Here is a 41,996-nt window from a genome sequence, read left to right as displayed (position 1 = left end):
CTCGTCGTCGGGTCTTAATGGCATAACACGGGAGTCATCCAGGCAGACATCATTTGCGAATCATGCCCCCCTGGCGTAATTCTTTCGCTCGAAAGATGCAGTATACGGCGTCCCTAATAGTAGTACTCGTTTATCACTACGGAAGAATTCATGGGACAGCGTCAAACTATACCAGTTCTGCCACTTCGCGGAACAGTAATCTTCCCTGGGCTGACGGCGCCTATCGCCGCCGGACGCCCGGGCACTCTTCGCGCAATCGAGTCCGCGCTCAAGGGTGACAGGCTCGTTTTCGCCGTCGCCCAGCGCGACAACACCGATGAGCCCAGCGCCGACATTCTCTACTCGATGGGCGTCGTTGCGCGCATCGGACAGATCCAGCGCGGCCTTGGCGGTGTGCAGCTCCTGCTGCAGGGTGAGCAGCGGGCGACCGCATTGCAGTACTCGACAACCGAGGGCTATCTGTCCGCCGTCGTCGTGCCCGCGGAAGAGATGAATCCGGTGGACGAGAACGATCCGGCATTCACAGCTCTGCAGAAGGAGACCCGTGAGCGAGCCGCAGAGCTGGGCGAACGCCGCGGGCTTCCCGAGGAAGTCGTCCATCAGGTGCTCGATGCAGTCACCGAGCCGGGTAAGTTCGCCGATCTGGTCGCCGGCTACATAGAGCTGCCGGTTCCGGAAAAGCAGGGATTGCTGGAGACGCTTAGCGTCGAGGAGCGCCTGCGGCGCGTGCTCGTCCACGTCCAGCGGCAGGTCGGGCTGCTCGAGGCGCAGGAAGAAATCAAATCGCAGGTACAGGAAGAGCTCGGGGAGCGACAGCGCGAGATGTACCTCCGGGAGCAGATGAAGGCGATTCAAAAGGAGCTCGGCGACGACGACCAGTCGAAAGAGCTCACCGATCTTCGTGACAAGCTGAACGCGCTCGATCTGCCGAAGGAGGCGCGCGCCGAGGTGGAGCGCGAGCTGGGCCGGCTCGAGCGCGCGGGACGGGAGTCCATGGAAGCGCAGGTCATCCGCACGTATCTCGAGTGGATCTCCGAGCTGCCGTGGAACAACCGATCGGACGATCAGCTCGATCTCAATCACGCGGCCCAGGTGCTCGACGAAGACCACTACGGGCTCACGGACGTGAAGGATCGCGTGCTCGAATTCCTGGCGGTGCGCCAGCTTCGTGCGCAGCAGCTCGCCGAGGAGGTCGAGAGTCAGGGAGAGCTTCCGGTGTCAAAGCTTCGCCCCGAGAAAGACGAAGCGACGCCGTCGCTCGCCATCGGCGACGATGAGGACCGGACCATCACCGACAAGAAGGAAGCGAAGGCCCGGGCAATGGCGAAGGGGCCGATTCTTATCTTCATCGGACCCCCGGGAGTCGGAAAGACCTCGATCGCCAAGTCCATCGCCCGCGCGCTGGGACGCGAGTACGTCCGCGTCTCGCTCGGCGGCGCACGTGACGAGGCGGACATCCGTGGCCACCGGCGGACCTATGTCGGTGCGATGCCGGGCCGCATCATTCAGGGAATGAAGCAGGCGGGGACGAAGAATCCGGTATTCCTGCTCGACGAAGTCGACAAGCTCGGCGTCTCGTTCCAGGGCGATCCTTCGTCCGCGCTGCTCGAAGTTCTCGATCCCGCGCAGAACGACACGTTCACCGATCATTACCTCGGCGTGCCATTCGACCTGAGCGAGGTTCTCTTCATCGCGACCGGCAACTTTGTCCAGAACATTCCCGGTCCGTTGCTCGACCGCATGGAAGTGGTCGACTTCGCCGGATACACGGAAAAAGAGAAGGCTGAGATCGCGAAGAAGTATCTGATTCCACGCCAGCTCGAGGAGTCGGGGCTCGCGGGCAAGGGCATAGCTTTCACCGACGAAGCGGTGATGAGCGTAGTCTCGAACTACACGCGCGAGAGCGGCGTTCGGCAGCTCGAGCGTCAGCTCGGCGCCGTGGCGCGGAAGATGGCGCGCAAAATTGCAGGCGGTGAGACTGGAGCGATCGTAGATGAGACGATCACTGCCGACGAGGTGCGTGAGCTCCTCGGCCGGCCGAAGGTCCATCCCGAGCGAGCACAGCAGGAGCCGGAGGTGGGAATTGCAACCGGCATGTACTACACGCCGATGGGTGGCGACATCATGTTCGTCGAGGCGTCAATACGACGGTACTACGGCAACCACGCAACCGACAACGAGCAGATGGGCCCCGGCGGCGCCGTGTCACTGATTCTCACCGGCCAGCTCGGTGACGTGATGAAGGAATCGGCCCGCGCTGCGTTCACGTATGCAACGAACAACGCGTCCGTTCTGGGAATTCCAAAGGACCGGCTCGGCGCAATCGAGGCGCACATTCACGTGCCGGCTGGTGCCATTCCAAAGGATGGTCCATCGGCGGGAATTGCAATCGCGACGGCGCTTGTGTCAGAGATGTCCGAGCGTCCCGTGCGCGGAGACGTCGCGATGACAGGAGAGATCACGCTTCGCGGTCGCGTGCTGCCGATTGGCGGATTGAAGGAGAAAGTGCTCGGGGCACACCGGGCCGGCATCAAGACGATCATCATCCCGAAGGCGAACGAGGCGGATATCGAGGACGTGCCGGAGGAAGTGAGGAACGTTCTCAGCTTCCATCCGGTGGAGACGCTGCGAGAGGTGCTCGAGGTTGCTCTTGTGCCGGCGGAAGCTGTTGCGCCGGTCAAGCCACTCGAGATCGCCGGCGCAGCCTGAGACCCGTTACCTGATGATGGGCCCCGACTGAAAGATCTTGAACAGCTCGGGCCGCAACGGAATCGGCTCCGTTCCCTCAATGAAGTACTCGGTGTAAACGCGATCGGGCGGAGTCTCCTCGTTCGCCAGCTCACCGGTCACGCGGTCCAGCTCGCCCGGTGTGACGCCAGGGGGAACGGTCCACGAATCGGCCGGCCGCTTCGTGAGAGCGTAGTATCGCGACAACATTTTTCCCCAGATCGGTGCGGCGAGCGAGCCGCCCGCTGCGCCGGCCGTGATTGTCTTCGGCTTGTCGAACCCGAGCCATACTCCCGCAACGATGTCCGGTGTGAGCCCGACGAACCACACGTCGGTGTTGTCATTCGTCGTACCTGTCTTGCCGGCTACGGGAATGCTCGCCGGCAGATAACGACGAATGGACGTCGCCGTCCCGCGCTCGACGACGTCACGCATCATGTCCCGCACGACAAACGCCGCGCCTTGATCGAGTGCAGGCGCAAGCACTCGCACGGGCGGGCTCAGGACGGTCTTGCCACTCCGATCTTCGATGCGATTGATGAAGCGCGGCTCGACCGGCGTCCCGAGGTTCGCGAAAGTCGTGTACGCGGCGACGAGATCGAGCGGCTGAACCACTGACGCGCCAATGGCACTCGACGGATACGGAGCGATCGGCGACGTAATCCCCATCCGGCGGGCGAGCGCGATCACCGAGTCCATGCCGAGCGTCTGGCCGAGCTGAACTGCAACTACGTTCCTGGATTTGGCGAGTGCTTCGCGGAGCGTGATGTCGCCCAGGTACTCGTGATCGGAATTGTCCGGCCGGTAGATGGTCCCGTTCGGAAGCGGGATGGCGATTGCCGTGTCGCCGACGATTGCGTTCGGAGCAATGCTGCCGGCGATAGCGGCGGCGTAGACGATCGGCTTGAATGAGGAGCCCGGCTGCCGCATGCCGTCCACGGCGCGGTCGAACTGCGACGTCCTGTAATCGCGTCCGCCGACGAGCGCGCGGACATCGCCCGTGGCAGGATCTATCGCCACTACCAGTCCCTGCAGGTAATCGCCGTTGCCGTTTCCCATCGCTGCATGACGGTACCCGGATCTTGCTTCTACCTCTGCCGTGCCTTCAGTGAGGGAAAGCGCCGCCGCGTGCTGTAGCACGGGGTCGAGCGTCGTGTAGACGCGGTAACCGCCATTTGCGATCGGCACTCCGGCACGCCGCGCCTGGACTTTCACGACGTCGACGAAATACGGCGCCGCAATAGAGACTCCATAGTTCGGGACGGTAACGACTCTGCTCGCCTGTGCCGCTTGTGCCTGCGCGCGCGTGATGTATCCCTGCTGCTGCATCAGCGCGAGAACGGTGTTGCGGCGCTCTCTTGCTCTCGCAGGGAATTTCACCGGCTCGTAATTCTCCGGAGCTTTCGGCATCGCTGCGAGCGTGGCGGCCTCGGCGAGTGAAAGCTGCGCTGCGCTCTTCCCGAAGTAGTGCCGCGCTGCGGTCTCGATGCCGTACCAGCCGTGCGCGAAATTGATCTGGTTGAGATACGCCTCGAGTATCTGAGCTTTCGTGTAGTGCTTCTCCATCTCGCGGGCGGCCTGCTGCTCACGGAGCTTGCGGGCCAGAGTCTGCTCCCGCCGGTCCACGAGGTCGGGATGCATGTTGCCGACGAGCTGCTGCGTGATGGTGCTCGCTCCGCCTCTCTGCTCACCGAGGATCCTGCCTTTGATCGCTCCGGCGATTCCTATCACGTCCACACCGTCGTGCTGGTAGAAGCGGCGGTCCTCGACGGCAATGAACGCCTGCGGGACGTAGCGCGGCAGCGTTCGCAATGAGACGCTGGTGCGAAGCTCAGTGCCGATTTCGGCGATCAGCGAGCCGTCTCGTGCGAGAATCTGCGACGACTGAGGAGGCTGGATGATGCGCCACGCCTCGGTTCCGCGAGACTGGGCGGGCGACGTAGCAGGCGCGAGAGCGAGCACAACGACCGCCAGCAAGAGCGCCCGTTGCCCGCGCCGAGTGGGCATGGCAACTTCAGTGTAATGCATCAGTCAGTCCATCTGGCAATCGTGCAGTTCAAGCCGCGCAAGGGAGACTACGCCGGGAATCTCGCGCATCTGGGCGAGATTTTCGCGCAGCTCGATGCTCTTAACCCGCGGCCTCAGGTCGCGTTCCTCCCCGAGACCGCGGTGAGCGGCTATTTCCTCGAGGGCGGCGTGCGCGACCACGCGGTAACCGCCGGAACGCTCGTCCGCGATCTCGACGACCAGTACCGCGCTGCGGTTCCGTCTCTCGCTCCAATGGATGTCGGGCTCGGCTTCTACGAAGTTTGGAACAACTCAATCTATAATAGCGCTCTCTATGTGACGCTGGGAGGCGACGCTCCCGTCGTGCGTCACATCCACCGCAAGGTTTTTCTTCCGACGTACGGGCTGTTCGACGAGGAGCGGTTCGTGGATCGCGGATTCGAGATTCGCGCGTTCGACACCTCGTGGGGTCGCGCGGCGATGCTTGTCTGCGAGGATGCGTGGCACAGCTTGTCGGGCACGATAGCGGCGCTCGACGGCGCTCAGGTGATCTTCATCGCGTCGGCTTCGCCCGCGCGTGGCGTCGTTCCGCGCACCGACGATAGGCCGGGCCCGAGCACACTCGAGCGCTGGGAGCGGCTCGCGCGTGACATCGCTTCGGAGCACGGCGTTTTTGTAGCGCTCGTGCAGCTCGTAGGTACCGAGGGTGGAAAGACGTTCGCCGGTGGCTCGATGGTGGCCGGTCCGAAGGGCGACGTGAAGCTGCGCGCGCCGCTCTGGGAAGAGGCGATCATCATCGCTACTCTCGACACCTCGGATCTCACGCGAGCGCGCGTGGAGCTGCCGCTGCTCACCGATCTGCAAACGATGCTTCCGCACATGGTAAGGACGATTGGAAAAATCCAGCGTAGCGAGCCGGTGCCTGTGGACTACGATCCCGCCTCGAGGAACGGAAGCGAGCCGGTGCTGGAAGGGACAGGCTCTCCAACAGCAAAACGTGAGATGGAGGCGGAAATCGCCGGCAGCTCCGACGGCGAATCCGTAGAGGCGACGTCGCGTCAGCGGGCAGAATCGTCGCGGATGAAAAGTGATAGGAGTGTCGAGGTTATCGCGGCGCCGCCGAGCATCATCGGCCCGCCATCGCTGGACATCGATCCCGCGCTCACGGCTGATTGGCTCACAACTTTTCTGAGAGAAGAATTCCGCCTGCGGCGCTTCGATAAGTGTGTGATTGGAATCTCCGGCGGAGTCGATTCAGCTGTAACCGCGTTTCTCGCGGCCCGCGCGCTCGGCGCATCGAACGTCATTGGAGTACGACTTCCCTACCGCACCTCCAGTCAGGATTCCCTCGAGCATGCTCAGCTGGTGATTGACTCGCTCGGAATCGAAACGCGAACTGTCGACATCTCGGCGGCCGTGGACGGTTATCTCGCGAGCGAGCCTGACGCCGATCCCGCCCGGCGAGGCAATGTGATGGCGCGGACGCGGATGATCGCGCTGTTCGACCTCGCCGCAAAATATCGCGGGTTGCCCATAGGGACTGGCAACAAGACCGAGCGCCTTCTGGGGTACTTCACCTGGCATGCCGACGACTCACCGCCGATCAATCCGCTGGGTGATCTGTTCAAGACACAGGTGTGGGCGCTCGCGAGGCACCTGGGAGTACCCGACGTGATCGTGTCGAAGCCCGCGTCGGCTGATCTCATCGAGGGCCAGACTGACGAAGAGGATTTCGGGATCACCTACGCACGGGCGGACGAGATCCTCAACTGGCTCGTGCATGGGTATGGGCCTAGCGAGATCGAGGCGCACGGGTTCAGCCGCGAGGAAGTAGAGCTCGTGCGCGGGCGACTGGCGGGAACACACTGGAAGCGAAAGCTGCCCACCGTCGCCATGCTCAGCCATAGCGCGATCGGCGAGTCCTACCTCAGACCGGTGGACTTCTAGGCGACTAAAGGCGGGAATGTTGTGGCGGCTGCTGCGCACGAGCAGTGCTTCGCATTTGCGGGTCTTACATGTACATCATTCGCCCAGCGATAAACGCCGTGATCCAGTAGAAAACAATCGTCGCGATCACGATTACGACGATGTAGGGCACCGCCTTTTCAGCAGGAACCTTCATCATCACCGGTAGCCCGAGCCAGAAGAGATACAGGCTGTAGAGTCCGCCAATCAGGGCAAGAATCCACAGTGCCGGGATGATATAGAAGATTCCCGCTACCCATCCGGCGGTTGCACTGTAGGCCGAGAGCTTGATTGCCTGATTCATGTCCTGCGTGGCGCCGAACTGCGGCGCCAGGGCGTTGATCACCCAGGCGAGCACGAACACACTGATCACGGCGAGAACGAACGCGACTATCGCCTGTGAAAGCGCAGTTCCGACCGGGACCCGGAAAATTCCTCCGAGCCCAAAGACCGAGACGCCGATGAACCGTGCAATTGGCCCGATCGCGGCGAGTGGAAGCACATAACCAAGCAACAGCTCGCGGACATTCAGCGGCTCCGCATCGATCACGGGCCACTCCTGCTTCGGCGTCATCAGAATCGCCTTTGCGCGCGCGACGAGATTCATTGTGTCCTCTGGCGAGGGTTGGGGACTTGGGGTCACACTCGCCAGAGAAGGTAACGCTTCCGGGCTATTGTGCCACGCACGATCCTCCGACCGCGTTCACCGTGGGCGGCATCCGGAACTCACACGTGGACGCAAGGTTGTACTTCCTGTTGTACGCCTGCTCAGCCTTTGCGACCTCGTCGAGCTTGCGGAAGAGCGCGACTGAGTCGGTGGTCTTCGCGCAGTACGGCAGGTAATACCGCGGGCCCCCGCAGGCGCGCGACCCGACGGGCGCTGCTCTGCAATCGCCACTCGCTGTGCATCCGGCAGTCTTTGCGAGCGTCTTCGCCTCGGCCTCGATCTTCTCGATGGCTGTCCAGTCGCTCTGCTGATTTGCCGGCACGCCGGTGTTCGACCCCGGCGGATTCGTTCCAGTGGCAGAATCGGCCGGCGTTACGGCGCGTTGACTGCACGCAGTCAAGACCGCGAATAGAGCGGCTGCGGCCCAGGTCGTTCGATTAAACATGTTCGGCTCCCCGCGTAAAGTTCACACTTACCAGGCGGTCCTACCGCGATTTGCTGGCCACGCAGCCGAGAGCCGTGGCAAGGGCCCTGCGTCGTAGCCATCGCCCCGCTGCGGCTACTATTATTAGCGTCGATTCCACGCAATCCGACCCTAGAGATGGCCACAAAGACCCTTCCAGATCGAAAGACATCCCCCCGAACGTCCGCCGGCCTCGGCTCGGCCGAGCTCGTCGCGGCCTATCGGAACATGCTCCTGTCCCGGCGGATTGACGACAAGGAAGTCCAGCTCAAACGGCAGAACAAGATCTTCTTCCAGATTTCGGGCGCCGGCCACGAGGCAGTTCTGACGGCGGCCGGAATGATTTTGAAGCCGGGTTACGACTGGTTCTACCCGTATTATCGCGATCGCGCCCTGTGCCTGATGCTTGGTGTGACTCCAGCCGAGATGCTCTACTCCGCAGTCGGCGCGGCAAAGGACCCGGCATCCGGCGGGCGGCAGATGCCGAGCCACTGGGGCCACAAGGACCTCAATATCGTTTCGGCGTCGTCTCCCACTGGCACCCAGTTCCTGCAGGCTGTTGGCTCTGGCGAAGCGACTCTCCGCGCGAAGCTGATCGGGATCAGCGAAGGGTTCAAGGAAGACGAGATCGTCCTCGTAACGACAGGGGAAGGCCAGACGAGCGAGGGCGAGTTCTGGGAATCGCTGAACACGGCGACGAACCTCTCATTGCCGGTTCTGTATCTCGTCGAAGACAACGGCTACGCCATCTCCGTTCCCGTGGAAGTCAACACCGCCGGCGGCAGCATCTCGCGCCTGGTGCGCTCCTTTCCAAACCTCCTCGTCGAGGAAGTCGACGGGTGCGACCTGCTGGCGAGCCACGAGGTGATGTCGCGTGCGGTCGCGCACGTGCGCGCGCGGAAGGGAGCGGCTCTCGTTCACGCGAAAGTCATTCGTCCCTACTCGCACTCACTCTCCGACGACGAAACGATGTACCGCCCTCCGGCGGAGCGGGAGGCAGACGCAGCACGCGATCCCGTTACCGTATTTCCGAGATGGCTGGTCGCAGAGGGACACGCGACCGACGAGCAGATCAAGCAGATCCAGGAAGAGGTCGACGCGATAGTCCTCGCCGCAACCGATGACGCACTCGCGCAACCGCAGCCCGCCGCGGACACAGTGTACTACGGTGTCTACTCACCGGATGTGGATCCGACCGGAGAACAGTTCGATACGGAGGACGATCCGAAGTTCACCGGCGAGCCGACTACGATGGTCGACCTTCTGAACACATGCATGAAGGACGAGATGCGCCGCGACGAGAGGATTCTCGTCTTCGGACAGGACGTCGCCGACGTATCACGCGACAAGTACCTGGGCCAGGTGAAGGGAAAAGGCGGCGTCTTCAAGGTGACGTGGGGACTGCAGAAGGAATTCGGCGGCGCTCGCGTCTACAACTCACCGCTCGCAGAGGCCAACATCGTCGGACGCGCGATCGGTCTCGCGATCCGCGGGTTCAAGCCGGTAGTCGAGGTGCAGTTCTTCGATTACATCTGGCCCGCGTACATGCAGCTGCGCGACGAGCTGGCGACGATGCGCTGGCGCTCGAACAACAACTTTTCAGCGGCTGTCGTCGTGCGCACGACGTACGGCGGGTATATCCGGGGCGCGATCTATCACTCACAGACCGGCGCGACATTGTTCACGCACTGTCCCGGACTGAGAGTGGTTTGTCCCGCGACCGCGCTGGACGCCAACGGGCTCCTGCGCACCGCAATCCGCTGCGACGATCCCGTGATCTTCCTCGAGCACAAGCATCTCTATAGACAGACCTATAACAAGAGCCCGAATCCCGGGCCGAACTTCATGATTCCGTTCGGCAAGGCGAAAATCGTACGCGAAGGAACCGATCTGACTCTCGTGACTTATGGCGCGACGCTGCAGCGCGCGCTCACGGCGGCTAACGCAGTGGCGGACGAGGGAATTTCCGTCGAGGTAATCGACCTCCGCACTTTGAGCCCGTGGGACAAGCAGGCGGTGTTCGGGTCGGTGAAGAAGACGTCGCGCGTCATAGTGGCTTACGAGGACTCCCTCTCGTGGGGCTACGGCGCCGAGATCGCGGCCGCGATCGCCCAGGAATGTTTTGCGTGGCTCGACGCTCCCGTCGGCCGCGTTGCGTCAACCGATACGTTCGTGGGCTATGCGCCGCAGCTCGAGGACGCGATCCTGCCGCAGGTCGAGGACTTCAAGACGGCCTACAGGGAGATCGCGAAGTACTAGCTCCCACGGCCGTTAACCCCCTGATTCCCTCTCTGGTCTTGCCGGTCTCATAGTTCGTGCCCCCTGCAGCGGCTGAGTGGCCGGCTGAAAGCGACTCACCTCTCAAAGCCACGCAGAAGTGATTTGCTTGCTATAAGCGCGGGCGCGCCACATGTTCCAATCCGCGTAGTCAAAACTTTTATTGCAGCCCTCGAGGCCCTACATGTCGCGCATGCATCTCACACCGTTGACGATGCTGCTCGTCGCCTCGGTCGCCGCTCTCGCTGGAGCACAGGCCCCAGCCGCCCCCGCAACACCAGCCGACTCGGTCGTTCCCGATTCTCTCAAGCCCAAAAAAACCGGGAGATTCGGCGGCCTCATGAACAAGGCGAAGGCAGTCGCCGGCAACAAAACCGTGCAGGCTGCTGCGAAGGCTGCGGGCACTGATGCCGTGAAGGGCGCAGCAATTGGTGTTGCGTGCACCGTCGTGCCCGGAGCAGCAGTTGCGTCTGCCGTGACGGGTCAGGGACCATGCGCCAACAGCGGCATCATGGGTATGCTCTCGGGCCAGGGCGTTGGCGGTACAGCTGCGGCGATGGCGACCGGCGCTGCGTCTACTGCCGCGGCGGGTGCGGCCGCAAAGGCGATGGGACAAGGCGGAATAGCCGGCGCTGCTGCGCGCGGTGCAATGGGCGCGATTGGCGGCGGTGGACTGTCGAACGCCGCAGCGACAGCCGCAGCAATGAAAATGATCAAGGGCGGCGGCGGAAGTGGAGTATCGGACGCAGCTACCGCCGCCGCTGCGATGAAGATGATGCAAATGAACGGCTTGTCCAACGCCGCAGCCGCGGCTGCGATGAAGGACGCGGGAATGTCCGGCGCCAACATGGCGGCGGCGATGAAAATGATGCAGGGCAACGGCGCCGAGATGGCGGCGGCGATGAAGATCATGCAGGGAATGGCCGGCAGTGGCGGCCCGGCTGCGATGGCAGGCGCCGCGACTCCGGTCGCAGCACCCGCCGCTCCGGTCGCAGTGCTCTGGACCAATTATGACTTCGTTCCCGGCGAGAGAGTGATCTATTACGCCGACTTTACAGAGGATAAGGTTGGCAACTTCCCGACGCGCCTTCAGTTCGTCGAAGGAAACATGGAAGTCGCCGAGCTCGGCGGCCGGCGCACTTTGCGCGCGACGAGCCAGAGCAAGCTCACGATACCGCTACCGGAAGTTCTGCCGCAGCGGTTCACCATCGAGATCGACGTCATCAACCGGCCATCGCTCGACGGAGCGGGTTTTCATCTTCGCGGCAGCGTAGGGCGCATCGATGACGCAGGCACGTCGGTAATCGGCTGGGGAAGCGACGGAGTAGCATTGCGTGGCGGTGGCGGCGGCGAGGTCAAGCTCACCAACAACGAGCCGAGCAGACTCCGTTACCGTGGGAAGCCGGCACAGCTCCGCATCCTCGGCGACGGCAAATACGTGAAGGTCTATCTCGACGAGAAGCGGCTGGCCAATGTGCCCAACGCCAACTTCGAGAGATCGAAGGTCCTGCATCTCGTCATCGATGCACGGAGCGACGAGAACCCCGCCTACGTCGGGCGAATCCGCGTTGCCGAAAGCCGCAAGTCCATCTATGACGATCTCATGGCTGCCGGTCACACCGCAACGCAGGGACTGCTCTTCGATACGGGCAGCGACAGGCTGCGTCCGGAGTCGACGCCGACACTGAAGCTGATTGCGGCGATGCTCGAGCAGCACCCGGAGCTGAAGCTGCGAATCGAAGGTCACACCGATAATGTTGGCGCGAAGGACGCGAATCGCACGTTGAGCGACAAGCGCGCAGCGGCAGTGAAGACTGCTCTTGTGAAAGAGTACCGAGTGAATGCCGGGCGGCTCGAGTCAAAGGGATTCGGTGATTCGAAACCCGTCGGCGGCAACGACACCGCTGAAGGTCGCTCGAACAACCGGCGCGTCGAGCTCGTGAAGATCTAGACTAGCGGCTGCGTCGGCGGCGCGGGCTCTTCGGCCCGTGCCCGCCGGCGCTTTTTGCGTCGCGAGTTTCCCGACGCTTGGTGCCGGCAGGGCCAGCGCGTTCGCTGCCGCTATGGCCCGCCCGTCGGGCTGCTTTCGCCGCGGCTCTCGACCGTTCCTCTTTCTTCCGCGCACGGATGCCGGCGATTCGCTCGCTGATGGGAATTTCCAGTCGCCCCGCTGGACGGGCATTGTAGTCGAACTCCGGAACGGTGACTCGCGGAAGACGGCGTCCAAGCGCACGCTCGATGGTCCGCAGATCGCCCTCCTCGTCCGGCGCGACGAATGTGAACGCTTCACCGGTCATTTCAGCGCGCCCGGTTCTTCCAACGCGGTGGATGTAATCGTCCGCCGCAGGAGGCACGTCGAAATTCACAACGTGACCGAGCGCCTCCACGTCGATTCCGCGAGCGGCGATGTCAGTCGCGACAAGCACCGGGTATCTGCCGCTCTTGAATCCCGCCAGCGCAGCGGTGCGCTGCACCTGAGAGCGATTTCCGTGGATTCTCTCCGCCGCGATGCCGTTCCTGACGAGATTGTCGGCGAGCCGGTTGGCGCGATGCTTGGTGCGGGTGAAGACAAGCGCCTGCTTCAGATCTCCACGCTTCAATAGCGAAAGGAAAAGCGCGGCCTTGAGCTCCTGCGGTACCGGATAAACCGCCTGAGTTATCCCAACCGCGGGCGCCGAAGCGCGCTGGAGATTGATCGTCGCCGGATTCCTGAGCATCTGGCCGGCGAGCCGCGCGATAGGACCCGGTATCGTAGCACTGAAGAAGAGTGTTTGCCGCTTCGGAGGAAGGTGCTTCAGAATCCGCGTAATGTCCGGAAGGAAGCCCATGTCCAGCATGCGGTCGGCCTCGTCGAGAACCAGGTACTCCACCGAATCGAGCCTGGAGTACGGGTACCTGAGGTGATCGAGGAGGCGGCCGGGCGTCGCGACGAGAACATCCATCCCGCTGCGGAATGCGTGCTCCTGCGGCCCCATTCCAACGCCGCCGATAATCGGCCATGCCGTCACCGGTGTGTGCACAGCCAGCGCGTTGAGCTGCTCGACGATCTGCGCCGCGAGCTCGCGCGTCGGCGTGAGCACCAGTGCGCGCGTCTTGCCCCGCGGCCTCGTGACCAGCCTGTTCAGAATCGGAAGAAGAAAGGCGGCGGTCTTACCGCTTCCGGTTGAAGCGCACGCCAGAATGTCCCGCCCTTCCAGCGCCGGCGGAATCGCGTCGGTCTGAATCGGAGTGGGTCGAGTGAATCCGAGCTCCTTGATCCCCTTGAGGAGATTCCGGTCGAGATGAAAAACGGAGAACGCCACTCAGATGATCACCGCTTCATCCATGATCAGCACGTGCGTGCGCTCGAGGTCCAGGTAGTTCGCCTGATCGCCGAGCACGGCGATGCCTTCGGGGGACACGAGCGCCGCCTGGAAGTCCTGCTCGGAGCCGAACCACAGCTCGGCGACGGCATCGCAGGCGGCCGCATTGGCAGCCGGATTGGCGACCGCATGGTTGATCACGTACCGCTCGAGCCCTGGTACCGCCCCAACCATCGGCACGTGCACGTCCCTGCTGTAGAGCTGGAACTCTTCGAAGGTCGTCCCAATGCGTCTGTGGAGAAAAAACATCGTCTTGAACATGCGCCGTCCGGGGTAATGGGTTGAGAGGAAGCGCGATGGTGTGTGCCGGCGTCAGGAAGCAGGCTGTAGCTCGGCCGCTTCACGAGCCTTTGCGGCGGCGCGGAACTGGTTGCGGCGCAACTCGAGCAGCTCCGCGGCGCCGGGCACGCCCATCACGACGCTTTCCATGTTCCGGCACAGGTTGGGATTACCGCGTAACGAGCGAAGCTCCTCGAGAAATGGTTGAATCTTCGCAAAGGTCGCGAGGATCTCGTTGTTGGCAGCCCGAGAAACCACTGTCGTGCTTCGCGGAGCACCGGCTCTCGACGCAGCTCGAACAATTTGAGAATGAGCTGTGCGCTCTCATAGGGAGTTGGCATTGCCGGGCTGATAACCGAAACCACTCAGCTCGGCGACATCGCGAGGTCGGCCAGAAAGCGGAACACCGCGACGCTCAGCGCGACCGCGCCGACTGCGAGAAGCAGGAGAGCGAGCAGGACCGCGACGACGACCCAGCGGTTGGCCCGTTGACTCCGGGACGACCCCACCATGTGACTGTCCAGCAGCGCGACGTTTCGAGTGTTGGCGCGCCAGCCAATGTCGAACAAGTCGCCCAGAATGGGCACCGCACCGACAATCGTGTCGATACCGATATTGACCATCATTCGGACAATCGTCGAGGCCGGTGCACCAAGCCGGGCCGACGCGAGCACTATGTAGCCCGAGAGAGCGGCGCCGGCGATATCGCCAACAACCGGGATGAGTCCGAAAACGGAATCGGCGCCCACGCGAATGCCGGTTCCTGGTATTCGAACGGCCGAGTCGAGCATTCGAGCCAGCGTCCGAACGCTCGCCGCTCGATCGGCGTCAGTGAGTTTGGGGGCCACTGCCAGCTACCTCCCTGAGACGAAAAACGCGGTAGCCCGAAAGCTACCGCGTTTCACGCAATTCCGGCATTTATCGCTTGAAGATGCCGCGCAATTTCTTGGCAGTCGCTTCCTTCGCTCCTTCCTTCACGCCTTCCTTCACTGCCTCGGCAGCGCCTTGCTTCGCGGCTGCGGTAATCGAGTCGGCGTTGAGCGCGGGACCGGAGACGGGCTTGCCGTCCGCGTCGGTCTTACCCGCCGCGATGTTCGCGTCGAGCTTCGGCATCTCGACCATGGCGTAGCCGGCGGGAACCGCGAACGTCGACTTCGGCACATCGATGTTCTTGAAGTTGACCATCTCGCTAGTCACGATGCTCACCGTCTGCTTTCCCTTCTCGTCCGTGGAGACGGTCTTCACGACGGTCTTGACCGGGACGCCAAACTGGACCTTCGCCATCGCCGCGTTCATCTGGCTCTTGTAGTCCGGATTGTTGAACATGTCGAACGATTGTGCCATCTGCCTGCCGCTCGATACGAAGGGGTTCGCCAGATTCTTGAGCGCGGGAGCGAAGTAGTAGTCGGTGGTCGTTTCACTGCGGGACTTCGAGCTCTTTCCGAAGAGCTTCGCGCTCATCGTATAGTTCTCTATCATCCGGTAACGCACCGTCGGATATCCCTGAATCGTCTCACCGGCGCCCAGGTTCTGCGCGTCGATCCTGATGTCGGACATCTCCATTTTGACGAGACCGCCGACAACATTCACGATCTTGCTCATGCCGGCGAGCATGCTGGCCATGTCCCACGCCATGTAGTGCTTATTGCTGGGATCGACGAGGAGCATCTTCTTTCCGCCATCGAGCACGAGGAAGTACGAGCCCTTCCCTCCGAAGACCTCGGAGCCACTGGCGGTGGAAGCCTGGACAATCTCGATGCGGCCCTCATTGCCGGCAAAGGTTCCACGGCCGCGCATCGTGACGGATTCCTTGGCATCGCCCATCTGCGAGCGGACTATGAACTCGTAGGTTGTGCCACCGGCCATCGGTGCCGCGAGCGGCTTTGCGGCGAGAAGGACTGGGAGCGCCGCAAGGACGGCAAGGCGCGACGGTCGCGAGAAGACACTGAGCATCAGATTCTCCTTGTTCCGGCGCACAGGCCGGTGGTTCTGCGGTACTGGGACCGAAGGGTATTTGGGTGCAGGAGCGGTCGATTTTCCGGACCGGAAACATAAGTCCCTGACCGGCTCCGGGAAAGATTTCTTACCAAAAACCTGGATTACCGTTACCGGGCTGCCGTTTCCCGTTTCCCCGGTGCCCGTACCTCGTACCTGCTGGCCGTTACCCGCTAGCCGCCCAGAGGTCGGCCGCTACCCGTTTGCCGCTTGCCGCTTCCAGCTTGCGCTACCCGATTCTCGGCGGTGGCGCGTCGCGAGGAAAGGCAATCGACGCTATCACTGACAGCCCGAGAATGCCCGCGATCACCAGCAGCGAGGCTCCAATGGGAATCTCATACTGGCTGCTTATGAGCATCTTTACCCCCACAAATGTCAGCACCACGGCAAGGCCAAGCTTCAGGTAATGGAAGCGATGGATCACGCCCGCCAGCATGAAAAACAGGGACCGCAGCCCCAGGATCGCGCAGACGTTCGAGGTATAGACGAGGAGCGGGTCCTGGGTGATCGCGAAAATGGCCGGGATCGAGTCAACTGCAAAGATCAGGTCGGTTGTTTCGACCAGCACCAATACTATAAATAGGGGCGTTGCCATGAGGCGGGTCTGGGCGCCTCCGGACCCGCTCACGGTCCGGACCTCCTCGCGGACGAAGAAGTCCTGACCCCGAAAATCGGGGGTCACCGGAAGAAGGCGGCGTACGAGGCGCAGAACAGGATTTGACTCAGGCTCGATGTCCGTCTCGTCCTGCATGGCCATTCTGATCCCCGTGAAGACCAGAAATGCGCCGAACACGTAAAGTATCCAGTGGAATCGCTGGATGAGCAGCGCACCCATCGCGATCATCGCTCCGCGCATCACGAGGGCGCCGATGATTCCCCAGAACAGCACGCGGTGCTGGTACTTTTCCGCGATCCTGAAGTAGGAGAAGATCAGGACGATGACGAAGATGTTGTCGATCGAGAGCGAGTACTCGATGAGGTAGCCCGTCACGAACTCGAGCGCCGCCTGCTTGCCACGAATCCTGTAGATGACCCCGGCGAACCCCAGAGACAGCGTGATCCACACGCCGCTCCAGATCGCGGCTTCCTTCACTGAGATCTTGTGGGCCTTCTTGTTGAAGACGCCGAGGTCTAGAGCCAGAACGGCAAGAACCCCGGCGTTGAACGCGATCCAGAGCGCAGTCTCGCTCACGACCTGGCCGCCCTACGGGTTGTCCTGCTTCGGCGGAGGCGTGTGATCAGCGACGCTCCAGCGCGTCACGGACGTCGAGGAGGATCTCGAAGTAGAGCTGCTCGCGGCGGTAAGCGAAATCGAGCGACGCCATCTGCGACTGGTCGTCGGCAGCTTTCGCGCGCTCGAAGGCCTCACTGTACATCTCATCGAGGTTCGCAAGTATGCGGTCACGTGGTCGGGACATGAGGGTCTCGGGATGTAATGAGGTTGACGGCAGGATGTTGCCGTAGCGATCAATGCCGGCCATCCGCTCGAGTACGGCCTCAGGGTCGCGGTTGTCGAAGATGAACCTTCTTGCCGCGCCAAACGCGAGGCGGCGCGGATTGAACGGGCTCGGCATTTCGTGGAGAGTAAGTAAAGGCTGCTCGCAACGGAAGCGGGCGAGAGATGCTGTCTCTCGCCCGCTGGTGGGTGCTGCTGAAAGTGATTATCGGCCGCCGCCGCTGCCCGTGCCGCCCGTGCCGCCCTTGTTGCGTCTGCCCGCAGCGCCGCGCGGGCTGCCCGACTTACGCGAGCTGCTGGAGCTGCTGGAACTGCCCTTTCTGCTGGTGTCGCCAGAGCTGCCTTGATCGCTCTGTGACCTGTCGCCCCTGTCGCCCCTGTCGCCCTGACCCGGTTCCGACGTGTGCTGAGCTTCGCGATCGTTGTCGCGAGAGAGAGACCGGTTCATGTCGTCGCTCTCGGTGAACTGGCCCGATTCGTCCCGTCTCATGTACCGCTCGTCACCTTCGTGCGGCTCGATGAGCTCCCTTTTTCCTGCCATGCTGCCTCCAAGAATATGTGTACCGAACACGACATTGAGAGGCACGAGGTATGCCATCCGACGTGTGTTCCAGCGGCATGATCATTTGTAAATCAATCTGTAAACAGAGAAGAGCATGCTGGGAGCCGGCAGAATTTTCGGCCGCCAGGTTGCAGCTGACTACACCAGGATAGATGGTTTCTGCGGCCTCACCCGACGCTGTCCTTCGCGGTCGCACCTCCAAGCCGCTTCCTGCACCTCTGCCGGCTCCTGTCTTGTCTTTCTCTGTTTAGACCTTTCTTATCGGTGCGAGGCGATGGAATACCGCTTCGTGGACGACGCGTCCGTTCTTGAGATGCTCGACTACGATCCGCTCCAGTAAGTCGAATGTGACGTTGCCGTACCATACGCCTTCGGGATAAACCACCACGATCGGCCCTCCTGCACAGACGCCGAGGCACGGCGTCTCGCCACGCTTCACGCGCGTGGGCCCGAAGAGAAGATCCTCCCGCTCCAGGAGCTCGGCGAGGTGCGCGTACAGTGCGCGGCCGCGTCGCTCGGGCGAGCAAAAGCTGCCGGTACATACCAGAACATGGTGGGAATACGGCTCCATGACCGGCTCGCGGATTTCCATCGCCATGTGGGCCAGCTAGCCAGCGCGCGAATCAGTCCGCGGTCGCTTCATTCCGTGCCCGGCAGCTTGTTATCGCCCGGCGGCGCGATGTAGAGATAATCGGTTACAACGCGCCCGCCGATGAGGTGCTCTGTGACAATGCGGCGGGCGCCCGCTTCGTCCACCGCCGCGTACCAGATGTCATCCGGGTAGACGACAACCATCGGCCCATGCCCGCATTGGCTCATGCACCCGGAATGATTCACGCGAACCGCGTCACGAATTCCGGCTGCGGCCACCTCCCTTTTGAGCGTTGCATGCACTTCAGCCGACTTCGCGAGCGGGCACGTTTTTCCACTCGTGCAGACAAAGACGTGATGACGGTACTGGCCCATGGCGTAAGATGAGGCAGTCGTGCTCCGGTTGACAGTCGCGCAAGGCAAGCGTTGTTTGAGAATACGCGCAATAACAGGAGCCATCATGCCGGTAACGACACCGACGCGGGACGATGATCAGTCCATCGCGCAGAAGGGATACACTCACCCCGAAGTACTCGTCAGCACCGAGTGGCTGGCCGCCCACCTCGACGATCCCGGCATCCGAATCATCGAAAGCGACGAGGATGTTCTTCTCTACGACACCGGCCACATTCCCGGCGCGCAGAAGGTCGACTGGCACGAAGACCTGAACGACCCCGTTCTACGTGACTACGTCTCGTCGGAGCAGTTCGAGACGCTGCTCCGGTCGAAAGGAATAGACGAGAGCACTACCGTCATCTTTTACGGCGACAAGAACAACTGGTGGGCAGCTTACGCGTACTGGGTGTTCCAGCTTTTCGGATTCACCAACGCGAAGCTGCTCGACGGCGGCCGCATCAAGTGGGAACAGGAAACGCGTCCGATGACAACGGAAATGCCGAAGTTCGACAACACGGATTACAAGGCGCCTCAGCGGTCGGACGACGAGATTCGCGCATTCTTCCATCAGGTTCGAGAGCACTCGGAACGTGGCAAGCCGCTGGTGGACGTTCGGTCACCCGACGAGTACAGCGGGGCCAAAACGCACATGCCCGACTATCCGCAGGAGGGAACGCTCCGCGGCGGCCATATCGTCGGAGCAAAGAGTGTCCCGTGGGCTCGCGCGGCGAATCCCGACGGAACGTTCAAATCCGCGTTCGAGCTGCGCGCGATCTATGAGAAGGAGCAGGGGCTCCGGCCCAACGACGACGTCATCGCCTACTGCCGCATCGGTGAGCGATCGTCACATACTTGGTTCGTTCTCACGAAGCTCCTCGGCTACGAGAAAGTTCGTAACTATGATGGGAGCTGGACGGAATGGGGCAACGCCGTTCGTGCACCGATCGAGAGGGGCGGTCCAAAGTGACCGGCCCCCCAACGTCCGGCGGGTTCCGCGCCTCAACCGAGGGGCTCCAGGAGGCGGCTGCCAAGGGCAGGCCGTCTCGAGTCCAACTGAAATGGGTGAGCGAACGCAAGTTCGACGTCGGACGTCCTGGCCGACCCGCCGTGCGATTCGACGGAGACGGGATGACCGGGCCAAGCCCGGTGGACGGTCTGCTGGCTTCGCTGGCGTCGTGCACCGCTGTTGACGTGGTCGACATACTGGCCAAACGGAGAACGCCAGTGGAGTCGCTCGAGATAGATGTCGTGGCGAACAGAGTGAACACGATTCCCCGCCGTCTGGAGCACGTGATGATGTCCTACCGGATCGGAGGGACGGGTATTGAGCGAGTGCACGCCGAGCGTGCGGTGGAGCTTGCAGTCACGAAGTACTGCTCGGTGAGGGATTCGCTGCGTCCCGATGTCCCGGTTGAGTGGACGGTAGAGCTGGCATCAGAGTCGGAATGATCCTGCGATCGGCGGGGTGCGGGCCGTGAACTACGTTCGGCTCCTCCTCGCGCTGGTGTTATTCGCTGTCTCGCTGCTCGCTGTTTTGCCTGCCCCGACCTATCTGGGATGGCAGCTGTCCATCGGCGTCACGGAGTGGGGGCATGTGCTGGCGCTGATCGCCGCCTTGATCCTCCTCTTGCCGGGATGGTGGAAGACCCTTCCGGGCAGGCTTTCCGCAGTCCTCGCATTAATCGCCGTTGCGCTGGCGCTCTCACCGCTTCTCCGCGCTTCGCCGATCGCGGAAACTCTTCCCGGTCAGCTGATTTCCGCGTTCGGAGGCAGGAACCCGAGGCAGACGCAGGACGCGCCGGCGCGGACAACGCCGTTCGTACACCGTGAGCTGTTCACTGGCGTTCGCTCGCCTTCGGTTCGCGTCGACACAATGACCTATGTGCGGCGGAATGGAAAGCCGCTGGGTCTCGATCTTTATCGGCCGACGAGACAAGCAGGTGATCTTCTGCCGCTCGTGGTCATGATTCACGGCGGATCATGGCGGGGCGGGTCGCGGGCTGATCTCCGCGAGCTGAATCGCTACCTCGCAGCGCATGGCTACGCGGTAGCGGCCGTGAGCTATCGCTTTGCGCCCCAGTTTCCCCATCCCGCTGCGAGCGAGGACGTAAGGAGCGCAATCCAGTTCCTGAAATCGAATGCGGCCCGCTTTGGGGTCGATGCGAGCAGAATAGCCCTCGTTGGCCGCTCAGCCGGCGGGCAGCTCGCGCTCCTGGCGGCGTACACGGCGAGGGATCCGGCAATTCGCGGAGCGGCCGCGCTCTACGCTCCGTCGGACCAGGTGTTCGGCTACGAGAATCCTTCGAATCCGCGGGTTCTCAACAGCACGGAGATTCTTGAAGCGTATCTCGCCGGGAATCCGCGCACGAAGCCGGAGGCGTACCGGACAGCGTCTCCAATCAATTTCGTTTCAGCCTCGACGGTGCCGACACTGCTGATACACGGTGAAAAGGACGAGCTCGTGTGGGTGCGACAGAGCGAGCGCCTCGCTGCGAAGCTGGCGGCCGCGAATCGGCCGCACTTCCTTCTGCGGCTCCCGTGGGCAACGCACGGGTGCGATTACAACTTCAACGGGCCATGCGGCCAGTTGAGTACGTACGCGATTGAGAATTTTCTTGGGGAGGTCATGCGGTAACAGTTTATTGCGTACTGCACTGCGGACTGCGGAAGCGCGCTGCGGACTGCGGTACTACGACACTGCGGACTACGGACTAAACTGCGGACTGCGGTACTACGCTGCGGACTGCGGATCAAACTGCGGGCCGCGGAACTGGTCGGCTTCCTCGTTCTGCCTGCGAGGTTTCGCTTTCTTCGGCGTGTTTCCGAACCGACCAGCCTGTGTCAAGACGATACCTTCCGCATAATGGCAAATGCGGACGGCCTGGCGGAACATTGGATTCGGGATCCCCTGTCGAGAATGAGAGTGTATCAGCTTTACACCGAGCTGATTCAGCTCGCCTGGAATGATTGCGAGACGCTGAAACATCATCGTGTCACGGAAAAAGTTGCGGGACAGCTTTATGCTGCTGTTGGTTCGATTGGGGCCAATCTCGGGGAGGGTTATTCGCGTAGCTCAGGCCGCGACCACGTCCGATTTTACGAATATGCGCTAGGCTCCGCCCGCGAGAGCATGGTTTGGTACGACGCATCAGTGGCCGTCCTCGGCGATGAAATCGTAAAGGCACGGGCACGAGCGCTCGAAGAGATCCGCCGGCTCCTCCTGGCAATCATCCCGCGAGAGCGCGATCGCTTGATCCGCCCGAGGTCCGCCGCCAGGCCCTAAACTTCGCCGCCGGCGGCTTCCGCAGTTTGTAACTGATCCTTAGTCCGCAGTCCGCAGCGTAGTACCGCAGTCCGCAGAGTAGTACCGCAGTCCGCAGTTTAGTCCGCAGTCCGCAGTGTAGTACCGCAGTCCGCAGTGCACTTCCGCAGCTACCAGATTTTCACCCGCTCGGAAGGTGGGATGTACATCTCAGGTCGTCGACGGTATAACGCGGCATTGCGATCGCCATACCCATATCTTACTTCCTCCGCCCCGCGGGAGTCCACTCGGCATTGGTCACATTGCCGAGGAGAATGCGCCAAGGCGTTATCGGATAATCGGCAGTGGAAGCCCAATCGCACGACCGGTGGCCTCCGCAGTCCATCCGCAGTGGTCTGCTAGCGTCTTTTCCTCGTCCTGGCAGTCTGACTGTAGTCCACCAGCTTCTTCTCCGATTCTCCCAGCTCTCCGCGGAGCTTCGCGTAGCTCTCGAATCTCTCGCGTGAAACCTCGCCCGACTCGACCGCCGCCGTAACGGCACAACCCGGCTCAGCCAGGTGCGTGCAGTCGTTGAAGCGACACTTGCCGACATACGGCCTGAGCTCCGGGAAGCACTTGTCGAGGTCCTCCGACGGCATTCCCCACATCCCTACTTCGCGGAGGCCGGGCGTATCGACGACGTGCCCCGAGTGGGGCAACGGATGCAGGACAGCGCCGACGGTCGTATGCCGGCCCTTGTTCACCGACTCGCTGATCTCACCGACCCGCAAATTCAAGCCGGGATACATCGAGTTCATCAGCGACGACTTTCCGACGCCCGAAGGCCCGCTCAGCACCGACGTTCGTCCCGCGAGCGCGTCGTGAAGCTCGTCGAGTCCCACGCCCTGCTTCACGCTCGTGAAGTGAACCGGATATCCAGCGCGGCCATAGTCGGCGAAGCGCTTTTCCGTTTCAGCACGATTCACCAGCTCGATCTTGTTGATCACCACCCGCGCGTGAAGATCGTTTCCCTCGGCTATCACGAGAAACCGGTCGAGCATCCGGACGTGAGGCTCGGGATTCGCGGCTGCGAACACCACCACGACCTGGTCTATGTTCGCGGCGACAATCCGCTCGCCGCGGCCTTCGCCGGGCAACCGCCGCGCGAGCTGCGACCGCCGCGGCAGAATCTCGGAGATCGCCCAGCTTGCATCGGCGTCGCGCTCGACGACCACATCGTCGCCAACAGCCAGCTTGAGGATGTCGTTCCGTTCTTTCTTCAGTCGCCCCCGAAGAGAGGCGTCGAGTGTCTCGCCCTTGCCCGTTCGGACCTGCCAGATTCCCCCAGTCCCTTTCATCACGACGCCGGTCTCGCGCGATCGTCTCGGAGCGCCGGTCACACGTCGCCTTCGCCGCGCATCGCATCCCACCACCTGACGTCATCAGGAGTGCGATCCGACTCGATTGCCGCCCGCTCTGCGATGAGTAGATCGAGCAGGCTTCGCACTTCGCTCAGCTTCATCGCCCCGAGCTCGGCGAGCGCCGCGGCTTCCGTCGTACCGTACGCCAGATAATCGGTCTCGAGATGCCCCGCAGCGACGGGGTCTCCTTCACGCCACTTCACGAAGAGGAGGTACGCGGCGAATGGTCTCTCGCTCTCGCCGGTCTGGTCGGCGAGAATCTCCACGCTGTACGACGCGCCATCCTTCCCCTCGAACGCCGCGGGCCTGGCGTGTACCGCCATGTAACCACCAATGGTGTTGGCGTCGCCAAGCGAATGATCGGCGGGAAGGAACTGGCCCATGCTAAGTGCGGTTCCGCCCGACCATCTCCTTCAGGACGTTTCCGGTGATGAATGCGACGTTCGCCGGCCGTTCCGCGAGGCGCCGCATGAGATAGGGATACCACTGCGTCCCGAATGGAACGTAGACACGCATTCTGTACCCTTCGCGCACGAGCTTTTCCTGCAGATCACGGCGCACACCATAGAGCATCTGGAACTCGAAGCGGCTCGAATCGACCTGATTGTCGCGCGCGAATCGTTTCGTCTCGCGCACCATGCGCTCATCGTGAGTTGCAATGCCGGGGTAGTTGCCGTCCAGCAGCAGCGCGCGCATGCAGCGGAGATAGGAGTCGTCGACGTCGGCCTTGTCGGGGTACGCAACCGAAACGGGCTCCTTGTACGCCCCCTTGCAAAGCCGGACGCGCGCGCCGGCGGTGTTTGCCTCCTGCGCGTCCTGAAACGCCCGATAGAGATAGCTCTGCAGAACGATTCCGACATTTCCCCTGAACGACGGGAAGAGCCGCTCATGGAAGATGTCGAGGGTTTTTTGCGTGTAGTCGCTACCCTCCATGTCGATGCGAACGAAGGTCTCATTCTTCCGCGCGCACTCGAGGATGTCCTGCATGTTCGCAATGCAGAGGTCTTCGGCAAGGTCGAGCCCCATCGCCGTTAGCTTCACCGATACGTTGGCGTCGAGCCGGGTCTCCCTGATTCGATCGAGCATTCGGATGTACTGGCGCGCGGATTCACGAGCTTCCTTCTCGTTTCGAACGCTTTCTCCGAGGAGGTCGAGAGAGGCGGTGATTCCCTTGTCGTTGAGCTTCTTCACCGCGGCGAGTGCACTGTCCAGCGTCTCGCCGGCAACGAAGCGTGAGGCGAAGCCCTTTGCCATTCGGTTGTGCCGGACGAAGCTGAATACTTTGGGTTGACTGGACAGGTAGAGCAGGGCGTTGCGAAGCATCTATTCGACTTTTGGCTGACGGGGTGCAGGCTGGGGGTCGCTCATCACCCTGAGCACGGGGTAGGCACCCCCGGAACGGAATGCGTCGTCGTAGAGGTTCCAGGTGACGAGCCCGTCATCGCTCAAGGGTTCGAGCAGGTAGATTATAATCGAACCCAAGGGTTGGCGCGTCGGTACTATGTACGAGCCAGACCGCAGCTCGCGCCGCTCACTCATCCAGCGCCCTGCGACACGAAGCTCGCGATGCCCCTGAAACGGCCGCGAGGACGCAATCGCGCTATCGGCGACGAAAGTCTCGGCGACTGCCAGCCGAGTCGCGGCAAGGGAATCAACCCTGACGCCGTGCAATCTCAGGAGCCGCACCGCCTGTGTATCGCCCGGTGCCAGCACGTATGCCAAAGGTGGCGGCGCAAAAAGCGTGGGACGGAAACGGTCGTACACCGGCATCCGGACAGCTGTGAACCGGCCCGTTCGCCGGCGCCCCCTCGGAACTCCAGGTTCCGTGCGGCTCGAATCCCCGAGGCGCTCGATCGCTTCGGCGATGACCTCGACCGAATCCGGCCGCGCGAGTGGAGCTGAGCGAATGGGGACCGAGGCCGTCATCCGGCCCGGTTGGTTCCACTCGGCCGCCCGACTGGTAGCAACCGCTGTGAGCTTGCGGACGGTGTCGGAATTCTGAGCGATGAGTGTGAGAATCTCCTGCACGAACGCGTATGTCGAGGCGACGCGACGCGCGAAGGGATCGTGCGAATACGCTTCGCTCAGGAGCGCGATGCGTCCGCGCAACCCGTAATAGTTGGTTCCGTAGCGCGGGCGCGGATCGAACGTCGCCCATCCCTTGGACAGAGTGTCGTCGGAGATGAAGTCGCCGTAGTCGAAAGTCGCGAAGCCGTGGCGCTGCTGCATTCGCGTTCTGAGAGCAGGAAGCACGAAATCCCGCGTGAAAGCACCCAACGGCGACGCGGGGTTGAGCGGCGGCGCGTACGTCAGGGCGTAGCCGTGATAGCTGCCGTTGGTCGTGTGAAGATCGACGAAGACGTGCGGATCCCAGGCATTGAACAGCGCCAGAGCGCCGCGCGTCTCAGGCGCCTCGGCTTTTACATAATCCCGATTGAGATCGAGCCCCTGACCGTTTGCGCGCTGGCCAACCATCTCGGGCCCGTTCTGAGAGCCGCGGTTTCTCTCCTGCGGCGCGAGCTTCTCGTTTCCGTCCGCGTTGTAGATCGGGACAGCGATCAGAATTATCGAGTCGAGAACGTTGGGACGCGTGGACGTCAGATTGCGAACCAGCGCCAGCAGCGCCTCCTTTCCTTCCACTTCTCCCGCGTGGATGTTGCCCTGCACGTAGACTATCGGCCGCCCGAGGCGGCGAGCCTCATCCGGCGTGGACACGCGCGGTCGCGATGCAACCACGTACGGTATGTCGCGGCCCTCTGTCGATTTGCCGAGCGATCCGAATGAGAGCTCGGTGCGGCCGCGGAGCGCATCGAGAAACGCAATGACGTCGGCGTAGCGTGACGTCTCCTGATAGCTCGTAAGCTCGGCCCGTGTGCGCGGGCCGGCTGTCAACGGCACTGCGTTGGCTGTCGCGACTCGTCCCGGATTCGCCCTCGTGCTGCCGGACATGCAACCTGCGACCAGCATCGCTACCGGAGTGATCGCCCAGCTCAGCTTCACGACGGCGCATGAAACGTGTCGTTGCGACGCGCCATCCCAACGAGCAGGTCGGCCGGTGCGAAGCGGCCCGGAAATCGGTCGTTCAGCTCCTCGAGCTGGCGGACCACTTCCGGAAGTCCGAGCGAATCCATGTAGCGGAACGGTCCCCCTCGGAACGGCGGAAATCCAAATCCGAACACTGCGCCGACATCGCCGTCGCGCGGAGAGCGGATCACGCCTTCGTCGAGACACCTCGCCGCCTCGTTCAGCATCGGCAGAACAGTCCGCTGTTGAATCTCCGAAGCCGCGAAGTCGGAGCGCACGCCAGGCGCGGCGCCGCTCGATGGAGGGACCTCCCGGGCGGCTGGGGTGAGCAGCGAATACACCGACTGGTCCACCTCACCCTTTTTCCCCTCTTCGTCATAGAGATAGAAGCCCTTCTTCGACTTTCGTCCGTATCGTCCCGAGCCGACGACTGCCCCCACCGATTGCGACGGCGCGAAGCGCTCGCCGAACGCATCATGCATGATCTTCCCCGCCTTCGACGCAACGTCGAGTCCCACTTCATCGACGAGCGTTATAGGCCCGACAGGAAATCCGAAATCCACGAGCGCGCGATCGACGACTTCAATGGATGCTCCCTGGTCGAGCAACCGCGCGGCCTCGTTGATGTAGGGAGTCAGAATGCGATTGACGAAGAATCCGGGGCCGTCGTTCACGACGATCACAGTCTTACCGAGTTTTTTTCCGAACGCTACTGCGCTCGCGGTCACGTCACGGTCCGTCTGCGGCGCGTTGATCACCTCGAGCAGCGGCATCTTGTGCACGGGCGAGAAGAAGTGCATCCCGAGCACCTGACCGGGCCGCGACGAAGCAGTCGCGATCTCCTCGATGGGGATGGTGCTCGTATTCGAGGCGAAGATCGCCTCGGGCCGCAGTACCATTTCCACTTCGCGCAGGACCTCGTGCTTGACGTTCAGATCCTCGAACACCGCCTCGATCACGAGGTCGACACTGGGAAAGCCCGAGTAGTCGATGGTGCCGCCCACGAGCGACATCATGTCGGCGAATTCGACTCGCGTAATCTGCTTGCGCGTGAGCCGCTCCTTGAGAACGTCGCGCACCGCGGCGAGCCCTTTCGCTACGCGTCCGTGATCGGCGTCGCGCATGCGCACCAGTGTCCCCTGCTGCACCGCGATCGACGCGATGCCCGAGCCCATGAAGCCCGCGCCGAGAATGCCGAGCTTTTCGACAGGCTTCACGGCCGGCGGTGACTGGCCCGGTGAGGTTCCCACACCGGGATCCTTCTTCAACGCCGTCGTCGCGTAAAACAGATAGATGAGCTCCTTCGACACGGCGGTCGCCGCCATCTCTCCAAACAGACGCGACTCCTCGCGGTACCCCTGCCCGGGCCCGCCGCTGTAGCCGGCGGCAACGGCATCGATTGCCGCGAGCGGCGCCGGATAATGACCGTGCGTCTTCTTGAGGGTCTCCTCACGCGCTTTCTTCAGGACTATCCTGCGGCCCGCGGGATTCTCATCGAGCAGTATTCCCGTGACGCCTCCGCGATGCCGCTGGTGCTTCCTTCGTCCTTCGGCGATTTCTCTCGCGCGCTTGACTGCGATGTCGCGCAGGATAGCCGGATGAACCAGCTCGTCGATCAGTCCGGTCTGAAACGCCTTTTTTGCGCGAACGTTCTTGCCGGTGAGGATCATGTCGAGCGCCGCGCGCACCCCGATCAGCCGCGGCAGCCGCTGCGTTCCGCCGGCGCCGGGGATCAGCCCGAGCTGAACTTCAGGAAGCGCGAGGACTGTCTTCGGATGATCGGTGGCGATGCGGTATGCGGCTGCGAGCGCGAACTCGAGTGCGCCGCCGAGGCACGCGCCGTGAATCGCGCAGACGAGAGGCGTGCGCATCCTCTCGACGGAGTCGAGAAGCAGCTGTCCGTCGTGGCTCATCCGCTCGGCGTCCGCGGCAGTCTTCAGCTCGAGAAATTCACCTATGTCGGCGCCCGCGATGAAGGTGTCGCGCTTTCCGCTGAGCAGCACCGCAGCGTGAATGTTGAGGTCGCGCTCGAGGCGGTCGAATAGTGCGACGAACTCTTCCTTTACGGCGCGATTGAATTTGTTGACTGGCTCGTTGGGCAGGTCGATCGAGATTACTGCTACGCCATCCTGAATCTCGGTGGTCAGCGCGTAGGGCGATGTCATCCGTCTCCCCGCTCGAGGACCATCGCGAACCCCATTCCACCCGCGGCGCACACAGTCATCAGTCCGAATTGTCCATCGCGCCGCTCGAGCTCGTTCAACAGCGTGACCGTTATGCGTGAGCCCGTAGCACCGAACGGGTGCCCGATTGCAATCGATCCGCCCATCACGTTGAGGCGCGCCTGGTCAATCGCGCCGACCGGCTCCGAGAAGCCCGCGCGCTCCGCCCACCATTTCGACTCGAAGCCTCGAAGATTCGACAGCACCTGCGCCGCGAATGCTTCGTGCATCTCCACGAGGTCGATGTCCCTCAGCGTCAGTCCCGCGCGGGCAAGAGCAACGGGCGCTGCAAGGACGGGAGCCTGAAGAAGCTGCTCCCCCGGGTCGAGCGCAGCGTATGCGTACGATCGGATGAAGCCGAGGGGCCGGTATCCCATCGCGTGCGCCTTCTCCTCGCTCATCAGAAGTACGCACGCTCCGCCGTCGGTGAGCGGCGATGAATTCCCCGCCGTCACCGTTCCGTACCTCTTGTCGAATACCGGTTTCAGCTGGGAAAGCTGCTCGTAGCTCGTGTCGGACCGAATTCCATTGTCCGATGACACGACGCTCTCGAAGCCGGGCGGAACGTAGACCGCCATGATCTCGCGCGTGAGCCGACTGTCCGCAGTGCCTGCCGCCGCCAGTCGATGCGACCGCAGCGCAAACTGATCCTGCTCCTCGCGCGGGATCTGATTGATCTTCGCCATCTTCTCTGCCGACTGCCCCATGGTCTCGCCGGTGGATGGCTCGGCGATCGCCGGCGTGATCGGAACGAGATCGCGCGGGCGGATTGCGGCCAGGGCCTTCACACGCCCGCCCAGACTCTTCGCTTTCGACGCCTTCACGAGGGCTTCGGCGAATCCCTGCGAATGCAGGATCGGGACATTGGAGAGCGATTCTGCTCCCCCGGCGATTGCGACGTCGACGTGACCAAGCGCGATCTGGTCGGCCGCATCGGTGATTGCCTGGTTTGCCGAAGCGCACGCGCGGCTGACGCTGAACGCCTGCACGCCCTTGGGCAACAGCGGCATGAGTGCGATCTCGCGCGCGATGTTCGGGGCCACGACCGACGGAACGACAGTCCCGAATACGAGGGCCTGCACCTCTTTTCCACTCAGGTTCGACCGCTGGATCAGCTCGGCGACACAGAGCTTGCCCAGGTCTATCGCAGAGATGGATTTAAATGCCGTTCCCGCCCTCGTAAACGGGGTTCGCACCCCCGCCACGATGGCAACACGTCGTCCGTTTCCGAAGCTCGACATTACTCCGCAAGTTAGACGCGCTCAGGGTTACTTTCTAGGATGCGCACCACCCTCGAGGGACGCATTTTCGATTTGCTCGTGATTGGTGGTGGAATCACGGGCGCCGGTGTCGCGAGGGACGCCGCGATGCGTGGCCTCGAGGTAGCACTGGTCGAGAAGGACGACTTTGCGAGCGGCACGTCGAGCCGCTCGTCGCGGCTCATTCACGGCGGCATCCGTTACCTCGAGCACGGACAGCTCGGAATGGTGCGAGAGTCCGTGCGCGAGCGGGAGACTCTGCTTCGAATCGCGACGCACCTCGTCAAGCCGCTGGAGTTCACGTGGCCAGTCTACCGTCGCGCGAGAATCACACGAACGAAGCTGCGCGCTGCGTTGAGCGTGTACAACGTGCTTGCCGGTCGTTACAGGCTACCGAGCATCCACTCCGCCGAGAATGTCATCGAGCGCGAGCCTCTGCTCCAGCGCCGGGAATTGAAAGGTGGCGCGAGCTACACCGACGCGACGACGGACGACAGCCGGCTGACACTCGCCAACATCCTGAGTGCAGAGGAGCACAATGCGGTGACGCTCAATCACACCGAAGCATTGCGGCCGATATCGCGTGACAGGGGCGAATGGCTGGTGAAGGTGCGCGACGGGCCGTCCGAGATGGTGAGCGACGTGCGGACGCGCGTCGTCGTGAACGCGACAGGGCCGTGGAGACTCAACCTCGAGCGCCGCTGGCCTCAGCACCGCATGCAGCGGCGAGGCAGCAAAGGCGTGCACATCGCACTGCCGAGAGACCGTGTCGGCAATCGCGGCGCGGTCACGATAACGTCTCCCGACGATGGGCGGGTAATGTTCGTGCTGCCCGACGGGGTGCTCACGATTGTCGGCACGACGGACACCTGGACCAGCGAGCCGCCGGACGAAGTGCGCGCATCTGCGGCTGACTGCGAGTATCTGGTGAACGCCGTCGACGCTTATTTCCCGGACGCGCGGATCGGCGAGGCCGATGTGGTAAGCGCCTGGGCGGGCATCCGTCCGCTGGCGGACTGGGATCCGGAGAAGAATCCGTCCGATGTCTCTCGCGAGCACAGAATCACGCAGAATGGCGCGGGCATGATGACAGTGAGCGGCGGCAAGCTCACGACTTACCGTGCGATGGCACAGCAGATCGTGAACCAGGTCGAGCTCGAGCTGGGAAAGAAGCCGTCACCGTGCACCACTGGCGAGGTGGATCTTCCGGGTAAGGACCGAGCCGACCGCATCGTCGCGATGGTCAACACGGACGCCGCGCTCGCAGAGGCCGTGTGTCCGGAGCTCCCCTATACGATGGCCGAGATGCGATACGCAGTGGAGCACGAGATGGCTTTGACGCTGAGCGACCTTCTCATGCGAAGGACGCGCATTGCGTTCGAGCTGGCGGATCACGGCGTCAGTGTCGCGTCGCGCGTGGTGGAAGCGGTTGCCGCGTCAGCGCAATGGAGTGACTACGCGAAACGCTCGCAGATCGAGGCGTACATCGGTGACGTCGCGCGCGTGTTCGGGGCGGCCGGGCGGAGTCACTGGTAGACCTTTCTTAGCTTCCGTTTGGACTCGCACCCTAATCGGTGCCTGATCCGCGGCCTAGCCTTCGTGAATCGTCTTCAGCTCCACGATCTTGAGCTTTCGCGTTTTCGCCGGGAGTCGCAGGATCGTCGTCTCGCCGACAGCCTTGCCGACGAGCGACAGCCCGATGGGTGACGACATGCTGACGTGGCCTTCCTCGAACTCCACGGAATCGCCGAAGACGAGGCTGTAGCTCTCCTTTTCACCCGTCGTCTCGTCCTTCACGACGACCTGCGAGCCCAGGCCAACCTTGTCAGCCGGAATCTGGGCGATGTCTATGCTCGACAGCTTGCTGAGCCGCTGGCGCAGCTGGCCAAGACGCGCCTGGACGAGCTGCTGCCGTTCCAGCGCAGCCTTGTACTCGCTGTTCTCTCGCAGATCGCCCATCTCGACGGCTCTGCGGATCTCGTTTGGAAGCACGACGCTCAGCTCATGCTGAAGCTTCTCGACTTCGGCGCCGAGCGTGGCTTTGAGGTGTTCGATCATTGGTGGATACCGCGGGTCAGGACGGAGACAAAAATCCGAGCGTCGCTCCCCGTCGGGGGAGCGACGCTCGTGATATAGCAAGCTAGACAGTCATCCCGGCAGCCGCAATCCGCCCCGCTTCCCTTTCATCGCGCACCCTTCTTGTCAGACTCGCGGCGATCGTAAAAGCCGCGCCGCTCGTATTTGCGCCTTTGAGTCTCGTGCGCCTGTATCACCGTGTTAGCCGCTTCCGCCGGATCGTCGGTCAGAACCATGAGGTCGATGTCTCCCGGCCCGATCTTGCGCTCGGCCAGCACCCGCGCCTGTAGCCACCGGACCAGGCCGGCCCAGTAGGCGCGTCCGAAGAGAATCACGGGAAACTGATAGATCTTCCCCGTCTGTATCAGCGTCACCGCCTCGAACAATTCGTCGAGCGTACCGAAACCGCCCGGGAAGATGATGAACGCCACCGAGTACTTGATGAACATCGTCTTCCGCACGAAGAAATAGCGGAACTGCACCAGCGTATCGACGTACGGATTCGCTCCCTGCTCGAAGGGCAGCTCGATGTTGCACCCAATCGAGCGGCCCCCGCCAAGACGCGCGCCCTTGTTCGCCGCTTCCATGATTCCCGGCCCGGCACCGGTGATTATCGCGAACCCGCTTTCAGCAAGAATGCGGGCCACTTCCTGTGCCGCCGCATAGTGCGGATCGTCGGGTGAGATCCGAGCCGATCCGAAGATCGTCACCCCCTTCTCCACTGACGCCAATGTGTCGAAGCCCTCGACGAACTCTGACGTTATTCGCATCACTCGCCACGGATCGGTCTTGGTGAAGCTCTCGCCCGGTGGAGGGGACTGGAGGAGCTTTTCATCCTCCGTCATCGGCTCTTCGTAGTCTCTTATCGCATCGTCGATCACTCGCGTTGCGCCGGCTTGCCGCGCGTCTGTCATCTGCGAAGGAGGAGTCCGCCCTGCCATGATGTGACCTTCTTCCGTCCGCTCTTTCAGACCCGCGCGCGACGCCTTTTCCGCCGACGCCTGCATCTCCGGATCGAAGCGCTTCCCGCTTGGCGTTCGCGCGTGCTTCGTTCGAGTGCGCGACCCTGCAGCCGTGGCGGCGGTACCTTTCTTTTTCCTGGCCATTAGGCAATTCGGCTGATGTGAAACGACTTACGGAGGACACGCTCTGCGCAAATATCACACTCGCGAGACATGTCCGTAGTCGTGCTCGTCGCCGACGGCGCGCGTCCCGACAAACTGACCGAGGCGATCGACAGCGGGTCACTGCCCGCGCTCGCACAAATGCGAGACGAAGGCGGCCTGCACACCATCACCTCGGCATTTCCCTCCGTGACCGGGCCCGCGTACGCCCCTTTTCTCATGGGTCGTTATCCGGGACCCGTCGGACTGCCGGGGCTCCGATGGTACGATCGCTCACGATCTGCCGCGCGCATGCCGGGACATTCGCGGAGCTACGTCGGCCCCGAGATGCGCCTCGTGGACAGGGACCTCGACCCAGATGCGCCAACGGTCTTCGAGATCGTTCCGGCGAGCATCGCTGCGCTCAACGTCATCAGCCGCGGATTGTCGAAGGGCGACCGCATCGGGCGCGGGATGCGGTTCGTCGCACGAACGGCGCGCACACACTTTCGCGGCAACGTGCGCGGGTGGCTGGCGATCGACCGCGACATCGGCAGTGAAGTGGCCGAGCAGATTCGCGTAAAACAGCCGGACTTCGTGTTTGCCGCATTGGCCGGGATCGACAAGACATCGCATTCCGCGGGGCACGAAGCACCGATCGTCCAGGATGCCATGCGCATCGTCGACGGAACTGCTGCCGAGATCAGGCGCGATGCCGAGCTCGCGGGGAGATGGAGCGACATGCACCTCTGGATTGTAAGCGACCACGGGCATTCACCCGTGCGGGAGCACGAAGATCTCGCCGGACTCGTCCGCGGAACCGGAGCGCGCGTGATCGCTCACCCGTGGGTCTACTCCCCATCGGCCGATGTCGCAGTGATGGTGAGCGGGAACGCGATGGCGCACATCTACCTCGATCTCCAGAAGCGCGAGCGTCCATGGTGGCCGTCGCGGGATTCGCGCTGGAACGACATTACGGAGCTGCTGCTCTCGCGCCCCTCCGTCGACCTGATGATTCTCCCGAGATCGCCGAGCGAGTGCGAAGTACACTCGAGGGCTGACGGTTTTGCCCGCATGAAGTGGAGCCTCCGGTCTCCCGGCGTTGAAGCGGATTATGCGCCCTCAGCGAACGACCGGCGGGCGGACACGATATCGTATGAGCCCGTTACCGGGGACCCTCTGCGCATCGGGCCACAACATGATCTCGACAACGCACAGGCCTACGAAGCGTGCATTGCAAGCGATTATCCCGACGCGCTCGTTCAGATCGCGCATCTCGCGGGAGCGCCGAGGTCGGGCGAGATCATTCTCTCGGCATCACGCGACTGGGATTTTCGCGCGCGTTACGAGCCAATCCCTCACGTCTCGTCACACGGCGCCCTGCATCGCGAGCACATGCTCGTGCCATTGTTGGTGAATCGGCCCGTTGCCGGCCTTCCACGCAGGACAGTAGACGTGATGCCCAGTGCCTTGAGAGCACTGGGCCTCACGATTCCGCCCGGACTGGACGGCGAGCCGTTTACGTGAGGCAGTGAGTCGTTACGTCGCTCACCGGCTTACACCGAAGATAACCCGCTACGGTACGACGATCTTGCCGACCATCCCGCCGTGAAGTGTGCAACGGAAATTCCAGGTCCCGGCCGTCGAGAAAGTTCGTGTCCTCGAGCCCGTTGTAATCGTACCGATGTTCGTCACTCCGGGAGAAATCGGTGCATCGAAAACGACGTCGTGGGTAATGCCCGAGGTGTTCTCGAAGGTCACGACAGCTCCACTGCTGACACTCAGTTCGGTGGGGTCGAAGCTCGCCGACCGCATGCAGACCGTACTGGCCGCGCAGGTACCGCCTGAGGGAGGCGGGGGTGGGGGTGGGGGTGGGGGTGGCGGAGGTGGAGATATGATCCCGCCGCCGCCGCCACCGCCTGAACATGACAACGCGATCGAGCACGTGAGCAGCAACCCCACAACACCAAGCTTGCGCATAAGCATCCTCCCGGCAGCCGGCCCCGCTGCCTCCAACGGTACGCGCAACCCGACCCGGTCAGGCCGAGCGCATCCCTGCTACTCGAACCTACTGTGCGCACCCGGACGACGGAATGCCATTCGCCGCGCATCACATGTCGTTTACCGCCGAAAGCTGCATCCGCCGATGATGGCGAGAGCCATTGGCAGTCCAAGCGTACCGGCGCGAATCACTGACTGAGGCGTACCGCCAGCGGCGATCCACACCAGAAGCGGATTCCGTAGCGGGCGCGGGTTCGGATTCGTTTCCGCGAAAGTGTAGACTCGAGTTCCATCTTACGTTACCGGTGACCGTTACCGGTTATGGATGGTAGCGAGTAGCGTGCCCTCCGATCTTCCCATACCCTCCCTTTCGCGCCAACCTTTCCCGTCAGATGACTCACCAGCAGAATCGCCCCGTAGTGTATGTAGAATACCCTGACTGGGTGGACTCGATTGTCGACTGGGATCGCACCTACGCCGGCGACGAGGATCGCATGAGGCTCGCAATCGCCGTCTCACGCACCAATGTCGAGCGCGGCACGGGCGGACCGTTCGGCGCGGCAATCTTCGAGAGACAATCCGGCCGCGTCGTTGCCGTCGGCATGAACAGCGTCGTGCGATACAACAACTGCGTTCTGCACGGTGAGATCATGGCGTTCATGATGGCAAACCAGCGCGTTGGCTCGTTCACCCTGAGCTCTCCGGGTCTCCCGCCGCACGAGCTTCACACTTCCTGCGAACCCTGCGCAATGTGCCTCGGCGCCACGCTCTGGAGCGGCGCGCAGCGCCTGGTCTGCGGCGCCACGCGCGAGGACGCCTCGCTGCTCAACTTCGAGGAAGGACCGGTGTTTCCGGAGTCGTACCGTTATCTCGAGGAGCGTGGGATAGAGATCGTGCGCGACGTGCTTCGCGAGGAAGCGCGCGCGGTCCTCGAGCTCTATCGCGCAACGGGCGGCAAAGTCTACAACGGTTGACCCCCGTAGTGGGTAACCGGCGGGCATCCACCAGGAAGCCGGTCATCGGCGCTCCGGTCTCTTCTCCCTGGACACTGGGGAAAGCTGGGTGGCTCGCCGCCTCCGCGACCGAGGCCGCGAGCTTCTCCGAGACTACGGGGTCTTGCTGACGTTGAATGTGTAGTTGCCGGTCTTCCCCGCCGGAATGCCGATCACGACGACGAAGTACATCGCGCTTGTGGCCGGCTGGAAGGTCAAGGCCGTCGATCCGGACGGGTTGCCGCTAGACTGCAACACCGTGATGGGTCCATTCGCGGTAGGCAGGCCAACCTCGAGACGCAGGCCGGTACCGATTGCCGCGATCCGGTAGCTTTTCCCGGCGACCATGGGGACCTCATAGTAATCGAGGTAGGTCGTGGACGTCGACCCGGTACAATCGTTGGTCGTGTTCGCGCCTGCCACGGACACATCGGGGAAGACAAAGACCGAGGGGCCCATGGAACTCCCCCCCGAGGTGCATCCGTCGGGGTTCGACACGCTCTGGGTCTCGAGCGTGTAGGAGCCGCGGCTGCTGTTCGACCCGCCAGAGAGCGCGATGAGGTAGTTCCCCGCCGGAAGGATCGCGAAGTTGGTCTTCGACAGGTTGGCCCCGTAGACGAAATTCTCCTCACCCACCCGATCGAGCGATCTCACCTCGATCGACCCGCTGAGTCCGGTGTTGGCCACCGTCACCCTGAGGATCGTCTGACCGCTCAACGTGAACTTGTAGAGGTCTGTGGGTCCCTCTCCCTGCAGATTGCAATCCGACGACTCGATCGTGCCGTTGATGGTCGTGCCGATGTTGAGGGTCACGGGCACGCCGCAGGCGTCATCTACTGCGCCGAAGGGACTGAACGACTTCACCTTTCCGCCGAGTCCGCCGTGCGCCGCATAAACAGGCGACGGGTTGAGCAGGCTCCCGGCGCGTGTCACGATCGACGCCATCGCAGCTCTCCAGCCTGAGCTCGTCGGGGAAGACTGCGCGCCGGCTATGACGTTGGTGCAGCGCAGAAAGTCGCTGACGCCAACTGGGTCGAGAATCTCGACTGTCGTCCCGACCGCGTGCGCCAATCTGAGCCGGCTGTGCGCCTCTTCCGGTGCATAGAAGGGACTTGATGGATCGGTTACCTGACAGACTCCGACACGTACCGAATCCCCGAACTGCGAAATCGCAGGCGACGTCGTGAACTCGTAGTACGGCGGATACTGCTTGAGCGTAGTCGGAAGTGGACCCTCACCCGGCGTCGAAGGAGCAGGCAGCTGCGTAACTGTTACGAGCACCTGCTGGCTAAACGCTCCAGCCGGGATCTGCACACCTGCCGCACCGCTCGGCGTCACAACAGTGCCGCCTGCTGGACCGACCATGGCTTGCGCGCTTTCGCGCGGTAGCGATGGCTGCGTCGAGTCCGAGCAAGCAGCAAGAACCGCGGCGGCGGTCGGAAGAATCAGGAGGAAGGAGCATCGCTTTGAAAACCGGACTGCGGGCAATGTTGGACGAGCCATCCAGCCCCTTTCGTAAAACGTGGAAAGCCGAACTCGATTCCAGCCTGGCGGGTCAAGGTCCCGACCTTTCTCCGGTCCCGCAAGGGAGGTTTCCTCCTATTTTCTCGTCGCGCACGTGATTCGCGACGCGTACGGACAACGGTTAGCGGTTTCGGGTTACTGGTTTGGGTTAGCGTACCGGGCAAATGTCTCAGCACGCAAACCACCCGGCGGTGAGGGTAGAGTACCCGAACTGGGTAGACTCGATTGTCGACTGGGTCGGCGCCTACGCGAGCGACGAGGATAGAATGCGGCTCGCAATCGCCGTCTCGCGCACCAGCGTCGAGCGCGCACGCAGCTCTCTGGAGTGGAGTGCAAGCGGCTGGTGTGCGGCGCTGCGCGCGACGACGCTTCCATCCTCAGCTTCGAAGAGGGCCCCGTCTTCCCCGCGTCATATCACTATCTCGAGGCGCGCGGGATCGAGATCGTCCGCAACGTTCTGCGCGCCGAGGCACGCGCCGTCCTCGAGCTTTACCGGCAGAACAGCGGAAAGATCTACAACGGTTGAGCGGCTAGCCCGTAACCGGGCAGAGATTCCTGGTCACAGACCCCACACCATCAAGCCGCAGTCAACGGATCAACGCATTCCAGAAACCGAACCGATGAAAGTCGGCGTCGCGGATGATGATTGTGCGCCCGAGCTTCGCGGCGCGCACGACGGACTGATGCGTCCGCCAGCCGCGATCCAGATGGGCAGCAGATTCTTGGGGACGCGGATAAAAGGCGAGGTCGTTCAATGGAGCGCGATGCACTCCTGTTGCGCCGGGTTCGCGTTGCGGTAACTCGTTAACGCCGCTATACTGGCGCCGCTGAGTGTTCTGAGGTGGCTGCGTCGTCCCTTCACGAGGCGCGTCTACGCTGGTCATCGCCGGGAGGAGCAAGATGCTGCACGCAGCGCCCTGTCGTCTCCGACGCTCGCGAGTGGGATCGCACAAGCGCATCTTTCTGGCGATCGTGGCCCTCAGTCCACTTCTTGCCGCTTGCTCCGATGGCCCGCCTACTCAGCCCGAAGATCCGAATTCCATCGAAGCGCAGATCAAGGCGCTCTTCCCGCCGGGCGCTTCAGCGCAGGACGCTGCGCTTGCTCAGATCGCCGACATTCGGCAGCAGATAACGCTCGCCGCGACCGCCCAGGCGCGCTCAAAGACTCTTGCACTCGTCGACTTCACCGTGACGTCTTTCCGTGACGGAAAGCTCGTGGGTGGGACGTCGGCAGCTACCGGCAACGCCGCATCACGGTTGATGAACACCCTATATCAGCTCGTGGGGATGGCTCCGCCGAATCTGCCCGACGGATCGCTGAGCAACGACGGAGCGGCCAAGGTAGTTGGTCCAGAGGGCGCGCTGATTGTAACGCCGAGCGGTGCGGCCGGGGTGCAGATCCCGGCGGGGACGATCGGTGAACAGGTTCTGGTTACGGTGACGCGATTGCCGGCGCCGCCGACTCCCGGGACGGGTCCCCTTCCCACTTCGCTCAAGCAGTATCCGCCGTACTACGATTTTTCAACGTTTCCGGCCGTTCCGCAATTCGCTGATTCGGTCCGAGTCGGCGTTTGTCAGGTAACGGATCCCTCGAATCCCCTTTACGCTCCAGAGGTCGCCCACGATCGGCTGCGACTGGCGCACGCAGTCGGTTCGACAATTGAAGTTCTCGAGCGAGTCGGCGTGAGTGATTTCCTTCGGTGCACGAACGTAACCGCCAGTGTCGCCCTCTCCGGCGGCTGGCGAACCGCGCTGTCGGCTCTTGCGCAGCGAGTAATTGGCCGCATGACTCCCGTCTCGCTGTATGCCGCACACGGCGGACTGGGGGGAAAGGTCAAGTCCTTCAGCCCGTTTGGCGCCGTGGACCCAGGTCCACCTCAAGCGGCCCTCTCTCTGGCCGTCGGTGATAATCACAGCTGCGCATTGAGTGTCAGCGGTGCTGCCTATTGTTGGGGCACGAATGGCAGCGGGCAGCTGGGCAATGGCACCACCACCGGGAGTCTCGTCCCGGTCCCCGTATCGGGTGGGCTCCAATTTGCCGCCATCACTGCGGGGGCAATTTCGACGTGCGCACTCACTACCCAGGGTGCAGCCTACTGCTGGGGTCAGAACTTTACGGGACTGTCAAGCAGTACCCCGGTGCCTTTGCCAGGTAACGTGCGGTTTGCACTCATCAGTATGAGCAGTACACACGCATGTGCGCTCACCGCCGGTGGTGCGGCCTACTGCGCTGGGTCTAATCGTGGCGGCGCGCTTGGAAATGGCGACACAATCGCATCGGCAACACCGGTTCCCGTCCTCGGCGGGCTTACGTTCAGGACGATCAGCGCGGGACTGTTGCACACCTGCGCCATTTCCACAGACGGTAGCGGATACTGCTGGGGGCCGGATTTATTCTTACAGAACGGCAATGGGGGCACCACGCAGAGCGTTGCGCTCGTGCCCACAGCAATTGCGGGAGGCCTCAGTTTCACGACATTGACCGCCGGCGCCACGGTTTCATGCGGCACAACCAGCACCGACACGTATTGTTGGGGGCGGAATAATTTCGGAACGCTCGGCGATGGCACCACAGGCTTCAATTCCCTTTCTACTCCGGGGAAGGTCCTGGGCGGCATTGTCTTCACCTCGGTTAATTCTGGCAATGCAAACAATGTTTTCACACCCGTCTGTGCTCTGACCGGATCAGGAGCTGCATATTGCTGGGGGAGTAATGACTCAGGGCAATTGGGAACGACATCGGCCCTGTCAACGTGCACGATCGTCTTCACCGGAGGCACCAGTAGTACATTTAGCTGCGCGGGGGCTCCAGTTCCAGTGGCGGGAGGACTCGCTTTCGATATCGTGATTCCCGGTGCCCGGCACACATGCGGGCTCGCGCGCGATGGTCGTGCCTATTGTTGGGGGGCGAATAATCTCGGCCAGCTCGGGAACGGGGGGACCGCGCAGAGCAACACGCCTGTCGCCGTCGCTGGCGGACTCGTCTTCCCCTGAACCTGGATAGCTGATCGGAGCGCTGCCGGAGCGAATATTCCATCGGTGCCTTCGAAACGTTGCGCGATCCTCTGACCAACCGCAGTTTGTAAGGCCGCTGGTCATTCCACGCCTGTTCAACAGGTGTAGTCCATGCCATCCCATACCGATTGGATCTCGTCGCGCGGATCTGACAGCTCCGACGAGTCCAATTTTCCTCCGCTCACGCAGATAGCTGAGCACTACGTCGTCGAGCGCGAGCTCGGCCGCGGCGGCATGGCAACAGTCTATCTCTGCACCGACAAACGAAACGGCAGCCGCGTCGCCGTGAAAGTGCTGCGACGGGAGCTCGGCAGTCCCGTGGTCGTCGAGCGCTTTCTGCGCGAGATCTCCTTCTCCTCCGACATGGAGCATCCGCGCATTCCCAAGGTTCTCGATTCAGGGATGATGGGCGATCTGCCCTATTACGTGATGACCTACATCGAGGGGGAATCACTGCGTGCCCGATTGAACCGCGAGAAACAGCTATCGATCCGCGCCGCCATCCAGATCACCTGCGATATCATCAGTCCCACTGCATACGCGCACGAGCGCGGCATCATCCATCGCGACATCAAGCCCGAGAACATCATTCTCGCGACGGACGGCGTGTACGTGCTCGATTTCGGAATCGCGCGGGCGATCGTCGAATCGGGAATGGATCGCCTTACTTCGACGGGCATCGGAGTCGGCACGCCGGCGTACATGAGTCCGGAGCAGGCGCTGGGCGACCGCAACCTCGATGCGCGCAGCGACATCTATTCGCTCGGCTGCGTTGTTTACGAGATGATCGCCGGGATTCCGCCGTTCGTCGGACCTACGGCGCAGGTGATAATCTCGCGGCGATTCGCCGCCGCGCCACCGCCGTTGAGCGAGGTGCGGGACGGCGTGCCGGAGTCCGTCGAACATGCCGTAACGCGAGCTTTGGCGAGGGCTCCGGCTGACCGCTGGCCGACAGCGACAGAGTTCGGAGCGGCTTTGCGAGAAGCGGAAACCAGGCCGCGACTGAGATGGCCCGGCGCGGGATCACCTCGGCGCTCGGCTGCGCGGATCGGCGCGGCGGCAGTCGCTCTCGCTTTAGTTGCAGCCGGGATTCTGGCCTGGTCGCAGGGCCGCCGGAGCGCCTTCGAGAAGGCGCAGGACGCGCTCGCGTCGTGGGACCTCGGCTCCGCGGAAACCGAGTTGGGCCGAGCTTTCGCGGACGATCCAAATGATGCTGGCGCACGGCTGTGGCTCGCGCAGGTGATGATGCTTCGGGGTCGGCCGGCAGCTCAATGGAGGCAACACGTCGTTTTCGCCGCCGATAAGCGTGTGCAGCTGCCGGTAGCCGAGCAGAAGCGTACGGATGCACTACTCGCTATTTCCTCTGGGAAT

38 protein-coding genes are annotated in these 41,996 nt (G+C 62.5%); 14 read left to right on the top strand and 24 right to left on the bottom strand.

What is annotated here, in order from left to right; genetic code table 11:
- Positions 1-150: 150 nt before the first annotated feature.
- Positions 151-2,709, top strand: coding sequence for an endopeptidase La (lon, locus tag VES88_11930; GenBank protein HYN82206.1), 2,559 nt, complete (start codon positions 151-153; stop codon positions 2,707-2,709).
- Positions 2,710-2,715: 6 nt separating this feature from the next.
- On the opposite strand, the gene VES88_11925 is transcribed toward lon, so the two are convergent.
- Complete coding sequence (locus VES88_11925) at positions 2,716-4,755, bottom strand: PBP1A family penicillin-binding protein (protein HYN82205.1); 2,040 nt, start codon at positions 4,753-4,755, stop codon at positions 2,716-2,718.
- Between VES88_11925 and VES88_11920 the strand changes: the two genes are divergently transcribed.
- Positions 4,750-6,681: an NAD+ synthase gene (locus VES88_11920; protein HYN82204.1), complete on the top strand. Its 1,932-nt coding sequence runs from the start codon at positions 4,750-4,752 to the stop codon at positions 6,679-6,681. The genes VES88_11925 and VES88_11920 overlap by 6 nt on opposite strands.
- A 64-nt stretch (positions 6,682-6,745) precedes the next feature.
- Here VES88_11920 and VES88_11915 read toward each other — a convergent pair whose 3' ends face one another.
- Together VES88_11915 and VES88_11910 are read right to left on the bottom strand one after the other, a co-directional pair.
- Positions 6,746-7,306, bottom strand: a complete 561-nt coding sequence (locus VES88_11915) for a Yip1 family protein (GenBank protein ID HYN82203.1) — start codon at positions 7,304-7,306, stop codon at positions 6,746-6,748.
- Positions 7,307-7,370: 64 nt separating this feature from the next.
- Positions 7,371-7,811, bottom strand: a complete 441-nt coding sequence (locus VES88_11910; protein ID HYN82202.1) for a hypothetical protein — start codon at positions 7,809-7,811, stop codon at positions 7,371-7,373.
- Between the two features lie 156 nt (positions 7,812-7,967).
- On the opposite strand from VES88_11910, the gene VES88_11905 reads away from it, so the two are divergent.
- Together VES88_11905 and VES88_11900 are read left to right on the top strand one after the other, a co-directional pair.
- The gene (locus VES88_11905) at positions 7,968-10,088 is read left to right on the top strand and encodes a dehydrogenase E1 component subunit alpha/beta (GenBank protein HYN82201.1); all 2,121 of its coding nucleotides are present in this window, start codon (positions 7,968-7,970) and stop codon (positions 10,086-10,088) included.
- 202 nt (positions 10,089-10,290) lie between these two features.
- Positions 10,291-12,057 (top strand): OmpA family protein, encoded by a 1,767-nt coding sequence (locus tag VES88_11900; GenBank protein HYN82200.1) that lies wholly within the window; start codon positions 10,291-10,293, stop codon positions 12,055-12,057.
- A gap of 1 nt (position 12,058) precedes the next feature.
- On the opposite strand, the gene VES88_11895 is transcribed toward VES88_11900, so the two are convergent.
- From VES88_11895 to VES88_11850, 10 genes are all read right to left on the bottom strand, one after another.
- Positions 12,059-13,408 carry a DEAD/DEAH box helicase gene (locus VES88_11895; GenBank protein HYN82199.1) on the bottom strand — a complete coding sequence of 450 codons (1,350 nt, stop codon included), beginning with the start codon at positions 13,406-13,408 and terminating at the stop codon, positions 12,059-12,061.
- Positions 13,409-13,729 carry an EthD family reductase gene (locus VES88_11890; protein HYN82198.1) on the bottom strand — a complete coding sequence of 107 codons (321 nt, stop codon included), beginning with the start codon at positions 13,727-13,729 and terminating at the stop codon, positions 13,409-13,411. It abuts the gene before it with no gap.
- Positions 13,730-13,780: 51 nt separating this feature from the next.
- Positions 13,781-14,005 carry a hypothetical protein gene (locus VES88_11885; GenBank protein ID HYN82197.1) on the bottom strand — a complete coding sequence of 75 codons (225 nt, stop codon included), beginning with the start codon at positions 14,003-14,005 and terminating at the stop codon, positions 13,781-13,783.
- 107 nt (positions 14,006-14,112) lie between these two features.
- Positions 14,113-14,595: a DUF4112 domain-containing protein gene (locus VES88_11880; GenBank protein HYN82196.1), complete on the bottom strand. Its 483-nt coding sequence runs from the start codon at positions 14,593-14,595 to the stop codon at positions 14,113-14,115.
- Between the two features lie 70 nt (positions 14,596-14,665).
- Entirely contained in the window at positions 14,666-15,700 is a 1,035-nt protein-coding gene (locus tag VES88_11875) for a hypothetical protein (GenBank protein HYN82195.1), read from the bottom strand.
- A gap of 271 nt (positions 15,701-15,971) precedes the next feature.
- A complete protein-coding gene (locus VES88_11870) occupies positions 15,972-16,934 on the bottom strand; it encodes a TerC family protein (protein ID HYN82194.1) in 963 nt (320 codons plus the stop codon).
- 46 nt (positions 16,935-16,980) lie between these two features.
- Positions 16,981-17,316: a hypothetical protein gene (locus VES88_11865; protein ID HYN82193.1), complete on the bottom strand. Its 336-nt coding sequence runs from the start codon at positions 17,314-17,316 to the stop codon at positions 16,981-16,983.
- Positions 17,317-17,403: 87 nt separating this feature from the next.
- The gene (locus tag VES88_11860) at positions 17,404-17,796 is read right to left on the bottom strand and encodes a hypothetical protein (protein HYN82192.1); all 393 of its coding nucleotides are present in this window, start codon (positions 17,794-17,796) and stop codon (positions 17,404-17,406) included.
- 211 nt (positions 17,797-18,007) lie between these two features.
- Positions 18,008-18,358, bottom strand: a complete 351-nt coding sequence (locus tag VES88_11855) for a (2Fe-2S) ferredoxin domain-containing protein (GenBank protein HYN82191.1) — start codon at positions 18,356-18,358, stop codon at positions 18,008-18,010.
- A gap of 41 nt (positions 18,359-18,399) precedes the next feature.
- The gene (locus tag VES88_11850; protein HYN82190.1) at positions 18,400-18,726 is read right to left on the bottom strand and encodes a (2Fe-2S) ferredoxin domain-containing protein; all 327 of its coding nucleotides are present in this window, start codon (positions 18,724-18,726) and stop codon (positions 18,400-18,402) included.
- Positions 18,727-18,811: 85 nt separating this feature from the next.
- On the opposite strand from VES88_11850, the gene VES88_11845 reads away from it, so the two are divergent.
- The 4 genes from VES88_11845 to VES88_11830 all read left to right on the top strand — a co-directional run bounded on the left by VES88_11845 (position 18,812) and on the right by VES88_11830 (position 22,030).
- A complete protein-coding gene (locus VES88_11845) occupies positions 18,812-19,714 on the top strand; it encodes a sulfurtransferase (protein ID HYN82189.1) in 903 nt (300 codons plus the stop codon).
- A 161-nt stretch (positions 19,715-19,875) separates the two neighbouring features.
- Positions 19,876-20,196, top strand: a complete 321-nt coding sequence (locus tag VES88_11840) for an OsmC family protein (GenBank protein ID HYN82188.1) — start codon at positions 19,876-19,878, stop codon at positions 20,194-20,196.
- A gap of 25 nt (positions 20,197-20,221) precedes the next feature.
- Complete coding sequence (locus VES88_11835; protein HYN82187.1) at positions 20,222-21,382, top strand: alpha/beta hydrolase; 1,161 nt, start codon at positions 20,222-20,224, stop codon at positions 21,380-21,382.
- A gap of 228 nt (positions 21,383-21,610) precedes the next feature.
- Positions 21,611-22,030, top strand: coding sequence for a four helix bundle protein (locus VES88_11830; GenBank protein HYN82186.1), 420 nt, complete (start codon positions 21,611-21,613; stop codon positions 22,028-22,030).
- 377 nt (positions 22,031-22,407) lie between these two features.
- On the opposite strand, the gene rsgA is transcribed toward VES88_11830, so the two are convergent.
- Genes rsgA through fadI form a run of 6 tightly spaced genes read right to left on the bottom strand, consistent with a single transcriptional unit; the run spans position 22,408 to position 29,896 of the window.
- Positions 22,408-23,388 carry a ribosome small subunit-dependent GTPase A gene (rsgA, locus tag VES88_11825; protein HYN82185.1) on the bottom strand — a complete coding sequence of 327 codons (981 nt, stop codon included), beginning with the start codon at positions 23,386-23,388 and terminating at the stop codon, positions 22,408-22,410.
- Complete coding sequence (locus tag VES88_11820) at positions 23,385-23,792, bottom strand: hypothetical protein (GenBank protein HYN82184.1); 408 nt, start codon at positions 23,790-23,792, stop codon at positions 23,385-23,387. The genes rsgA and VES88_11820 overlap by 4 nt, the downstream gene beginning before the upstream one ends.
- A 1-nt stretch (position 23,793) precedes the next feature.
- Positions 23,794-24,732 (bottom strand): proline dehydrogenase family protein, encoded by a 939-nt coding sequence (locus tag VES88_11815; protein ID HYN82183.1) that lies wholly within the window; start codon positions 24,730-24,732, stop codon positions 23,794-23,796.
- The gene (locus VES88_11810; protein ID HYN82182.1) at positions 24,733-26,409 is read right to left on the bottom strand and encodes a M14 family metallopeptidase; all 1,677 of its coding nucleotides are present in this window, start codon (positions 26,407-26,409) and stop codon (positions 24,733-24,735) included.
- Positions 26,406-28,598, bottom strand: coding sequence for a fatty acid oxidation complex subunit alpha FadJ (gene fadJ, locus VES88_11805; GenBank protein HYN82181.1), 2,193 nt, complete (start codon positions 28,596-28,598; stop codon positions 26,406-26,408). The genes VES88_11810 and fadJ overlap by 4 nt, the downstream gene beginning before the upstream one ends.
- A complete protein-coding gene (gene fadI, locus VES88_11800) occupies positions 28,595-29,896 on the bottom strand; it encodes an acetyl-CoA C-acyltransferase FadI (protein HYN82180.1) in 1,302 nt (433 codons plus the stop codon). Before fadI ends, fadJ begins: the two co-directional genes overlap by 4 nt.
- A gap of 39 nt (positions 29,897-29,935) precedes the next feature.
- Here fadI and VES88_11795 point away from each other — a divergent pair, with 39 nt between their 5' ends.
- Positions 29,936-31,450: a glycerol-3-phosphate dehydrogenase/oxidase gene (locus VES88_11795; protein HYN82179.1), complete on the top strand. Its 1,515-nt coding sequence runs from the start codon at positions 29,936-29,938 to the stop codon at positions 31,448-31,450.
- A 54-nt stretch (positions 31,451-31,504) separates the two neighbouring features.
- Here VES88_11795 and VES88_11790 read toward each other — a convergent pair whose 3' ends face one another.
- Both VES88_11790 and VES88_11785 read right to left on the bottom strand, forming a co-directional pair.
- Entirely contained in the window at positions 31,505-31,972 is a 468-nt protein-coding gene (locus VES88_11790; GenBank protein ID HYN82178.1) for a GreA/GreB family elongation factor, read from the bottom strand.
- A gap of 125 nt (positions 31,973-32,097) precedes the next feature.
- Positions 32,098-33,096 (bottom strand): TIGR00730 family Rossman fold protein, encoded by a 999-nt coding sequence (locus VES88_11785; GenBank protein ID HYN82177.1) that lies wholly within the window; start codon positions 33,094-33,096, stop codon positions 32,098-32,100.
- A 69-nt stretch (positions 33,097-33,165) separates the two neighbouring features.
- Between VES88_11785 and VES88_11780 the strand changes: the two genes are divergently transcribed.
- On the top strand, positions 33,166-34,620 hold the full coding sequence (locus tag VES88_11780) for an alkaline phosphatase family protein (protein HYN82176.1): 1,455 nt from the start codon (positions 33,166-33,168) through the stop codon (positions 34,618-34,620).
- 48 nt (positions 34,621-34,668) lie between these two features.
- On the opposite strand, the gene VES88_11775 is transcribed toward VES88_11780, so the two are convergent.
- Positions 34,669-34,908, bottom strand: coding sequence for a plastocyanin/azurin family copper-binding protein (locus tag VES88_11775; protein HYN82175.1), 240 nt, complete (start codon positions 34,906-34,908; stop codon positions 34,669-34,671).
- 578 nt (positions 34,909-35,486) lie between these two features.
- Between VES88_11775 and VES88_11770 the strand changes: the two genes are divergently transcribed.
- Positions 35,487-36,068, top strand: coding sequence for a nucleoside deaminase (locus VES88_11770; GenBank protein HYN82174.1), 582 nt, complete (start codon positions 35,487-35,489; stop codon positions 36,066-36,068).
- Between the two features lie 132 nt (positions 36,069-36,200).
- On the opposite strand, the gene VES88_11765 is transcribed toward VES88_11770, so the two are convergent.
- A complete protein-coding gene (locus VES88_11765) occupies positions 36,201-37,451 on the bottom strand; it encodes a hypothetical protein (protein HYN82173.1) in 1,251 nt (416 codons plus the stop codon).
- Positions 37,452-37,935: 484 nt separating this feature from the next.
- Between VES88_11765 and VES88_11760 the strand changes: the two genes are divergently transcribed.
- Entirely contained in the window at positions 37,936-38,136 is a 201-nt protein-coding gene (locus VES88_11760) for a hypothetical protein (GenBank protein HYN82172.1), read from the top strand.
- A gap of 61 nt (positions 38,137-38,197) precedes the next feature.
- Here the strand turns inward: VES88_11760 and VES88_11755 are convergent, their stop codons facing one another.
- Complete coding sequence (locus tag VES88_11755; protein ID HYN82171.1) at positions 38,198-38,365, bottom strand: hypothetical protein; 168 nt, start codon at positions 38,363-38,365, stop codon at positions 38,198-38,200.
- Positions 38,366-38,549: 184 nt separating this feature from the next.
- Here VES88_11755 and VES88_11750 point away from each other — a divergent pair, with 184 nt between their 5' ends.
- Together VES88_11750 and VES88_11745 are read left to right on the top strand one after the other, a co-directional pair.
- Positions 38,550-40,604 (top strand): hypothetical protein, encoded by a 2,055-nt coding sequence (locus tag VES88_11750; GenBank protein ID HYN82170.1) that lies wholly within the window; start codon positions 38,550-38,552, stop codon positions 40,602-40,604.
- A 132-nt stretch (positions 40,605-40,736) separates the two neighbouring features.
- Positions 40,737-41,996: serine/threonine-protein kinase (locus VES88_11745; GenBank protein HYN82169.1), on the top strand; the 1,260-nt coding region annotated here is incomplete at its 3' end.

It is taken from the genome of Gemmatimonadaceae bacterium, assembly GCA_035633115.1.
Lineage (GTDB): Bacteria > Gemmatimonadota > Gemmatimonadetes > Gemmatimonadales > Gemmatimonadaceae > UBA4720.
This window is presented reverse-complemented; position numbering and strand designations above follow the sequence as displayed.

Bases quoted from the DNA above. Each gene is read 5' to 3' on its own strand.
- VES88_11855 (HYN82191.1), bottom strand. From the start codon at position 18,358: ATGGCGATGGAAATCCGCGAGCCGGTCATGGAGCCGTATTCCCACCAT.
- VES88_11775 (HYN82175.1), bottom strand. From the start codon at position 34,908: ATGCGGTCGGCGAGCTTCGACCCCACCGAACTGAGTGTCAGCAGTGGA.
- VES88_11850 (HYN82190.1), bottom strand. From the start codon at position 18,726: ATGGGCCAGTACCGTCATCACGTCTTTGTCTGCACGAGTGGAAAAACG.
- VES88_11845 (HYN82189.1), top strand. From the start codon at position 18,812: ATGCCGGTAACGACACCGACGCGGGACGATGATCAGTCCATCGCGCAG.
- VES88_11770 (HYN82174.1), top strand. From the start codon at position 35,487: ATGACTCACCAGCAGAATCGCCCCGTAGTGTATGTAGAATACCCTGAC.
- VES88_11865 (HYN82193.1), bottom strand. From the start codon at position 17,316: ATGCCGAGCCCGTTCAATCCGCGCCGCCTCGCGTTTGGCGCGGCAAGA.
- VES88_11830 (HYN82186.1), top strand. From the start codon at position 21,611: ATGGCAAATGCGGACGGCCTGGCGGAACATTGGATTCGGGATCCCCTG.
- fadI (HYN82180.1), bottom strand. From the start codon at position 29,896: ATGTCGAGCTTCGGAAACGGACGACGTGTTGCCATCGTGGCGGGGGTG.
- VES88_11780 (HYN82176.1), top strand. From the start codon at position 33,166: ATGTCCGTAGTCGTGCTCGTCGCCGACGGCGCGCGTCCCGACAAACTG.
- VES88_11925 (HYN82205.1), bottom strand. From the start codon at position 4,755: ATGCATTACACTGAAGTTGCCATGCCCACTCGGCGCGGGCAACGGGCG.
- VES88_11790 (HYN82178.1), bottom strand. From the start codon at position 31,972: ATGATCGAACACCTCAAAGCCACGCTCGGCGCCGAAGTCGAGAAGCTT.
- VES88_11920 (HYN82204.1), top strand. From the start codon at position 4,750: ATGCATCAGTCAGTCCATCTGGCAATCGTGCAGTTCAAGCCGCGCAAG.
- VES88_11915 (HYN82203.1), bottom strand. From the start codon at position 7,306: ATGAATCTCGTCGCGCGCGCAAAGGCGATTCTGATGACGCCGAAGCAG.
- VES88_11795 (HYN82179.1), top strand. From the start codon at position 29,936: ATGCGCACCACCCTCGAGGGACGCATTTTCGATTTGCTCGTGATTGGT.
- VES88_11785 (HYN82177.1), bottom strand. From the start codon at position 33,096: ATGGCCAGGAAAAAGAAAGGTACCGCCGCCACGGCTGCAGGGTCGCGC.
- lon (HYN82206.1), top strand. From the start codon at position 151: ATGGGACAGCGTCAAACTATACCAGTTCTGCCACTTCGCGGAACAGTA.
- VES88_11910 (HYN82202.1), bottom strand. From the start codon at position 7,811: ATGTTTAATCGAACGACCTGGGCCGCAGCCGCTCTATTCGCGGTCTTG.
- VES88_11905 (HYN82201.1), top strand. From the start codon at position 7,968: ATGGCCACAAAGACCCTTCCAGATCGAAAGACATCCCCCCGAACGTCC.
- fadJ (HYN82181.1), bottom strand. From the start codon at position 28,598: ATGACATCGCCCTACGCGCTGACCACCGAGATTCAGGATGGCGTAGCA.
- VES88_11900 (HYN82200.1), top strand. From the start codon at position 10,291: ATGTCGCGCATGCATCTCACACCGTTGACGATGCTGCTCGTCGCCTCG.
- VES88_11890 (HYN82198.1), bottom strand. From the start codon at position 13,729: ATGTTCAAGACGATGTTTTTTCTCCACAGACGCATTGGGACGACCTTC.
- VES88_11820 (HYN82184.1), bottom strand. From the start codon at position 23,792: ATGGGCCAGTTCCTTCCCGCCGATCATTCGCTTGGCGACGCCAACACC.
- VES88_11875 (HYN82195.1), bottom strand. From the start codon at position 15,700: ATGCTCAGTGTCTTCTCGCGACCGTCGCGCCTTGCCGTCCTTGCGGCG.
- VES88_11840 (HYN82188.1), top strand. From the start codon at position 19,876: ATGACCGGGCCAAGCCCGGTGGACGGTCTGCTGGCTTCGCTGGCGTCG.
- VES88_11815 (HYN82183.1), bottom strand. From the start codon at position 24,732: ATGCTTCGCAACGCCCTGCTCTACCTGTCCAGTCAACCCAAAGTATTC.
- VES88_11860 (HYN82192.1), bottom strand. From the start codon at position 17,796: ATGGCATACCTCGTGCCTCTCAATGTCGTGTTCGGTACACATATTCTT.
- VES88_11765 (HYN82173.1), bottom strand. From the start codon at position 37,451: ATGGTCGGTCCAGCAGGCGGCACTGTTGTGACGCCGAGCGGTGCGGCA.